Genomic DNA, 57,297 nt, shown 5'->3' with positions numbered 1-57,297 from the left:
CTGCCCGGCCCGGGCCCGCAGGTAGTCGGGGAACCAGCACAGCGCCCCGAACGCCGCGACCAGCCACCCGGGGGCACCGGCCACCCAGAGCGCCAGGGCGTAGGCGACCTCGGTGAGCCGGTCGACCGCGGAGTCCAGCACGAACCCCCGGCGGGAGGCCCGGCCACCGGCGATCGCCAGCGCGCCGTCCAGGGAGTCCAGCAGCCCGGACAGGCCGATGAGCAGTCCGGCGGGGACCAGCCAGGCGCCACCGGCCGCGGCCGGCCCGACCGCACCGACGGCCACGACCAGGCCGAGGGCGGTGACGGCGAGCGGGGACCACCGGGCCAGCGGGCGGGCCAGTGTGTAGGCCAGGGTCAGCCAGCCCCGCACCAGCCGGCTGTCGGCCGGGTCGGTGCCGCCGTGCCAGCGGGACCACGCCGCCAGGTACTCGTCGCGGGTCAGCACCCGTGCAGTCCACCATGCCGCGGGCACGAGGCAGCGTGAGCAGGGACAGTGGGTGGGTGCTCGCCGGCCTCTCCCCCGCCCGCCGCCGCCTGGTGCTCGTCCTGCTGGCGGTCGTCGTCCTGGCCGTGGTGGCCGTCGCCGTGCCGCTGCTGTCCGGCCGCGAGGACGACGCCTCCTCCGCCGCGCCCGACGAGGACGTCCCCGGCCCGGTGCTGCTGGTGCCCGGGTACGGCGGGTCGACCCGCTCGCTGCAGGGCCTGGCCGACCGGCTGACCGCCGTCGGCCGGGACGCCACCGTCGTCGCGGTGCCCGGCGAGGGCACCGGCGACCTGACCGCGTCGGCGGACGCCCTGGCCGAGGCGGTGGACGACGCGCTGGCCCGGACCGGCGCGGACAGCGTGGACGTGGTCGGCTACTCCGCCGGCGGGGTGATCGCCCGGCTGTGGGCCGCCGACGGCGGCGCCGAGCAGGCGCGCCGGGTGCTCACCCTCGGGTCGCCGCACCACGGCACCCGGGTCGCCGACCTGGCCAGCTCGCTCGCGCCGTCCCAGTGCCCGGCGGGCTGTCAGCAGCTCACCACCGACAGCGACCTGCTCGCGCAGCTCAACGCCGGCGACGAGACGCCCGAGGGGCCCAGCTGGGTATCGATCTGGACGACGGACGACACCACGGTGACCCCGCCTGAGTCCGCCCGGCTGGACGGCGCGCTGGAGCTCACGGTGCAGTCGGTGTGCGCCGACGCCCGGGTCGGTCACGGCCAGCTGCCCACCGACCCGCTGGTGCAGGCGATGGTGCTGGCCGAACTGGCGGCCGGTCCGCCCGTGGAGCTCACCGCCACCGACTGCGCCGTCCTCCGCCAGGGCTAGGCCCCCTCTGGCGCGACCCGGCCGGAGGACCCGCGCACGACCAGTCGGGTGGCCAGGCGCCGCGGTCCCGCCGGCCGCTGCCCGGTCGCGCCGAGCAGCTGCGTCGCGGCGAACTCCCCCTTCCCGCGCGCGTCCTGGGCAACGGTCGTCAGCCCCAGGCCCGCGGCGGTCGTCGCGTCGTCGAAACCGACGACGGACACGTCGGCGGGCACCGCGAGCCCGCGGTCCGCGCACACCTGCAGCGCGCCTTCGGCCAGTCGGTCGCTCAGGCAGATCACCGCGGTCGGACGCGGCTCGGTGGCGAGGACGGCGGCCGCACCGGCTGCTCCCTCCGCCGGCGTGCTGTCGGCGCCGTGGAACACCGGGACGGTCGACCAGTCGATGCCGGCCCGCACGGCGGCCGCGCGGTACCCGGCCAGGCGGTCACGGGTGACCGAGTAGGTGGCCGACCGCTGAGCGGCCTCGTCGACCAGGCCCCGCTCGATGGGCTCGCGGTGCATCCCGAACGAGACGACGGAGAGTCGCCGATGCCCCAGGTCGAGCAGGTGCGCACAGACCGCCTCGGCAGCCGCGCGGTCGTCGATGCCGACCCAGGACGTGTCCGGAGCACCGAGCTCGGCCAGCCGGGCCGGTGACGGCTGATCGATGACCGCGATGGGCAGCCTCCGGGTGATCGCTGCGGACAGCAGTGGGTCGTCGTCGGCCAGCGACGACACGACGAGCGCGTCGACGAGCGCACCCGTCACCGCCGCGACCCGCCGACGCGGGTCGGCCGAGCCCGGGATGAGCAGCAGTCCGGCACCGGCCGGTTCGGCGACGGCGGAGATGCCGGTCAGCAGCTGGACGGACACGGGGTCGGCGAAGGCGTAGGACAGCCCGTTGTCGTAGGCCACCCCGATGGCGCCCACCTGGCCGCGCCGGAGGCCCGCCGCCACCGGGTCGGGGCCGGGGTAGCCCAGCCGGTCGGCGGCGGCGAGCACCCGTTCCCTCAGGTCCGGGGAGAGCTGGTCGGGCCGGTTGTAGGCGTTGGACACCGTCTTCGCCGACACCCCGAGCTCGGCAGCGACCTGCTGCATCGTCACGCGTTGCGCTGGCCGGCCGGGCATGCGTTCAATGGTGGCACTTCAACGATGAAGAAGGCGGTGGGCGCGGTGGTGGCTGACGACCGCACGACCTCGGCACGGCGCTCGAGCTCACCGCGGATCGCGGTCGGCACGCTCTGCGCCGTCCAGTTCGTCGACGTGCTGGGCACCACGATCGTCATCTCGGCCGCGCCCGCGATGCTGGCCGACCTCGGCGCACCACCATCGGCGGTGTCGGTGGTCGTCCCGGCCTACGCGGTCTTCTTCGGCGCACTGCTGATGCTCGGGGCCCGGCTGGGCGACCGGTTCGGTCACCGTCGGGTCCTGCAGGCCGGCCTGCTGCTCTTCGCCACCGCGTCCCTGGCGGCCGCGGCGGCGCCCGGCCTGGTGGTCCTCGTGGCCGCGCGGTGCACGCTCGGCGCCGCTGCTGCCCTGTCGGTCCCCACGGCGCTCCGGCTGCTGTCCGCCGTCACCGAGGAGGAGGACGCCCGGCGCGGCGCGCTGGCCGCCTGGAGCGCGTCCGGCGCCGCCGCCGGGGCGGCCGGGCTGCTGCTGGGCGGGGTGCTGACCGACGCCGTCGGCTGGCGCAGCCTCTTCTGGGTCAACCTCCCGCTGGCCGCGGTCCTGCTCGTCACCGTCCGGCGGCACGTGCCGACTCCCGCGCCGCGCCGGGCGGGGTCGCTGGACGTGCCGGGCGGCCTGCTCCTCGCCGTCGCCGTCGCCGCGCTGGTCCTGGGGGCCTCGGTGCTGGAACGGCCCGGCCGGGCCCTCACCGGTGGGGCGGCGCTTGCGGTCGCCCTCGCTGCGGCGGCCTGGTTCGCCCGGGTGGAGCGACGGGCCACGGACCCACTGGTGCCCGCCGCTGCGCTGCGCCACCGGGCGCTCTCCACGGGTGCGGCCGCCTCGCTGGCGAACACCGCCGCCACCAGCTCGGCGGTGACGGTCGCGACCGTGTGGCTGCAGGACACCCAGGGCCGCAGCCCGACCGCCGCCGGCCTGACCCTCCTGCCGTTCAGCCTGCTGGTCGTGGTCGGCGCCGCCAGCGCAAAGGCCGTGATGCGCCGCCGCACCCCGCGCACCACCGCCGGACTCGGGCTGGTCGTCGTCGCGGCCGGGAACGCGCTCCTGCTGGGCGCACCGTCCTGGCCGTGGCTGGTCCCGGTGGCCGTGGCCATCTCCGGCCTCGGACTCGGACTGTCCTCCGTCGCCGCGACCACCGAGGGCACCGCCGTGCCCGAGCAGCTCCAGGGCACGGCGGCCGGACTCCTGAACACCGCCGCGCAGCTGGGCACCGCGGTCGGGGTGGCGGCCGTCCTGCTGCTGGCCACGGCGAGCGAGGGCACCGGTGTCCCGCTGGCCGGGCCGCCGTCGGGCTGGGCGGCCTCCGCGGTCATCGCACTGGCCACTGCGTGGTGGCTCCTGCGCCGTCGGGACGAGTGATCCGGCACCGGCCCGGCTCATCGCCCCCCTGGACCTGGATGGTTGCTCCGGACACCCACTTCGGGTGAGTCGCAATCGAGTTGGGCATGACCTTCCGTGTTCTGGTGATTACCGAGGGCGAGGCGCCAGGACGGCGCCGCTCGTGATCACGCAGCCTCGGAGGCATCCCGTGCCCGGCACCACCACCCCGTCCCGCCCGCGCTGGGGCATCACCGCGAAGATCGTCGCCGCCGTCGGCACGGCCGTGCTCGTCGCGGTCCTGGTCGGCCTGCTCGGTCTGCGCGCCCTGGGGCACACCGCGGACGCCACCAGCCAGATGTACGCCGAGGAGGTGGTCGGCACCGCTCAGGTCGAGGCGGTGCGCTCGGACTTCTTCGCCGTCCGGCTGGCCGGCACCAACTACGCGGTGGCCACCACCGCGGCCGACCGGGCGAAGTACCTGGAGGCCCGGCAGGACGCCTACGCCGGGCTCGCCGCCGCGGCCGACAGCTACCTCGCCACCCACCCCTCGGACTCCGGACGTGCCCTGATCGAGGCCGTGCTGGACGGCATCACCGACTACCAGGCGGCGATGGTGGAGCTGGACGCGCTCGCCGACGCCGGCGACCTCGTCGGCTGGTCCGCCGCCCGCGAGTCGACGGTCACCCCGATCGCCACGGAGATCATCGGGCAGATCAACGAGCTCGCCGAGCAGCGAGCCACCAATGCCGCCGCCACCGCGGCCGCCGCGACCGAGGAGTACGAGCAGACCCGCACGGTGCTGGCCGTCGTCGTCGTCCTCGGCGCGCTGGCCGCGCTGACCGCCGGCGTCCTCGTCGCCCGGGCGATCACCCGCGGCCTGCGCCGGGTGCAGGCCACCGCCCAGGCACTGGCCGCCGGCGACCTGACCCGCACGGCCGACGTCACCTCCCGCGACGAGGTGGGCCAGACCGGCGCCGCACTGGACGGCGCCCTGGTCGAGCTGCGGGCCGTGCTGTCGGCGGTGAGCGGGTCGGCCGACGCCGTCGCCGCCTCGTCGGAGGAGCTCAGCGCCTCGGCCGCCCAGATCTCCGCCGCCGCCGAGGAGACGGCCGCGCAGTCCGGGGTCGTCTCCACCTCGGCCGGCGAGGTCTCCCGCAACGTCGAGACCGTCGCGGCCGGCGCCGAGCAGATGGGCGCCTCCATCCGGGAGATCAGCTCCAACGCCGCGGAGGCGGCCCGGGTCGCCGGCACCGCCGTGACCGAGGCGCAGGCCACCACCGGGACGATCGAGGCGCTGGGCACCTCGAGCCAGGAGATCGGCGCGGTGGTCAAGACCATCACCTCGATCGCCGAGCAGACCAACCTGCTCGCGCTGAACGCCACCATCGAGGCGGCCCGGGCAGGCGAGGCGGGCAAGGGCTTCGCCGTCGTCGCGACCGAGGTCAAGGAGCTCGCGCTGGAGACCGCCCGGGCCACCGAGGACATCGCCCGCCGGGTGGAGGCGATCCAGGGCGATGCCGCGGGAGCGGTGGCCGCGATCGGCCGGATCAGCTCGGTGATCACCTCGATCAACGACTTCCAGCTCACCATCGCCAGCGCGGTGGAGGAGCAGACCGCGACCACGACCGAGATGTCCCGGTCGGTCCAGGAGGCCGCCGGCGGGGTGGCGGAGATCGCCGGCAACATCACCGGCGTCTCCACCGCGGCCCAGTCGACCACCGAGGCGCTCGGGCAGACCCGGGTGGCGGTGGACGAGCTGGCCCGGATGGCCACCGACCTGCGCGCCGGCGTCAGCCGCTTCACCTTCTGATGGGCACCGGCTCCGGCAGCTGATCCAGGGCCGTCCCCCGCACCGACGCCGGTGCGGGGGACGGCCATCGGCGCGGAGGGCGTGGCGCGGCTAGCTGGTGACGTCCTTGGTGGTGAAGTTCGCCCAGGCCGCGCCGACCAGCACGACCACGTACACCCCCTGCAGCGCCACCCCGCGGACGACGTCCCGCCACAGGACCGGGTCGCGGAACAGGTCGACGAAGGCCAGCCAGTACCGGGTGGGCAGGTAGGGCGCGAACGCCGACGCCGCGTCCAGGGTGAACAGCAGCGACGAGGCGATCAGCACCGCCAGCGCGCCGAGCGTGGCCCCCAACGGCGAGTCGGTGAGGGTGGAGAAGAACAGCGCGAACGCCGCCACCCCGAGCATCGAGACGGTGACGTAGCCGATCGCCAGCAGCGTGCGACCGGCGATCTCCTGGCTGGTCAGCGTGGTGCCCGACAGCGCCGTCCCGCCGATCGGTGAGACGTCGAACAGCAGCTGCCCGGTCAGGTAGCCCACCGCCGCCACGACCACCACGGTGACCAGCACGAAGGCGATGACCGCGACGAGCTTGGCGATCAGCAGCCGGGTGCGCCCGGCGGGGCGGGCGAGCAGGTAGCGCAGCGTGCCGGCCTGCGCCTCCCCGGCGACCGCCTCCCCGGCGACGACGGAGACCGCGATCGGCAGGAACAGCGGCAGCACGATGGCCAGCGCGGCCAGCGGGTACAGCGTGCCGTTGGTCAGCACCGCGGAGAGGAACACCGGCCCCTCGCCCGGCCGAGGCGCCAGGTCGGTGAGCGCCAGCAGCACGGCGACCAGCACCGGCAGCCCGTTGAGCAGGCCGATCGTCACCCAGGTGCGGGGACGGCGGAACAGCTTGCGCAGCTCGACGGCGATCACCGGCGCGACCGCTCCCCCGGTGCGTCCACCCGGTCGGCGCTGGTGCTCGCCGCGGCCAGCACCACCTCCTCCAGGGTCGGGCGCTCCAGCGCCAGCCCGGTCACCGGCACGCCGGCGGCGACCAGCGCGGCGTTCACCTCCGCGGGGTCGGCGCCGCGCACCACGGCCCGGTCGCCGTCGGTGCGCAGCACCCGGCCGTCCAGGGCCGCGCGCACCCGGCCGGGGTCGGGGGTCTGCACGATCGTCGCGCCGGTGGGCGCGGTGAGGGTGGCCAGCTGGTCCTGCAGCACCAGCCGCCCGCGGTCGAGCACCCCGACCCGGGTGCACAGCTGCTCCACCTCGGCCAGCAGGTGGCTGGAGAGGAACACCGTCGTCCCGCCGCGGTGCAGCTCCAGCAGCAGGTCACGGATCTCGTGGATGCCCTGCGGGTCCAGCCCGTTGGTCGGCTCGTCGAGCACCAGCAGCTCGGGACGGCGCAGCAGCGCGGCGCCCAGGCCGAGCCGCTGGCGCATGCCCAGCGAGTAGGCCTTGACCGGCTTGCGGCCCACGCCGGCCAGGCCGACCTGCTCCAGCACGGTGTCGATCCGCGCCTTCCGGGTGCGGCGGGAGCCACCCGGCCCGGCGGCGTCCAGCAGCGCCAGGTTCGCCCGGCCGGACAGGTGCCCGTAGTGCGCCGGGCCCTCGATCAGCGCCCCGACCCGCGGCAGCACCCGGCGGGCGGCGCGGGGCATCGGCTCACCCAGCAACCGCACCTCACCGCGGGTGGGCAGCACCAGGCCGAGCAGCATCCGCACGGTGGTGGTCTTGCCCGAGCCGTTCGCGCCGAGGAAGCCGTAGACGTCGCCGGCCCGTACGTCCAGGTCGATGCCGTCGACCGCGCGCAGCTGGCCGTAGCGCTTGACCAGCCCGGCGGTCTGGATCACCGGGTCGTCGCTCACCAGGCCGGCACCAGGTCGGTGGCCGCGGTCGCCAGTGCGTCCAGGTCGACGGTGCCGGTGAGCAGCACCGGGCCGTCCTCGCCGTCCACCAGCATCAGGCCCAGCGGCCCGGCGGAGATCCGCACGCCCAGGTGGTCGACGACCACGCCCGGCGCCCGGACCAGCGCGTCGCGCAGGCCGTCGGCGGCCCGCCCGGGCAGCGGGCTGACCGCGAGCAGGGTCACGCCGCGGCCGTAGAGCCCGACCGAACGCGGCGCCCCCTCGATGGTGCGGCGGTCCAGGCCGGCCAGCGCCGCCGGCAGCCGCACCCGGTGACCGTCGGCGGCCGCGCGGGTCGCCGACTGCAGCAACTGGGCGTCCTGCCCCTCCCGCAGCTCGGCCTCCGGCGGCGGGTCGAAGGCGGTCACCTCCGCCGGCGGGGTGGTCGGCTCGAACTCCAGGAAGCCGGTGTCCAGCGCCGCCTGGCCGTCGTCGGCACCGAAGACCTGCACCCGCAGCGGCACCCCGCTGGCGTCGTCCACCCACACGTCGACCCGGCTCACCGACGACGCCGTGTCGGCCGGCCGCAGCCGCACCCCCAGCGCGTCCCGCCCGGCGAGCCGGTCGGCGCCGATCCGGCTCAGCTCGGCGTCGGTGGCCTCGGACAGCAGCCGGCGCCCCAGCGCGCTGGGCAGCAGGTCCGGCGCGGTGGGCAGCGCCAGGGGGCTCGGCGCCGTCCGGGTCGCCACCGCCCGCTCCCAGGTCCAGGTCCAGGTGCCGCCTGGGTCGGCGTGCACGCCGGTCTCGCCGGTCGGTGCGACGACGTCCACCCGCCAGTCGGCCGGGCCGCGGTACCAGGCGCGCATCGTCGTCCGGTCGCTCAACAGGTCGGCCGCCGAGGTGAGCTGGTCGCCCACCGGCAGGTCGAGTCCGCCGGCGGACTGCGCGTACCCGGCGAACGGGACGTCGGCGGAGGCCAGCACCGCCCGGCGCAGGTCGGCCGCGGGCGTGCCGGCGTCGGAGGCGGGCAGCGCGCCGATCACCGAGGGCAGTGCGAGCAGGACGGCGACCAGGCCCACCACCAGTGCCCAGCGGCGGGCTGCTCCGGTCCGCCGTCGAGCCACCCGGCCACGGTACGACGGCCTGGCCACCACCGGCCCTCGAGCGCGCAGCCACGGCCGGTGGTCAGGCCAGCGCGACCACCAGGCAGCAGCCGGCCAGCACCAGCGAGACCGGCGTCATGACCTGCCGCTCCGGCCGGCTGCGCGAGACGGCGTTGACCAGCACGCCCAGCGTGAAGTACCCGGTGAGCACCCAGATGCCGACCTCCAGCCCACGCCCCGGCGTGGGCGCCCCGACCGCCGCGCCGACCACCACCCCGCCGAACACCGCGTACAGCACGATCGACACCGCGCTGCCGATCCGGAGCCGGGGCGGCAGCACCCGGTGCTGCCCGCCCCACGCAAGGTGTCCCAGCGGGCGGCCGGCCGCCAGCTGCACCTGCAGCACGGCGAGCCCGGCCAGCACGACGACGGCCACGACGGCAGCCCCGATGATCACGGCGGCACGGTAGCGGCTCGGCGGCCCCAGCGGCCCCGGCGCGCTGGTCCGTCCAGCTGGTCCTGCGGACTCGGGCCGCGGCACCTACGGTCGGACGCCATGGCCGCCCCGATCAGTGACGCCGTGGTCGTCGACGTGCTGCGCCGCGTGGACGCCGGGCTGGGCCCGCTGGTGCAGCGGCTCGGCCGCCCGCCCCAGCTGCCGCCCGCGCAGCGCGCCGCGTGGTGGGCCGAGCAGGTGAGCCGGGTCGCCGCCGGGGTGTCGGCCGCGCCGCGGTTCGCCGGCAAGGTCGCCGACCTGCTGCCGCTGCAGAACACCGTGGGCTCCGCCGTCCAGGCGCTGGTCGTGCTCGGCGTCGCCCGCGCGCACGGCCTGGACCAGCAGGCCCAGCGGGTGTCCCTGCTGGCCCGGGTGCTGCTCGACCGGGACCTGCCCGCCGACCGGGTGACCCCGCTGCTGGCCCGCAGCCGGGGCGTCTACCGGGACGAGGCGCTGGGCGCGGACCGCTCCGGCGTGGGCGGCGTCGCCCGCAGCATCTGGCGGGCCGCCCGCCTGCTCAGCCGGGTCGACGACGCCCTGGACGCCCGGCCCAAGGGCAAGCTGCGGCACCGGGCGCTGGCCCAGCTGCCGGTCGTCGGCGTGGTCGGTGGCTACGCCGCCGAGCGGGAGGGCCTCCGGCGGGCCGCGCAGGAGGCCGAGGAGCTGCTCGGCGGAGCAGCGGCGGGCTGACCGGGGTGGTCAGCCGACCAGGTCGGCGCCGGCCAGGTTCGACCACACCTCACGCGTCGCGGTCGAGCGGTTCATGGTGATGAAGTGGATGCCCGGCACGCCCTCGGCCAGCAGCCGCCGGCACATCTCGGTGGCCACCTCCACCCCGTAGGCGCGCACCGCCAGCTTGTGCTCGGGGGTGTCACCGTCGAGCTCGGCGAACCGGTCGGCCAGCTCGGTCGGGAACGCCTGCCCGGACAGCTGCACGATCCGGGCGATCTGCCGGGCGTTGGTGACCGGCATGACCCCGGCCACGACCGGGACGTCGCAGCCGCGCGCCGTGACCCGGTCGCGCAGCCGCAGGTAGTCCTCGACCCGGAAGAACATCTGGCTGATCGCGAAGTCGGCGCCGGCCCGGCACTTGGCCACGAACATGTCGGTGTCGGCCTCGAGGTCCACCGACCGCGGGTGCTTCTCCGGGAAGGCGGCGACGCCCACCGAGAAGTCGCCCATGCTCTTGATCAGCTCGACCAGCTGCGCGGCGTACTGCAGGCCCTGCGGGTGCGCCGTCCACTCGGCCTGCGGGTCGGCGCCCGGCGGGTCACCGCGCAGCGCCAGCAGGTTGCGCACCCCGGCGTCGGCCAGCCGGCTGACCACGTGCCGGAGCTCGGCGATGCTGTGGTCGACGGCGGTCAGGTGCGCCATCGGCAGCATCGTGGTGTCGGTGGCGATGCGCTCGGTCACCGACACGGTGCCCTCGCGGGTCGACCCGCCCGCCCCGTAGGTCACCGAGACGAACGAGGGCCGCAGCTGCTCCAGCTGGCGCAGCGCCGTCCACAGCTGCACCTCGGCCGCCGCGTCGCGCGGGGGGAAGAACTCGAAGGACCAGGTGGGCCGCTCCGACTGCAGCAGCTCGCGCACGGTGCCGGTCATGACAGGCGAGGGTACGTGGACGGGGACCGACATCGGCGTCACCTCGCTCGACCGGAGTCGCGCACTGCCGAGTTGGGCAATACTCGCCGTGTGACAGCAGGGACGCAGCAGCGCGACTCCTCCGCCGACGGCCTCCTCGCCCCGGTCCTCGAGGCGGCCGATCTCGGTCGCCTGCGGGGTGCGGTCGAGACGGCGTTGCGGTCCTTCCTCACCGAGCAGCGGGAGACGCTGGCCAACATGGCCGCCGAGCTCGTGCCGGTGGCCGACGAGGTGGCCGCGGTCGCCGGTGGGGGCAAACGGCTGCGCCCGGCGTTCGCCTACTGGGGGTGGCGGGCCTTCGTCGACACCGCGGACCCGGCCGCCGAGCCCGACGACGCGGTGCTGCGCGCCGTGGCCGCCCTGGAGCTGGTGCACAGCAGCGCCCTGGTGCACGACGACGTGATGGACGCCGCGGTGACCCGCCGCGGCCGGGCGGCCACGCACGTCGGCTTCGCCGACCGGCACGGCGGTGACGCCCTGGACGGCGACGCGGCCACCTTCGGCGTGGGTGCCGCGATCCTGGTGGGCGACCTGGCGCTGGTCTGGTCCGACGAGCTGCTGCGCCGCTCGGGCATCTCCCCCGCCGCGCTGGCCCGGGCCCGCCCGGTCTGGGACACCATGCGCACCGAGGTCACCGCCGGCCAGTACCTGGACCTGCTCCGCGCCGCCGGTGGGCTGCCGGGGCCGGCCGGTGCGCTCGCCGTGGCCCGCTACAAGAGCGCCGGCTACACCGTCCAGCGGCCGCTGCAGCTGGGCGCCTCGCTGGCCGGCGCCGGCCCCGACGCGCTGGAGGTGTGCACCGCGATCGGGCTGCCGCTGGGCGAGGCCTTCCAGCTGCGGGACGACGTGCTGGGCGTGTTCGGCGACCCCACGGTCACCGGCAAGTCCGCCGACGACGACCTGCGCGAGGGCAAGCGCACGCTGCTGGTCGCGCTCACCGAGGAGGCCGCGGACGGCGACGGGCGCGCCCTGCTCGCCGGGGCCCTGGGCAACACCGCCGCGGACGGCGACCAGCTGGACGAGGTGCGCTCACTGATGACCCGCACCGGAGCGCTGGACCGGGTGGAGGAGCGGATCGCCGCCCAGACCCGGGCGGCCCGCCGCGCCATCGCCGACGCCCCGCTGGCCGCCGACGCCTGCCGCGCGCTGGACGCCCTCGCCGTCGCCGCCACCACCCGCGCCGCGTGAGCCCGCTGCTGAACCGCCCGCTGCGCACCGTCCCCGGGCGGACCGACCGGGTCGTGGTCGTCGGCGCCGGCCTGGCCGGGCTGTCCGCCGCGCTGCGGCTGCGCGGCGCCGGGCGCGAGGTCACCGTCGTCGACCGCTGCCCGGGCCCCGGCGGCCGGGCCGGCGTGGTGAGCCGGGCCGGCTACACGCTGGACACCGGGCCCTCGGTGTTCACCGCCCCGGAGCTGATCGAGGAGACGTTCGCCGCCGTCGGTGAGCGGATGGCCGACCGGCTGACCCTCACCCCGCTGGAGACCACCTACCGGGCCCAGTTCGCCGACGGCTCGCACCTGGACGTGCACGCCGACCGAGCCGCGTTCGCCGCCGAGGTCGAGCGGCTGTGCGGCCCCGGTGAGGCCGCGGCCCTGCTGCGCTACCTCGACGACCTCGCCGAGCTCTACCGGCTGCAGCTGCGCACGTTCATCGACCGCAACCTGGACTCCCCGCTGGACCTGCTCGGCTCCGAGCTGCTCACCCTGGTGCGGCGTGGTGGCTTCCGCCGGCTGTCGAACCACGTCGAGGCGTCGTTCACCGACGACCGGCTGCGCCGGCTGTTCAGCTTCCAGGCCCTCTACGCCGGGGTCTCGCCGTTCCGGGCGATCGCCGCCTACGCCGTCATCGCGCAGCTGGACATCGGCGCCGGCGTCTGGCACCCCGAGGGCGGGATCGGTGCGGTCCCGCGGGCGATGGCCGCGGCCGCCGCCGACGCCGGGGTGGAGTTCCGGTACGACACCGACGTCGCCGAGCTCGACCTGGCCGGCGGCCGGGTCACCGGGGTGCGGCTGGCCGACGGCGACCGGCTGCCCGCCGACGCCGTCGTCGTCACCGCCGACGCCCCGCACCTGCTCGTGCCCGGGGTGCGCGGCCCACGCCGGCCGGTCTACTCGCCGTCCTGCGTGGCGATGCACCTGGGCGTGCGGTCGGAGCTGCCCGGGCAGGCGCACCACACGATCAGCTTCGGTGACGCCTGGCAGCAGGTGTTCGACGAGCTGACCCGGGACGGCCGGCCGATGAGCGACCCGAGCCTGCTGATCTCGATGCCGTCGGTGACCGACCGCTCGCTGGCCCCCGACGGCGGCCAGGTGCTCAGCGTCGTCGCCCCCACGCCGAACCTGGACCCGCGCAGCGGTGGCAACCCCCGGCTGGACTGGCCGGCGCTGGCCCCGCGCTACCGGGAGGAGCTGCTGGCCACCCTGGAGGCGCGCGGCTGGACCGGGGTGGGCGACGCGATCGAGGTCGAGGAGCTGCTGACCCCGCTGGACTGGGCAGCCCAGGGCATGGCCGCCGGCACGCCGTTCGCGCTGGCGCACACCTTCGGGCAGACCGGGCCGTTCCGCCCGTCCACCCTGCCGCGCAGCGGGCCGGAGAACGTGGTGCTGGCCGGCTCGTCGGTGCAGCCCGGCGTCGGCGTCCCGATGGTCGTGATCAGCGGCCGGCTGGCGGCCGAGCGGATCACCGGGGTGCAGGCGTGACCGCCGTCCCGCCGTCCACCCGGGCCGAGCAGCAGGCCCGGCTGGACGCCGCCTACGCCGTGTGTCGCGGGATCGCGGCCGAGCACGGCAAGTCCTACTTCCTGGCCACCCGGCTGCTCACCCCCGACCGCAGGCCGGCCGTGCACGCGCTGTACGCCGCGGCCCGGGTGGCCGACGACATCGTCGACGTCGGCGCCGACCTGCCCGGCCGCGACCCGGAGGCCGAGCTGCTTGCCTGGTCGAAGGCGGCGCTGGAGGAGGTCGAGGCCGGCTGGTCCGACGACCCGGTGCGGCTGGCGCTGGTGCACACCTACCGCCGGTACGACATCCCGCTGGAGCACCTGGTCGACTTCCTGGCCGCGATGACCAGCGACCTGGACGTCAGCGGCTACGCCGACCTGGCCGCCCTGGACCGCTACATGTGGGGTTCGGCGTCGGTCATCGGCCTGCAGGTGCTGCCGGTCCTCGGCACGGCACCCGGTGTCGCGCGGGAGGAGGCGGCGCCGCACGCGATCGCGCTGGGCGAGGCGTTCCAGCTCACCAACTTCCTGCGCGACGTCGGCGAGGACGTCGACCGCGGCCGGGTGTACCTGCCCGCGGACCTGATGGCCGCCCACGGGGTCACCCGCGAGCAGCTGGAGGCCAAGCGGTTCGACGACCGGTTCCGGCAGCTGATGCGGGAGATGGTCGAGGTGGTCCGCCGCCGCTACGACGACGCCGCCCCCGGCACCCCGATGCTGGCCGCGGAGTCGCGGGACTGCGTGCGCGCGGCCACCGACCTGTACGGCGGGATCCTGACCGAGATCGAGCGCGCCGACTACCGGGTGCTGGACCGCCGGGTGTCGGTGTCCCGGCCGCGTCGCCTGGCGGTGTTCGCCCGGCGGTTGACCGCCGCCCAGCTGGCCAGGGTCAGCGTGACCATGGCCCAGCCGAAGAGCAGGTCCTCGACCGGGGCGTAGGCGATCCGCGGCCCCCAGATGGCCCCCGGGTCGTAGGTGACCACACCGAGGCCGGTCAGCACGCCGTTCATCAGCAGCTGGAAGAAGACGATGATCGCGTAGGCCGTCCAGTAGGCCCGCCGGGTCACCATCCGGGTCCGGTAGACCGCCAGGTCGAGCACCAGCACCACGACGACCGCGGTGACGGCCAGGGCCGAGTAGCTCACGCGTCGGCTTCCTCGGCCGGGTAGCCGGCGTCCCAGCCGGTCACCCGGCGCACCGCCTCCAGCGACATCACCGAGGCGAGCGGGACGACGAGGAAGAACAGCACCTCCTCGACCGGGATGCCGCCGGGCAGCCGGACGCCGAGGGTGTACCGGTCGCTGTAGTCCCAGTGGCCCTGGGCGATGGCGTAGAGCACCCAGACCACGAACACGGTGAACTCCGGCGCCACCGCCAGCAGCAGCCGGCGCCAGCGGGCGTAGACCCGCACGTGCAGCAGCAGCTCCAGCGGCGCGGTCACCACGAGGCAGCCGACCAGCAGCGCGAGGTAGGTCAGGTGCCCCATCGGCCGGCGACTACAGGGCCAGTGCCTGGGCCCGGCGGGTGACCTCGGTGTGCCGGTCGTCGCGCAGCGCCTGGACGGGGGTGCCCGGCAGCGAGTCGTCGGCGCGGAAGAGCCACTCGAAGGCCTCCTCGTCGGTGAACCGGCCGTCGTGGAGGACGGTCAGCAGACCCGGCAGGTGCTTGAGGATCGCGCCGTCCTGCAGGAAGTCCGCCGGGATCCTGCTGTTGCCGCTCCCGGGCACGGCCAGGAGCTTCCGCTCGGAGATCAGCTGACGGACCTTGTTCGTCGAGACGCCGAGCTGCTCGGCGACCTCCGCGGGGGTGAGCGTGTCCACCCCGTCAGCCTAGGTCGGTCCCCGGTGCCTCCCCGTCCGGGGAACCCGGCGGACTGTCGTACCCCGCGACCAGCATGCCGTCATGGCGCTGAGCACCGACCTCCGAGAGCAGTTCCTGGCCGAACCGCACGTGGCGGCCCTCGCCGTCTCCGCCGGCCCCGACCGAGGGCCTCTGACCGTGCCGATCTGGTACGGGTACACCCCCGGCGGCACCGCCTGGATCGTCACCCAGGCCGCCTCCCGCAAGGCGCGGCTGATCGAGGCGGCCGGCCGGTTCAGCCTGCTGGTCGACCGGCTGTCCCCCACGGTCCGCTACGTCTCCGTCGAGGGCCCGGTCGCCGGCAGCCGACCGGCCACCCCGGACGACGTGCGGGCCATGGCCGAGCGGTACCTGCCCGCCGACGCCGTCCCGGGGTACGTCGAGATGTCGCTGGCCGAGCACGGCGCACAGGTCGTCGTGCACCTCCGGCCCGAGCACTGGCTGTCGGCCGACCTCGGCTGACCTCGACGGTCCCGCGCCGGGCCACCGGTTACCTAGGCTGCTGTCCATGGTGCGCAGCGACGGCCCGGCGCCCGGCGCCCGGCTCAGCCAGCCGCAGCGCACGGCAGGCGAGACGCCGACCCCGGACGACCCGGGCCGCGAGCCGCCGTTCCTGGACCTGGACGCCCTGGAGACCCGGGCCCGGGCGGTGCTGCCGGCCGACGTCTTCGACTACTACGCCGGCGGCGCCGGCACCGAGACGACGCTGGTCGAGGCGCCGAGGGCCTGGCGGTCCTGGCGGCTGCGCCCGCACGTGCTGCGCGGCGTCGCCGCGGTGCAGCTGCGCACCACGCTGCTGGGCACCGAGGTGGCCACCCCGATCGGCGTCGCGCCGTGGGCGTACCAGGCGATGGCCCACCCGGACGGCGAGCTGGCCACCGCCCGCGGCGCCGCCGCGGCCGGTGCGCTCATGACCGTCTCGACGAGCGCGACCTCTTCCCTGGCCGACGTCGCCGCCGCCACCCCGGCGGGGCCGCGGTGGTTCCAGCTGTACCGGCTGCACTCCCCCGCCCACACCGACGACCTCGCCCGGCGGGCCGGCCGGGCCGGCTACCGCGCCCTCGTGCTCACCGTCGACCTGCCGGTGCTCGGCCGGCGGCACCGCGACCTGCGGCACGACTTCGCGCTGCCGGCCGGGCTGCCGCTGGCCAACCACCCACCGGCGACCGGCGCCCAGCCGCCGCTGCCGGCCGCCGAGACGCCCACCTGGACGTTCGCCGACATCGGGCGGTACGCCGAGCTGTCCGGGCTGCCGGTCGTGGTCAAGGGCGTGCTCCGGGGCGATGACGCCGAGCGGTGCGTGGCCGCCGGTGCCGCCGCGGTCTGGGTGTCCACCCACGGTGGACGGCAGGCCGACCCGGCGATCGCCAGCGCCGAGGCCCTGCCGGAGGTGGTGGCCGCGGTCGGCGAGGCGGTGGAGGTCTATGCCGACGGCGGGGTGCGCACCGGCGCCGACGCGCTCACCGCCCTCGCACTGGGCGCCCGCGCGGTCTTCCTCGGCCGGCCCACCACCTGGGGGCTGGCCATCGGCGGCGCCGACGGCGTGGCGCGGGTGATCAGCGGGCTGAGCGAGGAGCTGGCGCACACCATGGCCCTGTGCGGACTGGACGACGTGCGGTCGGTGCCGCGGGACACCGTCGTCCGGGCACCGTGGGCCGGCCGCTGACCCCCGGGGCGCTGAGCCCCGGGGCGCTGAGCCCCGGGGCGCTTAGCCCCGGGACGCCGGCCACCGGGGCGCCGGCCACCGGGGCGCTGGCCACCGGGGCGGCGTGCCGTCCGGTCCCGGTCGCCCCACTGGCCACTGCCGCCGTCCGGCGACCACTCCCCCAGACCCCATCCGTCCACCTGGTCACTCCAGGGCACGGGTGTCCAGACCGTGACCTCGTCGTCCGCGTCGTTGGGTCCACGGCGCCCGATCCGCTCCTAGACTCGCCGGCGTGGAGACCGTCGTGACCGACCCCGTGGTCGGCCTCGTCCTCGAGGGGCGCTACCGCCTCGAGGAGCGCCTGGCGCGCGGCGGCATGTCCACCGTCTACGCCGCCACCGACCTGCGACTGCACCGCACCGTCGCGGTCAAGGTGATGGCCGAGCACCTGGCGCACGACCCCGCCTTCGTCGACCGGTTCACCCGGGAGGCGCGGGCCACCGCGATGCTCAGCCACGTCAACGTCGTCTCGGTCAGCGACCAGGGCAGTGACCAGGGGCTGGTCTACCTGGTGATGGAGCTGGTCCGTGGCCGCACGCTGCGCGACCTGCTGCAGGCCCGCGGCCGGCTCACCGTCGGCGAGGCGTTCGCCGTGCTGGAGCCGGTGCTGGCCGGGCTGACCGCCGCCCATCGGGCCGGCATCGCGCACCGCGACGTCAAGCCGGAGAACGTGCTGATCTCCACCGACGGCCAGGTGAAGGTGGCCGACTTCGGCCTGGCCCGCGCCGTGGCCGGCACCGGGCAGACCAGCCACACCGGCGGGGTGCTGATCGGCACGGTCGCCTACCTGTCCCCGGAGCAGCTCGAGCGCGGCCGCAGCGACGCCCGCAGCGACGTCTACGCCGCCGGCGTGATGCTCTACGAGCTGCTCACCGGCCACCCGCCCTACGCCGGGGACACCCCGCTGGCGGTGGCCTACCAGCACGTGCACCACGACGTCCCCGCGCCGTCGGCCGAGGTCGCCACGGTGCCCTGGCAGGTCGACGAGCTGGTCACCCGCACCACCCGGCGCGACCCGGCGGCCCGCCCGCTCGACGCCGGGGCCTTCCTCGCCGAGCTCGCCGACGTGCGCGCCGACCTGGGCCTGGCCCGGGTGCCGGTGCCCACCGGGCGCCCGGCGGACAACCCGACCGCCACGCTGCGGCCGACCAACCGCCCCACCGCGCCGCGTCCCCGGCAGCCCAGCTCGCCCGGCCCCCGGGACGGCGACCCGCGCACCGAGGTGCTCGGCGGCATGCGGCCCGGCCGCGGCACCACGGTGCTGCCCGGCACCGGCACGGGGGCCACCACGCACGTCGGCGGCGCCCGCCCGGCACCGGCCAGGCCCGGGGTGCCGCCGCACATCCGCCGCCGCCGGGCCCGCTTCGCGCTGACCCTGGTGCTGCTGCTCGCGGTCACCATCGGCGCGATCGGCTGGTGGCTGGGCTCGGGCCGGTGGACCCAGGTCCCGGAGCTGGTGAACCAGGACCAGGACACCGCGGTCGGGATGCTGCAGGAGGCCGGGCTGGACCCGGTGTTCGGCGAGGAGCAGTTCAGCGAGGATGTGCCCGCCGGTGTGGTGATCTCCGCCGATCCCGCCGCGGGCGCCGAGGCGATCCGCAACTCCGACGTCGAGCTCGTCGTCTCCAAGGGGCAGGAGCGGTTCAGCATCGACCCCGGCCTGGTCAACCAGCCGCTGGAGGCCGTCCAGGCGGCCCTGGCCGACGTGCCGGTGGCGCTGCAGTCCAGCCAGGAGTTCGACGAGGACGTCCCCGCCGGCAGCGTGATCCGGTTCGAGCCCGCCGCCGGTGCACAGCTCAAGCGCGGCGAGACGGTGACCGCGGTCGTCTCGCAGGGCCGGGCGCCGGTCGACGTCCCGAACGTGGTCGGGCAGTCCCCGGACGCCGCGCAGGAGAACCTGGAGCAGCTGGGCTTCACCGTCTCCCGGGACGAGGGGCGCAGCGCGGAGGTGTCCACCGGGGCGGTCATGGCGGTCAGCCCGGGCCCGGGCGACGGCGCCCAGCCCTACGGCAGCGACGTGACCATCACCGTCTCGATCGGCGTCCCGCAGGTCACCGTGCCCGACGTCCGCGGCAAGTCCGCCGACGAGGCCGCCGCGCTCCTGCAGGCGGCCGGCCTGGAGGTGCAGAGCGAGACGTTCATCGCCGGCGACCGCGTGTTCAACCAGAGCCCCAAGGCCGGCGAGGTCGTCGACCAGGGCAGCACCGTCCGCATCCTCATCAGCTTCGGGTGATCCCCTCCTCGTGACGTCGTCCAGTACCGCCCTGCTCTCCGCCGCCCCCGCACCGACCGCGCCGCCGCCCATCGGGGCGCACATCCAGATCAAGGGGGGCCTGGCCAAGGGCGGCCTGGCCTACACCGACGCCGTCGGGGCCCGCGCCGTCCAGGTGTTCGTCGGCAACCCCCGCGGCTGGCGGCCCAGTGCCGGCGACCCGGCGCAGGACGCCGCCTTCACCGCCGGCTGCGCCGAGCGCGGCGTGCCCTCGTTCATCCACACGCCCTTCCTGGTCAACGTGGGCTCGCCGAACGAGGCGACCGTGGCGCAGTCGATCACCACCATCGAGCACAACCTGGCCCGCGGTGCCCAGCTCGGCTGCGCCGGGGTCGTGGTGCACGCCGGCTCGGCGGTCGGTGAGGACCGCTACGAGGCCGCGCTGGCCCAGCTGCACGAGCGCCTGCTGCCGGTGCTCGAGGCCCTCCCCGAGGGCGGACCCCGGCTGCTGATCGAGCCGACCGCCGGTGGCGGCAGGTCACTGGCCGCGACGGTGCAGGACCTCGGGCCCTACCTCGCGGCGCTGGAGCAGCACCCGGCGGTCGGCGTCTGCCTCGACACCTGCCACGCCTGGGCCGCCGGACACGACCTGGCCACCCCCGGCGGGATGGCGGCGACCCTCGACGCGCTGACGGCCACCGTCGGGCCGGGCCGGCTGGGCCTGGTGCACGCCAACGACTCGCTGGACCCCTGCGGCTCGACCCGGGACCGGCACACCACGATCGGGGCCGGTTCCATCGGTGCCGCCCCCTTCGCCGAGCTGCTCACCCACCCGGCCATGGCCGGCGTGCCGGTGGTGGTGGAGACGCCCAGCGCCGACGACGGGCACGCCAAGGACATCGCGCTGCTGAGCGCCCTACGCGACGGGACCGCGCTGCCGAACCCCGACTGACCGGCGACGCGCCCGGCTGTCGTGACGCGCCGTGCACAATCGATTGCACGCCGCTTTCTCTTCCCCTACCGGAACTCCGCGGTTTCACTCTCCGTGTCTGCGTCGCACCTCACAGTGCGACTCCCCCGGACCGAGGAGAACCGTCCGTGCACATCCGAAGGACTCTGGTCACCGGCACCGTCGCCGCGCTGACCGTCGCCGGCCTCGGCGCGACCACCGGTACCGCCTCCGCAGCGCCCGCCGCACCGCTGGACACCTACATCGTGAGCCTGGTGCCCGGCTCCCCCGCGGCCGCCATCGCCGACCAGGCCGCCCGGCGGCTCGGCGGCGAGGTCGAGCACGTCTACACCTCCGCGCTCACCGGCTTCGCCGTGGAGCTCCCGACGAACGTGGCCGACCGGCTGGCGACCCTGCCCGGCGTCGCGGCGGTCGAGCGGGACGCGCCGGTCCAGCTGGGGGCGACCCAGACCCGGGCCACCTGGGGCCTGGACCGCACCGACCAGCGGGCGCTGCCGCTGTCCGGCTCCTACAGCTACACCGCCACCGGCGCCGGGGTGACCGCCTACGTCATCGACACCGGCATCCGGCTCTCGCACGCCGACTTCGGCGGCCGCGCGGTCTCCGGGTACGACGCGGTCGACGGCGGCAGCGCCGACGACTGCAACGGTCACGGCACCCACGTCGCCGGCACCGTCGGGGGCACGACGCACGGCGTGGCGAAGGGCGCCCGCCTGGTCGCCGTCCGGGTGCTGGACTGCGCCGGCAGTGGCAGCAACGCCGGGGTCATCGCCGGCATCGACTGGGTGACCGCGCACCACACCGCCGGTGCACCGGCAGTGGCGAACATGAGCCTGGGCGGTGGCATCAGCACCGCCGTCGACGCGGCCGTGCAGCGGTCCATCGCCGACGGGGTCACCTACGCCGTTGCCGCCGGGAACGGCGACGCCCGCGGGGTGCCCCAGGACGCCTGCGGCGGCTCGCCCTCCCGGGTCGGCGCGGCGCTGACCGTCGGTGCGACCGACCGGAACGACGCCCCGGCGTCGTTCAGCAACTACGGCGCCTGCGTCGACCTGTTCGCCCCCGGCGTGGGCATCACCAGCGACTGGCACACCGGCAACACCGCGACCAACACGATCAGCGGGACCTCGATGGCCACCCCGCACGTGGCCGGGGTCGCGGCGCTCTACCTGCAGGGCAACCCGTCGGCGTCCCCCGCGACCGTGTCGGCGGCGATCACCGGCGGGACCACCAAGGACCGAGTCACCACCACCCGGACGGCGAACAACGACCTGCTGTTCAGCGCCTACTGAGCCAGCACCTGCCACACCCCGGGCCGGGTCGTCCGCGATGAGCGGGCGGCCCGGCCCCGGGCCGCGCAGGGGACTAGACGATCAGGCTCAGCAGCCAGGCGATCGCGAAGCCGACGACGCCGATCAGCGTCTCCATGACCGTCCAGGTGCGCAGGGTGGTCTTCACGTCCATCTCCAGGAACCGGCCCACCAGCCAGAAGCCGGAGTCGTTGACGTGGGAGAGCACGGTGGCACCGCAGGCGATCGCGATGACGACGAGCGCGGTGTCCAGCCGGGAGAGGTCGTTCTCCGCCACCGCCGGGGCGATCAGCCCTGCGGTGGTCAGCAGGGCCACCGTCGCCGAACCCTGGGCGACCCGCAGGCAGGTCGCGATCACGAAGGCGGCAACGATCACCGGCAGCCCGATCGACTCCAGGCTGTCGGCCAGCGCGGTGCCGATGCCGCTGGCCCGCAGCACCCCGCCGAACATGCCACCGGCGCCGGTGATCAGGATGATCGCCGCGACCGGCCCGATCGAGGAGTTGAGCAGGTCCTCGGTCTCGGCCCGGGAGAAGCGCTCCCGGCTCAGCACCGCGGCGGCCACCAGCAGGGTGATCAGCAGCGCCACCGGCGTCTGGCCGAGCAGGGTCACCCACTCCAGCCAGCCGGCGTCCTCGTCGACCGCGCCGGCGGTGGCCAGGGTGTTGAAGCCGGTGTTGAGCAGGATCAGCACCAGCGGCAGGAGCAGCAGGGTGAGCACGGTGCTGAACTTCGGCGGCCCGGTCCGGGTGGTGGTCGCGGTCGCCGTCCCGCCGGCCGCGGTGGCGCCGCCGCCACCGCGCGGGCCGTCCGGGTCGTCGACCTCGGCGTCGACCCGGGGGTCGTCGGCCTCGGACTTCCGGCCGGCCAGTGTCGAGGGGATCGGGACCGTGACCCGCCGGCCGATCCACTGGCTGAACAGGTAGCAGGAGATGAACCAGGTCGGCAGCCCGATGACCAGGCCGACGATCACCAGCAGGCCGATGTCGGCCCCGAGGATGTCGCCGGCGCCGACCGGGCCGGGGTGCGGGGGCACGAAGGCGTGCATGACCGCGAAGGCGCCCGCCGAGGGCAGCGCGTAGAGCAGCACCGACCCGCCGAACTGGCGGGCGACGCTGAAGATGATCGGCAGGAAGACGACGAAGCCGGCGTCGAAGAAGATGGGGAAGCCGAACAGCAGGGACGCGACGCCCAGGGCCAGGGGTGCCCGCTTCTCCCCGAACCGGTTGATCATCGAGTCCGCCAGCACGGTGGCGCCGCCGGTGACCTCCAGCAGCTTGCCGATCATCGCGCCCAGCCCGACGAGCAGGGCGACGCTGGCCAGCGTCGACCCGAACCCGGCGAGCAGGGTGTCGATGACGTCCCCGACCGGGATCCGGGTCGCCAGGGCGGTCAGCAGGCTGACCAGCACCAGGGCCACGAAGGCGTGGACCTTGAACTTCATGATCAGGACGAGCAGCACGGCGACCGCGGCCACCGCGATCAGCAACAGGGGCGTGGTACCCAGGGCGGGTTCGACTTCTGGCACGGGGGACCTCTTCGAGTCGACGGCGACGCGGTCTCGGCCGCGGCTGCGGCCGAGGGCCCCACTGTCTCAGTCATGATCACCAGCGCGCGAGTGGTCACCGGTCTCGGTTCGGACTCGGCCGGACCCGACCGCTCGCCTCAGCGGCCGGCGAGGTCCCCGATCACCTGGGTGAGCACCTTCGCCGCGTGCTCCACCCCGGCCCGGTCGACGTCCAGGTGGGTGACCAGCCGGACCCGACGGGCGCTCACCTGCCCGACCAGCACGCCCTGGGCTTTGGCCGCCTCGGCCACGGCCGGGGCCGGCACGTCGTCGACGACGACCATGTTGGTCTCCACGGTGGCCGGGTCCACGCCCAGCCGCTCGGCCAGCAGCCGGGCGTGCTCGTGGTCCTCGGCCAGCCGCTCGAGGTGGTGGTCCAGGGCGTACAGCCCGGCGGCGGCGAGCACGCCGACCTGGCGCATGCCCCCGCCCAGCCGCTTGCGCCACAGCCGGGCGGCGGCGACCCGCTCGGCGCCGGCGACCAGCACCGAGCCGATCGGTGCACCCAGCCCCTTGGACAGGCACACCGAGGCGGTGTCGGCCAGCCGGCCGTAGGTGGACAGCGGGACGCCGCTGGCCACGTGGGCGTTGAACACCCGGGCGCCGTCCAGGTGCACGTTGACCCCGGCGGTGCGCGACCACTCGAACAGCCGCTCCAGCTCGCCCAGCGGCTGCACCAGCCCACCGCCGCGGTTGTGGGTGTTCTCCACCGCGATCGCCGCGGTGGCGGTGAGGTGCCAGTCGCCGTGCGGGCGCACCTGGGCGATCAGCTGGTCGGCCGACAGCCGGCCGCCGTCGGAGACCACGGTGCGCGAGGAGAGCCCGAACAGCGCCGCAGCCGCGCCCATCTCGTAGGTCAGCACGTGCGCGTCGGCGTCCCCGAGCACCTCCTGACCCGGCTCGCAGACCAGCCGCAGGCCGATCTGGTTGCCCATCGTCCCGGACGGGACGAACAGCGCGGCCTCGTGACCGAACAGCTCGGCGACCCGCTCCTCCAGCGCGTGGACCGTCGGGTCCTCGCGGTAGACGTCGTCGCCGACCTCCGCCTCGGCCATCGCCGCGCGCATCGCCGCGGTCGGGCGGGTGAGGGTGTCCGAGCGGAGGTCGACGGCGCCGGTGGAGGCGCCGGGGGCGTCGGTGTCGATGCCGTACATCAGCCGCGCAACATCTCCGTGACCAGGAACGCCAGCTCCAGCGACTGGCCGGTGTTCAGCCGCGGGTCGCACGCCGTCTCGTACCGGCTGTTGAGGTCGTCGTCGCTGATCTCCATCGCCCCGCCCAGGCACTCGGTGACGTCCTCACCGGTGAGCTCGACGTGGATGCCACCGGGCCAGGTGCCCAGCCCGCGGTGGACGTCGAAGAAGCCCAGCACCTCGTCGACCACCCGGTCGAAGTGCCGCGTCTTGTAGCCACTCGGCGACTCGTGGGTGTTGCCGTGCATCGGGTCGCACTGCCAGACGACCTGGTGGCCGCTGGCGGTGACCTTCTCCACGATGCCGGGCAGGACGTCGCGGACCTTGCCGTTGCCCATCCGGCTGATCAGCGTGAGCCGGCCGGGGACGCCCTCGGGGTCCAGCCGCTCGACCAGCTCGGTGGCCTGCTCCGGCGTCGTCGTCGGGCCGATCTTCACGCCGATCGGGTTGGCCAGCTTGGAGACGAACTCGATGTGCGCGCCGTCCATCTGCCGGGTGCGCTCCCCCACCCAGACGAAGTGGGCGCTGAGCGCGTAGGGGCGGCCCTCGTACATCCGCAGCAGGGCGCGCTCGTAGTCCAGGATCAGCGCCTCGTGGCTGCTGTACAGCTCCACCCCGCGCAGCGCCGCGTCGTCGATGCCGCAGGCCTTCATGAACGCCAGCGCCCGGTCGATCTCCTGCGCGATGACCTCGTAGCGGACCCCGGCCGGCGAGCTGGCGACGAAGTCCTTGTTCCAGTCGTGCACCGCGTGCAGGTCGGCCAGCCCGCCGCGGGCGTAGGCCCGGATCATGTTCATCGCCGCGGCGGAGTTCGCGTAGGCCCGCACCAGCCGGTTCGGGTCGGGGATGCGCTCCTCCAGCACCGGGTTCAGCGAGTTCACCATGTCGCCGCGGTAGGACGGCAGGCCGAGGGCGTCGGTGTTGGACGAGCGCGGCTTGGCGTACTGCCCGGCCACCCGGCCCACCTTGACCACCGGCACGCTGGCGCCGTACGTCAGCACGACGGCCATCTGCAGCAGCGTGCGGGTGGTCGCCTGCAGGTGCGGCTCGGTGTTGAGGTCGAAGGTCTCCGCGCAGTCACCGCCCTGCAGCAGGAACGCCTTCCCCTGGGCCACGTCGGCCAGCTGCTGGCGCAGGGTGTCGACCTCGGCCGGCGCCACGATCGGCGGCACGGTGGTGAGGGTGGACAGCACTGCGTCCAGCGCGGCCCGGTCGGGCCACTCCGGCTGCTGGGCGGCGGGGAGTCCCCGCCACCGGTCCAGGTCCGGGAGCAGCTCGGCAGGTTCGGGGAGGCTCACGCCGCCAGGGTACGGCGCGCCGGGAGCGGCCAGGGCCGCCGGTGCGCCGGCCGGGCGGCACACCCCCGCACCGGTGTCCGCGCGCCGGGACCGCCGTCGGTGGGACGCCGCTCGCGGACAGGGGGTACCGATGATCGTTCCGGCTGCCGATGGCTTGCCCGAGGCGGGAGTTCTCCCGTCTGGGGATGCGGGTCAGGGGAGCACACGTGCGCTGGGGAATCAGGACGAAGGTGGTGACACTGGCGGTGGCCAGCGTCGCCGTCACGGGATCGGCGATGCTGGGGGTGAGCGCCTGGCAGAGCGGACAGTTCGCCGACGATGCCAAGGCCGACGTCCAGGACCTGGTCGACCACAGCGTCGAACAGACGGCCGACGGCGTCCACGACGTGGTGTCCACCCAGGGCGAGTCGGTCGCGGCGAAGGTCGACAGCGACCTGCAGGTGGCCGGCTACGTGCTCGAGCAGGCCGGCGGCCTGTCCCTGGGGTCGGCCACCCGCAACACCGTCACCTGGGACGCCAAGAACCAGGTCACCAGCCAGGTCACCCCGGTCGCGCTCCCCCGCGTCCAGGTCGGCGACACGTGGCTGGGCCAGAACGCCGACGTGAACACCCCCACCCCGGTCATCGACCAGATCCAGTCGCTGGTCGGCGGCACCGCGACGATCTTCCAGCGGATGAACGACGCCGGCGACATGCTCCGGGTCGCCACCAACGTGGTCAGCGCCACGGGTTCCCGGGCGATCGGCACCTACATCCCGGCGATCGGCGCGAACAACGCCCCGAGCCCGGTGATCTCCGCGGTGCTCTCCGGCCAGACCTACCGGGGGACGGCCTACGTCGTCGACTCCTGGTACGTCACCGCCTACGAGCCGCTGTTCGACGACGCCGGGCAGGTCATCGGCGTGCTCTACGTCGGCGTGAAGCAGGAGAGCATGCCGACCCTGCGGGAGAGCGTGCAGAACACCGCCGTCGGCGAGAACGGCGGCGTCACGATCATGGGCGCCACCGGTGACCGCGCCGGCCAGGTGCTGATCAGCCCGGACGGCGCCACCGACGGGGAGAACCTGCTGGAGACGACCGACGCCGACGGCAAGGCCTACGTCCAGGAGATCGTCACCAAGGCGCTGGAGCTCGGCGACGGCGAGCAGGCCACCGTCACCTACGACGACGCCACCACCGGCGGGCACACCGTCCAGGTCGCCTACTACGCGCCCTGGGACTGGGTGATGGCCGTCGACGCGCAGGACAGCGACTTCGCCGGTCCGGTGAACGGGCTGGACGAGGGGCGGTCGGCGATGTTCACCGCGCTCGTCGTCGCGGCGCTGCTGGTGCTGGTCGCCGGCTTCACCCTCGCCTGGTGGCTGGGCCGCCGGCTCACCGCGCCGCTGGACTCGCTGCGCCAGCGGATGATCGAGATCGCCGACGGTGGGGGCGACCTCACCCAGCGGGTCGACGACTCCTCGAAGGACGAGGTCGGGGAGCTGGCCAACGCCTTCAACCGGTTCGTCGACAAGGTCGCCGGCACCATCCGGGACATCGGCTCCGCCGCCGGGTCGCTGGCGGCCTCGGCCTCCGGCGTCGCCCGGGTGGCCGACGGGCTCAGCGACCGCGCCTCCCGCAGCCGGGACCAGGCACGGCACGCCCACCAGGCGGCCGCGGACATCAGCTCCGGCGTCTCCTCGGCGGCTGCCGGTGCCGAGCAGATGGGGTCGGCGATCCGGGAGATCGCCCGCAGCGCCAGCGACGCCAGCCACGTCGGACAGGGCGCGGTCGAGCTGGCCGGCAACACCGAGACCGCGATCGCGGCCCTGGGCACCAGCTCGCGGGAGATCAGCGAGGTCGTCAAGGTCATCTCCGCGGTGGCCGAGCAGACCAACCTGCTCGCGCTCAACGCCACCATCGAGGCGGCCCGCGCCGGGGAGGCCGGCAAGGGCTTCGCCGTCGTCGCCACCGAGGTCAAGGAGCTGGCCCAGGAGTCCTCACGAGCCAGCGAGGAGATCCACCAGCGGGTGCAGTCGATCCAGGCCGACACAAGCGCCGCGGTCACCTCGATCAGTCAGATCGTCAGCGTCATCCGCGAGATGAACGACCACCAGACCACCATCGCCAGCGCGGTGGAGGAGCAGACGGCGGTCACCAACGAGCTGTCCCGCAGCGTCAACTCCGTCGCCGACGGCGCCAGCTCGGTCACCGAGACGATGAACGACGTCACCACCGACGCCGACCGCACCGCGGCCGACGTCGACTCGGCCCGGGCAGCGGCCCAGGAGCTGGACCAGCTCTCCGGTGAGCTGACCCGGCTGATCAACGTCTTCACCGTCTAGCAGCGCACGTCCGGCAGGGGCCGTCGGCAGCGATCAGCTGCCGGCGGCCCCTGCCGCGTCCTGGATGACCTGCCAGCGGGTCAGGTTGTAGCGGGCGTCGACGAGCGCGTCGTGCGTGCCGGCCGGCTTGGGCGGCAGGGCTGGGCGGCCCGCGTCGTCCCAGCGCTGACGCAGTTCGCGGGTGAACCGCGGGATCGGCCGCGGCAGCGCCGGCATCGCGCCCCACAGCTGGGCCAGCGCCACGTGGTCGTAGGCGGCGAACCAGGCCCACAGCTCGATCTCCTCACCGGGTGCGGTCAGGAAGGACAGCAGGTCCTCCCGGATCCGCTGCCGCGACCGCCACGCCCTGTCCGCCGGGGAGGGCAGCTGGTCGAGCACGTTGCGGCGCACCCACGGGATGGCCTTGTCCGGGTCGAACTCGGTGCTGACGGCGTAGAACTCCCGGCCGGTCTCGTCGACCACGCCGATCGACACCAGGTCGATGGTGGTGCCGTCCTCGATGAACTCGGTGTCGTAGAAGTACCGCCGCACGCTCACCGGCACACCGTAGGCGGCACGGGGAGCGGGCCGTCGACCACCGTCGCCGCGACCGGCTGGCGGGCCGAGCGGGCACGGTGACCACGAGCGGGTGCCAGCGTGCGGCGTGCACCCGGCCGGGCGGACCGGCCCGGCTCAGCCGACGGCCGGACCGACGCTCAGCCGGCCAGCGAGCTCGGCAGCCGGTCGGCGGCCTCGTGCGGCGGCGGCTGCAGCCGGCCGACGGCCTCCTCGGCGCTGACCCCGGTGGTGTCCATCGACTTCTTCACCTTGGCGCCGTAGAGGTCGACGTACTCCTGGCCGGACAGCTCCATGATCTCGTACATGATCTCGTCGGTGATCGACCGCTCGACGAACCGGTCGCCCGACAGCCCGGCGTACCGGGAGAAGTCCAGCGGCTCCCCGAACCGGACGACGACCCGGACCATGTTCTTGCTCAGCACCCGGCCCAGCTTCCCCGGCAGCGGGACCCTGCGCGGCTCGTAGACCATCGCCACCGGCACGACCGGGGCGCCGGTCTCCAGGGTCATCCGGGCCACGCCGGTCTTGCCGCGGAACAGCCGGCCGTCCGGGGAGCGGGTGCCCTCCGGGTAGATGCCCAGGAGCTTGCCCTCCGTCAGGATCCGGATGCCGGTGCGGATGGCGTCCTCGGCCGCGGAGGCGTTGGTCCGGTCGATCGGCACCTGCCCGCTGCCGGCGAAGAAGACCCGCTGCGCGGCGCCCTTGAGCCCGGAGCCGGTGAAGTACTCGGCCTTGGCCAGGAAGGTGACCCGCCGGCGCAGCGACAGGGGCATGAAGATCCAGTCGGAGGCGGACAGGTGGTTGCTCGCGATGATCGCCGCACCCGTCGCCGGCACGTGCCCGGTGCCCACCGCACGGGGCCGGAACACGAGCTTGACGATCGGCCCGACGGCCACGTACTTGAGGAACCAGTAGAACAACGCGCCTCCCTCAGCGACTGTCAGACTAGGGAAGCGTCCAGCGCTCCGACAATCGGCTCACGCCCGTCGCCCGTCCCGCCCCACCCGTCCCACGGCTGCACCGCCCCGACCGTCCCGGAGGACCCATGCCGCAGGCGACCCGGAAGGCGACGCCGGTGCTCCCCGGCGCCGAGCCGTTCGCGCTGGACGGCGGCCCGGTGGGGGTGCTGCTGTGCCACGGGTTCACCAGCACTCCGCAGAGCATGCGGGCCTGGGGCCAGCACCTGGCCGGCGCCGGGTTCACCGTGCGCTGCCCGCTGCTGCCCGGGCACGGCACCCGCTGGCAGGACGCGAACGCAAGCACCGAGGAGGACTGGTACGCCGAGCTGTCCGCCGCCCTGGACGACCTGCGCAGCCGGTGCACGGCGGTGGTCGTGGCCGGGCTGTCCATGGGCGGGACGCTCGCGCTGCGGCTCGCCCAGCGCCGGCCCGACGACGTCGCCGCGCTGGTGCTGGTCAACCCCTCGCTGCTGACCGAGCGCAAGGACGCCGCCCTGCTGCCGGTGCTCGCCCGGCTGACCCCGGCCTGGGCGCCGGTGGCCAACGACGTGAAGAAGCCCGGGAGCGTGGAGCTCGCCTACCGCCGGCTGCCCACCCGGGCCGCCCTGGCGCTGCGCCGGCTCTGGACGGCGGTCCGCGCCGACCTGGGCGCGGTGCGGGCCCCGCTGCTGGTCTTCCGCAGCGTGACCGACCACGTCGTCGAGCCCGCCTCCACCCGCCTGCTGCTGGCCGAGGTGGGCAGCACCGACACCACCGAGGTGCTGCTGCACGACAGCTACCACGTGGCGACCCTGGACAACGACGCCCCGATGCTCTTCGCGCACTCGGTGGACTGGATCCGCGAACGGGTCCCCGCGTCGTCCGCGAGCAGGGCATGACGCTCCCCCGCCGGGGCCGGGGCCGCCGGGACAACGGTCTGCAGGCCGCCCTCTGGTTCCCGCTGCGTGACGTCGACCCCCGGATCGGCGAGCACCTGCTCGACGTCCTCGAGGCGGCCGGGATCGCCGCCTACCTGGACCCCTCCACCGACGTCGAGCCCTACACCCGCAGCGTCTCCCTGCCCAGCCCCCCGTCGGACCGGCTGTTCGTGGACCGGGCCCGGCGGACCGAGGCCGCAGCCGTGGTCGCCCAGCACGCCGACGACCCGCCGGCCGCGCCGCCCCCGCGTGCGGACCGGTCGGCTGCCGACCAGCGCCGCGAGGACGACGAGTTCGCCCGGATCGTGGCCGCCTTCGAGGCCGAGCACGGCCGGACGGCCGTCTCCGGGCCGCCGCGGGACGACCCGCCCCCGCCGCCGGCCGAACCGTCCGTGCTCGACGCCCCGGAGGAGCACTACGAGCCCCCGCCGCCACCACCGCTGCCCGTGCTGGCCCCGGCGTCGCTGTACTCCCTGCTGCTCATCGCCGCCGGGGCGCTGCTGATCATCGCGCCGACCACGCTGGGGCTCTCGATCGACCTCGGCCTCGTGCTCGGGGTCGCCGCCGTGGTCAGCGGGGTCGGCGTGCTGGTCTCCCGGATGCGCGAGCGGTCGATCGACGACGGCGACGACGGCGCCGTCGTCTGACGAAGGACCCCGTCGCCCCCCACCGCTCGCAGGCTCGCGGCGGGCCCCTGCGACGGGGCCGGGGCGGGGCACCGCCGGGGGTTCTCCGGACCGGCGGGGTCCCCTAGCGTGCGCGGGGTGACCTCCCCCGCGTTGCCGCACTCCGCCGTCGTCACCCTGACCGGTCACCTGATGGACACCGGCATCCTGGCCCGGGTGCTCGACGACGTCCTCGAGTACGGCGGGGACTACCGGATCGACAGCCTGGAGCTGGGCCGCCAGCACGAGGACGCGTCGCGGGCGCTGGTCGAGGTGCGGGCCGACGAGTCCGAGCGGCTGGACCGGATCCTCATGCGGCTGCAGGTGCACGGCGCCAACCCGGTCGACCCCGGGACGGCGACCACCCGCCCGGCTCCGGCGGACGGCGTCTTCCCCGAGGACTTCTACTCGACCACGAACCTGGAGACCCTCATCCGCCTCGACCGGGAGTGGCTGCGGGTGCACCGGCCGGAGATGGACTGCGGTCTGGTGGTCACCCGGGGCGCGGGCACGCCCGAGGTCCGCACGGTCCCGGTGAGCGACGTGCGGGCCGGCGACGAGGTCGTCTGCGGCGCCGCCGGGGTGCGGGTGGAGCTGCCGCCCCAGGCACCGCGCGGTGAGGAGGACGACTTCGGCTTCATGTCCTCGTCGGTGTCGAGCGAGAAGCCGCAGGCGCTGCTGGTCCGGCAGATCGCCGAGCGGATGCGCCAGGTGAAGGACGCCGGCCAGCGGGTGCTGTGGGTGGGCGGCCCGGCCGTGGTGCACACCGGCGCGGCCCCGGCGATGGTGCGGCTGGTGCGCGCCGGCTACGTCGACGTCCTGTTCGCCGGCAACGCACTGGCCACCCACGACATCGAGTCCTCGCTGTTCGGCACCTCGCTCGGCGTCGACCTGGCCAAGGGCTCCGGTGTGCCGCACGGCCACGAGCACCACATCCGGGCGATCAACACCATCCGGGCGGCCGGCTCGATCGCCGCGGCCGTGGAGACCGGGGTGCTCACCGGCGGGGTGATGCACGCGATGGTGCAGGCCGGCAAGCCGTTCGTGCTCGTGGGCTCCGTGCGCGACGACGGCCCGCTGCCCGACGTCATCACCGACGTGATCGACGGTCAGCGCGCCATGCGGGCCGAGCTGCCGGACGTCGGCTTCGCCATCATGGTCGCCACGATGCTGCACTCGATCGCGACGGGGAACATCCTGCCCGCCTCGATCCCGCTGGTCTGCGTGGACATCAACCCGGCCACGGTCACCAAGCTGGCCGACCGCGGCAGCGCCCAGGCGATGGGCATCGTCACCGACATCGGGCTGTTCCTGGAGCAGCTGGCCCGCGAGCTCGCCCCCGAGTGAGCAGCCCGCGAGGGCGCACGGCCGGCCGCTGGGCCGCGGCCAGCGGCTCGTCCCGGGCCGGGCACGGCAGCTGGCCGCGATGGAGCGCGGCAGGTCGACCAGGTGCTACGCGTCCCCGTCGACCACCGCGCGGCGGACGAGGTCGGCAGCGCCGACCAGGCCCGCCTGCGCGCCGAGCTGCGCGGCGGCGACCCGGGGGCCGGGCCGGAAGCCACGGCCGGGCAGGGCCCGCTCCAGCCGCTCCCGGGCCGGGGCGAGCACCGTCTCCCCCAGCACGCTCACCCCACCGCCGATGACCACGACGTCGGGGTCGAGGATCGCCGAGAGGTCGGCGATCCCCTGCCCCAGCCAGGTGCCCACCTCGCACAGCAGCTCGACGGCCAGCGGGTCACCGTCGGCCGCGGCGGTGGCGACCACCTCGCCGGTGATGCGGGCAGCGTCCCCACCGACCCGGTCGAGCAGGTCCGCGGCGGCCGCCGGGGAGTTGTCGGCCACCTCCCGGGCGGTGTGCCCCAGGGCGTTGCCGCTGGCGTACTGCTCCCAGCAGCCCCGGTTGCCGCAGGCGCACAGCCTCCCGTCGGGCACCACCCGCATGTGTCCCCACTCGCCGGCCACGCCGTGCGCCCCGCGCTGCAGCCGGCCGTCGATGACCAGCCCGCCGCCGATGCCGGTGCCCAGGGTGATCATCACGACCAGGTCGCTGCTGCGGGCGGCGCCGTAGCGGTACTCCGCCCAGGCCGCGGCGTCGGCGTCGTTGCCCACCCACAGCGGGCGCTGCAGCCGGACGGCGAGGTCCTTGCGCAGCGCCTGGTTGCGCCAGGCCAGGTGCGGGCTGAACAGCACGGTGTCACCGGTCCGGTCGAACCAGCCGGCCGCACCGACACCGACCCCGACCAGCGGGCCGCCGTGCCGTTCGGCGAGCTCGTCGACGACCGCGGCGATCGCGTCCTCGGTGGCGCTCACCGACTTGCCCGGGGTCGCCCGGCGGGCGGTGTCCAGGATGGTGCCGTCGGGGGCGACCACCCCGCCGGCGACCTTGGTGCCGCCGATGTCGATGCCGAGGGCCGGCAGCAGCGCGGCGTCCGCGGCCGGCACCACGGCGGGCAGCACGGCGGCGGTGTCCGGGCCGGTCACGCGACGTCGATCCGCTGGACGGGGGCGGGGGCGGGGTGGGGCACGGTCTTCTCCGGTGCAGCGGGGGCGTCCCCGGTGGGGACGTCAGGGGCAGGGACATCGGTGCCGGCGTCGCTGCCGTCCGGGGTGGTGCGGGGAGTGGTGTTCGGGCCGGCGCTGCTCGGGGTGGCGCTGCTCGGGGTGGCGCTGTCCGGGGTGGCGCTGTCCGGGGTGCCGCTGTCCGGGGTGCCGCTGTCCGGGGTGCCGCCGTCGCCGCGGAGCGCCGTCGCCGCCGCGGTGAGGACGTCGGCCAGCGCCTCGGTGAGGTCCGGGCGGCGGCCGCGCAGCGCAGCCAGCCCCACGCACAGCGGACACCCTCGGCACTCGCTCGCGCCGCCGGACCGGGTCCCGTCGGACGGGCCGGCGGCGGACCGGTCAGCGTCAGACCGGTCGGCGTCGGCTGGGTCTGCCGGTCCGGCGGTCCCGGACGCCCTACGGGCGCGCTCGGCGGACGGTGCCGCACCGTGCGGGGCGCCGAGGAACTCCTGCAGCCGCTCAGCGAGGCCGTGCTCGGCGGTCAGGCGGCGGGCCTGCTCCGCCCAGTCGGCGAACGGTGCCGTACCGAACGACGCCGTGGCGGACGATGCCGTGGCGACCGGGTCGGTGGCCAGCCCGGCGACGAGCCGGCGGGCCTGCTCCACCCAGTCCCCTCCCGGGGCGGTCACGCCCCGGCTCCGGCGGTGTGCGCGGCCAGCAGCCCGGTCGGCCACTGCTCGGGGTCGGGGGTGAACCGGACCTCCAGGGTCGCGTGCTCCGTGCCGGCCCCCTCCAGCGCGCCACCGGAGACCGTGCAGCGGCGCAGCAGCGCGTCCAACGGCAGCGAGCGGCGGGTCCCAGCAGCGGTCACGACCAGGTCGTCGGCCCAGCGGGTGAGCTCGACCCCGCCCCGGCGGGCGAACGGCAGCGGCACGTCGAGCACCCAGCCGGCGTCCACCCGGCGCGGCGCCGGCCCGGTCGCCGGCTGCTGCACCGTCTCCGGCACCGCGGCGTCCAGCGCGGCCAGCTCGGTCACCGACTCCGGCGGGACGGCGGCCTCGGCGACCTCCCGGACCGGGCCGAGCAGCGCGCGCACCCCGCGCAGCGCCTCCTGCTGGACGGCGGTGCGCCGGGCCCACCACTCCCCCGGCCCGTCCGGCAGCACCCGGGCGACGGTGACCGAGGCGACCCGCTGCCCCAGCACGCCGAGCGCGGTCGCCGTCTCCTGCAGCTGGCCGGCCGCGGCCGGCTCCGGCCGCAGCACCAGGTGCACGGCGGTCCGCGAGGGGTCGGCCAGCGGTGCGGCGTCCAGCAGGTCCTCCACCGCCGTCGCCCCCGCGAGCAGGCCGGCGGCCACCCCCGGGCGGCCGTTGCTCGCCGCCGCACGCAGGGTGGCCAGCACCCGGAGCCGGGTGGGCGCCAGCTGGCCCAGCCACCAGCGCAGCGCGGTGGGGAGCGCGAGCAGGGCGGTGGCCGCCGGAGCCGGGCCAGCGTCCAGCACGACGACGTCGGCGTCCCCGGCGCGCACGTGCCCGGCCAGCGCCGCCAGCAGGGCGAACTCGGTCACCCCGGGCACCGGGACGACGGAGGTCGCCGGCGGCAGGGTGAGCAACGGAGCCGCCGCGGTGACCTGGTCGGCGTGCCGGGCCCACAGCTGCTCGAGCGCCGGCTGGGCGCTGACCACGTCGACGTGGACCGCGTCGCCGAGCCCCACCACCCGGGGCGCCTGGGTGGTGAGCAGCACGCAGCGGGTGCCGGCGGCGGCCAGCCGGAGGGCGGTGGCCGCGGCGACCGTCGAGCTGCCGGCACCTCCGGGGCCGGTGACGAGGAGGACCTGGACGGTGCGCATCAGCCCTCGACGCGCTTCTTGAGCTCCTTGAGGGCGGTGTCGAGGATGACCTTCTCCGCCTTGCGCTTGATCAGCCCGAGCATCGGGATCGACAGGTCGATCGTGATCGAGTAGGTCACGGTGGTCGAGCCGCCGGACTCGGTCAGCACGTAGGAGCCGTCCTGCTGCTTCTGCATCTGCCCCTGCACCAGCGTCCAGTCGACGCGTCGGTCGCCGTCCCAGGTGTAGTCGAGCACGTAGTCGTCGGTGACCGCGCCGGCGTCGAGCACGAAGTGCACGCGGCGGGCCCGCCCGTCCGGGCCGGTCTCCAGCACCTCCACCTGCTTGGCCGCCGCGACCCACTGCGGGTAGGCCGGGAAGTCGGCGATCACGGCCATCACCTGGGCCGCGGGCGCATCGACGACGATCGACTGGGTGGACTGGTCCGCCATGCGCCGGAGGGTAGTCGCTCCGCCCTCCCCACCTGGCCTCCTCCCGGGCCCGCTGCCCCGGCCGGGGGACGCGTCCGGTGCTCGCGACCGCACCGCCGGACTAGATTGGCCGACGACCCCACGTCCGGGGCAGTGGGGCGACGGTGCCCCGCCCGGGCGGGACAGAGAGGACCGGCGTGCGCGAGCTGAGCGTTCCCCCCACCGCCACCGTGGGGCCCGATGACGCCCTGACCGACATGATCAGCCGCAATGCGGCCGAACACCCGAGCGAGGTCGGCCTGCGCCGCCAGCTCGGGGGCCAGTGGGTCGACGTGACCCACGCGCAGTTCGCCGCGGAGGTCGCCGGCGTGGCCAAGGGCCTGATCGCCGGGGGCGTCCAGGCCGGCGACCGGGTCGCCCTGATGGCCCGCACCCGCTACGAGTGGACGGTGCTGGACTACGCGATCTGGACCGCCGGCGCGGTCGTCGTCCCGGTCTACGAGACCTCCAGCGCCGACCAGGTCGCCTGGATCGTCGCCGACTCCGGCGCGCGGGCGATCGTCGTCGAGGGCGCCGAGCACGCCGCGGCCGTCGAGTCGGTGCGCTCGGAGGTCCCCGAGCTGGGCCCGGTGTGGGTGCTCGACGACGGCGCCGTGGACACCCTGACCGCCGCCGGGGCGGACGTGCCCGACAGCGAGCTGACCGCCCGCCGGGCCACCCTGACCTCCAGCAGCCTGGCCACGCTGATCTACACCAGCGGCACCACCGGGCGGCCCAAGGGCTGCGAGCTGACCCACGCCAACTTCCTGTTCGAGATCCGCAACGGCATGACCCTGCTGGACCGGTTCATGAACCCGGACGGCTCGCTGCTGCTGTTCATCCCGCTGGCGCACGTGCTGGCCCGCGTCCTCCAGGTCGGGGCGATCAACACCCGCACCGTCATCGGCCACACCGCCGACATCAAGGACCTCGTCGGGGACCTGGGCCGCTTCCAGCCGACGTTCGTGCTCGCCGTCCCCCGGGTGTTCGAGAAGGTCTACAACGGCGCCAAGGCCAAGGCCGAGGGCGACGGCAAGGGGAAGGTCTTCGACCGCGCGGCCCAGGTCGCCGTCGACTGGTCCCGCGCCCAGGACACCGGCGGCCCCGGCCTGGCCCTCAAGCTCCAGCACGCCCTGTTCGACCGGCTGGTCTACGGCAAGCTGCGCGCTGCCCTGGGCGGGCGCTGCTCCGGCGCCATCTCCGGTGGCGCGCCGCTGGGCGAGCGCCTGGGCCACTTCTTCCGCGGCATCGGCGTGACCATCTTCGAGGGCTACGGCCTCACCGAGACCACCGCCGCCGCCTCGGTCAACCACGACGTCGCCCTGCGGATCGGCACCGTCGGCCGCCCGCTGCCCGGCGTGGACGCCGCGATCGCCGAGGACGGCGAGGTGCTGCTGCGCGGCGGGATCGTCATGCGCGGCTACTGGAAGAACGAGCAGGCCACCGCGGAGGCCATCGACGCCGACGGCTGGTTCCACACCGGCGACATCGGTGAGCTCGACGCCCAGGGCTTCCTGCGGATCACCGGGCGCAAGAAGGAGATCCTGGTGACCGCGGGCGGCAAGAACGTCGCCCCCGCCGTCCTGGAGGACCGACTGCGGGCGCACAAGCTGGTCAGCCAGTGCATCGTCGTCGGTGACCAGCGTCCCTTCATCGCCGCGCTGATCACCCTGGACGCCGAGGCGCTGCCGGCGTGGCTGAAGGCCCAGGGCAAGGACACCTCGCTGACCGCCAGCCAGCTGCGCGACGACCCCGACCTGCTCGCCGAGCTCGACGCGGCCGTCGCGGACGCCAACAAGGCGGTGTCGCACGCCGAGGCGATCAAGAAGTTCCGGGTGCTCGGCGACGACTTCACCGAGGACAACGGGACGCTGACCCCGAGCCTGAAGCTCAAGCGGGCCGTGGTGATGAAGCAGTTCGGCGACGAGGTCGAGGCGCTCTACGCGCACTGAGCCCGGCTGCTCGGCCCCGCCTCAGCGGGCGGGGTCGAGCAGCTCGGCGAAGGTCTGCGCGATCGTCGTCCACGACCAGCGCTCCTCCACCCAGGTGCGGCCGGCCGCGCCCATCGCCCGGCAGCGCGCCGGGTCGTCCAGCAGGTCGGCCACCACCCGGGCGACCTCGGCGGGCGACCTCGGGTCGACCACGTGCCCGGTCACGCCCTCGCGCACCGTCTCCGGCGCACCCCCGGAGGTGCCGGCGACCACCGGGCGCCCGCAGGCGGCCGCCTCCAGGAAGACCATGCCGAGGCCCTCGACGTCCAGCCCGCCGCGGCGGGTCCGGCAGGGCATGGCGAACACGTCCCCGGCCGCGTAGTACCCGGGCAGCTCCGCCGCGGGCACGCCGCCGGTGAGGACGACGGAACCGGTCAGCCCCCGGGCCGCCACGGCCCGGCGCAGCGCACTCTCCAGCGGTCCTCCGCCGACGAGCAGCAGCCGGGCCCGCGGGTGCCGGGCGAGCACCTGCGACCACCCCTCGACCAGCACGTCCTGGCCCTTGCGGGGCACCAGCCGGGAGACGCAGACGACCACCGGGGCGTCGTCCAGGCCGTACCGCGCCCGCACCGCGGTGCCGTCGGCGTCCGGGGTGAACCGGTCGACGTCCACCCCGGGTGACAGCTGCACCAGCTGGGTCCGGGCCGCCAGGGCGGGTGCCAGCCGGTCCCGGGTGTAGTCGCTGATGTACGTGACCACGTCCAGCCCGCCGGCGATCCGCTGCACCACCTGGCGTGCGCCGGGCAGCGCCACCCAGCCGGTCTCGTGGCCGTGCGTGGCACCGACCAGCCGCTGCACCCCGGCCCGGCGCAGCGCAGGGGCCATCAGCCCCAGCGGCGCGGCGGCCCCGAAGAACACCGTATCGCAGCCGTGCTCGCGGGCCAGCCCGACCGCGGTGCGGGTCGCCGCCGGGGTGGGCAGCAGCATCGACGTCCCCGCGCGCACGACCGGGTACGGCAGCCTGGCGTCGTGCTCGGCCGCGCCGGGGTGGTCGGAGGCGAACACCACCAACGAGCCCGGTGGCCGGGTGGCCAGCAGCGCCGCCACGAAGGTCTGGATGCCGCCCTGCCGGGGCGGAAAGTCGTTGGTGACCACCAGCGTGCGGCTCACCGGCCGTGCACCGCCGCCCAGTCCTCGGCGAAGGCGATCCGCTGCGGCACGGTCGGGTGCGAGCCGAAGAACCAGTGCCAGGCCGCCGGCGGGTCCGGGTCGTTGAGGTTGGCCGTCCCCAGCGACCGCTGCACGGCGGTGAAGGACTCCGGGTCCTCGGTGAGGTCCAGGGCGTGCAGGTCGGCGCGGGCCTCGATGTGCCGGGACACCAGGTTCTGCACCGGCGTGGAGACCAGCGTGCCGAGGGCCAGCAGCAGCATGAGCAGGCCCACCACCTGCCCGTCACCGGGCCCGGACGCCCCGGCCCGGCGGAGCAGCGGCGTGGCGGTCAGCAGCCAGCCGAGCAGCGCCGTCCCGGCCCCGGCGCCCAGCGCACCGATCAGCGTGCCGGTCAGGACGTCGTCGTTGGCGACGTGGCCCAGCTCGTGCGCGGCGATCGACTCGATCTGCTCGTCGGGCAGCCGGTCCAGCAGCGTGTCGTACACGACGATCCGCCGGGTGGAGCCGAACCCGGACACGTAGGCGTTGAGCGCGGTGGTGCGCCGGCTGGCGTCGGCCACCAGCACGTCCTCCACCGGGGTGCCGCTGCGCTCGGCCAGGGCCAGCAGCTCGGTGCGCAGCGGGCTGGCCGGCATCGACTCGAACTGGTTGAACGCCGGCTCGATCACCAGCGGGTAGAGGAAGGAGCCGACCACCACCAGCGCCGCGGCGCCACCGCCGGCCCAGGCCCACCAGGTGCGCGGGGCCCGGCGCGCCAGCGCGACGACCGCCAGCAGGCCCACGGCGGTCAGGCCCGCTGAGATGGCGGTGGAGGTGGCCACGTCGCGCGCCCACAACCCCCAACCGCGGGTGGACAGGCCGTACCGGTGCCGCACGACCTCGCCGTAGACCGACAGCGGCAGGGTCGCCAGCCGGCCGATCACCGCGATGCCGACCACGCCCAGCAGCACCTGCCAGACCCAGCCCCCGCCGAGCGGACGGGCCAGCGTCCGGGCCACGGCAGCCCCCGCCCGGGTCAGCCCCAGCGCCGCCGAGACCAGGAGGCCCAGCAGGAGGGAGGTCAGCGACGCCGGTCGCAGCGCGGCGGCGAAGGCCTCGGCCCGGGCGATCTGGTCGGCGCTGAAGACCGCCGCCGGGTCGGCCGGCGTCCGGCCGCCGGGCGGGGTGGGCAGCACCTGCCACGGCGTCGCCACCACGATCACCACGACGAGCGCGGCGCCCAGCACCCCGGCCGCCAGCAGGGCGAGCCGACGGGTGCTGCGTGGGTCCGGCGGTGCGGCGGAGGCGCTGCTCACGTGCGGCGGGTCAGGTGGGTCCTCGGGCACACGCCGCCGAGCTTAGGCAGCCCGCCTGTGTCCCCGGCCGAGCCCGGGACGGGGCCCGGTACCCCGACGGGCTGGTGGAGCGCCCCGGTCAGCCGACCAGCCGGCGAGCGCTGGCGTAACCGGCCATGTCCACGCTGGAGACGATCACCGGCTGGCCGAAGGTCGAGGCGTGCACCATCTGCCCGTTGCCGATGTAGATGCCCACGTGGCTGACCGGGCTGTAGAAGAAGACCAGGTCACCGGGCTGCAGCTGGCCGCGCGAGACGGGGGTGCCCATCCGGGACTGGCTGAGGCTGGAGTGCGGCAGGCTGATCCCCGCCGCGGCGAAGGCGTACTGGGTGAGACCAGAGCAGTCGAAGGCGTTCGGGCCGCCGGCGCCCCAGACGTAGGGGTCGCCCAGCTGGGCCAGCGCGGTGTCCACGGCGGTCTGCGCCGCGTCGCTGGAGGCGACCACCGTCTCCGGGGCCTCCAGCACCGGCCCGGTGTGCTGCTCAACGACGGCCTGCTGCTGGACGACGCTCAGCGCCTCGAACTGGGCCTTGTACTCGGAGATCTGCCCGCCGAGGTCGGCCTGGCGGGCGGTGATGTCGGCGAGGGTCTGCTCGGCGGTCGCGGCTGCGGCGTCGGCGTCGGCCTTGGCCTGCTGGGCGGCGGCCGCGGCGGCGGTGACCTGGGCGAGCACGTCGTTGGTGTGCCCGGCGATGGCGTCCAGCGTGGTGACCTGGGCGAGGAACTCGTCTGCCGAGCCACTGGTCATCAGGGCGTTGAACCGGGAGAGGTTCTCCCCGGTGAACGCACTGACCGCCACCTGGCGCATCTGGGCGTCCAGGGTCGCGAGCTGGGCCTGGGCCGCGGCGACGGCCTGCTCGGCGGACGCGGCGGCCGCCCGCTGCTGCGCCAGCACCTCCTGCGCCTCGTTGAGCTGCTCGGTGACGACCTCGAGTTCGTGGGTGGCCTCGCTGGCCAGCCGGGTCGCCTCGTCCGCACTGCCGGCCTGGGCGGCCGGGGCCGCGGCGGCGCTGCCCGGCAGCACGGCCAGGGTCAGGCTGGCCACGAGCCCGGTGAGCAGACCGGTGCCGAGCCGACCGACGAGCCGGGCGCGGCAGGGACCGGCCGTCAGGGGGGCAGGGGCCGACGGAGAGGCGGGCCGGACACGGTGCTGGGACGTCGCCACGGGCGGCGGGACTCCGTTTCACAGTCGAGACCGCCGACCGGCTCGGCTCACGGGTCCGGGCGAGGAGACACCCGGTCTGCGCGTCGTCGTCGACGCGTGCGCTCCGACGCTGCGGAGCACGCGAGGCCCACTCCATGACTGCGGTGGGCTCCCGGTCCACCCGGCCGCTGAGGCGACCCGGTGGTTCGGCGGTGCCCGTTCGGGGTCACCCTCTGTGGCGACGACAACCCGTTCGGACACGACGAACCTAAGTCCGTGACCGGATCGAGATGAAGACCTGTCAAACCCCCAATGCGCCACAGCACCTGACAAATCACAGCTCTGCGATTTGTCAGCTCACGTGCCGGTCGCCGCGAGTGGTCGCATCTTGATGGCGCAACGGCGGAACGAGGCCGAAGTCTGCCAACGCCCGCACCGCCTTCCGCTCGACGTCGTCCAGCTCGACGACCGGGCGGCCGTCGTCGGCCGCGCTGTCCAGGTCTGCAGCGGCGACCACCCGACCGGGCGCCTCCCGGGTCGGCTCGAGCGGCTCGCCGGCGCGGACGCCCGGACGGCGTCGGCTCAGGGGGACCACCGTGGGCTCGCTCCCCCACCCCGGTGGTGCGCCCAGCAGGACGGTCACGACGCAGTCGTCGCAGCCCTGACCGCGGACGGTGCAGGTGTCGCAGTCGATGAGCACGGCGGCTCTCCTTCTCTCTCGGATCCGGACGCCGGGGACGCTAGGAGCGGCCACCGACAGTTCTGCCCGGTCGCCCGCGCTCCCCCGGCCGCCCCGCCCGGGTCCCCGGCCGGCCCGGCGTGGCCTCCGGAGGACTGTCGGACCCCCGACCTAGCGTCCGTCCCGTGCCGTCCGTACCCGTTCCGCCTCACCCGTCGACCGTGCCCGCGCGGCCACCGGCCACCTCGCCGGGGTGGCACCGGCTGAGCGCCCCCGGGGCCACGGCGGCCGAGCGGCCACGGTTCGAGCAGGCCACGATCGAGGACCTGGGCACGCCGTTGGCCGGCGTCACCTTCGTGGTCGTCGACCTGGAGACCACCGGGGGCTCCCCCAAGGACAGCGCGATCACCGAGATCGGTGCGGTGAAGGTGCGCGGCGGCCAGGTGCTCGGTGAGTTCCAGACCCTGGTCGACCCGGGCCGGGAGATCCCGCCCTACATCAGCGTGCTGACCGGCATCACCTCCACCATGGTGGCCGCCGCCCCCCGCATCGACGGGGTGCTGCCGGCCTTCCTGGAGTTCGCCCGGGGCGCCGTGCTGGTCGCCCACAACGCCCCGTTCGACCTCGGCTTCCTCAAGGCCGCGTGCGAGGCGACCGGGGTGGCCTGGCCGGCGTTCGCGTCGGTCGACACCGCCGTCCTGGCCCGGCGGCTGCTGACCCGCGACGAGGTGCCCAACTGCAAGCTGGCCACGCTCGCGCCCTACTTCTCGACGTCCACCCAGCCCTGTCACCGGGCCCTGGACGACGCCCGGGCGACCGTCGACGTCCTGCACGGCCTCTTCGAACGGCTCGGCCCCCTCGGCATCACGTCCCTGGAGGAGCTGACCGGGCTGACCCGGCAGATCGACCCCCAGCGCCGGCGGAAGCGGCACCTGGCCGAGCACGTGCCGTCCGGCCCCGGGGTCTACGTCTTCCGCGGCCCCGGCGACGAGCCGCTGTACGTGGGCACCTCCACCGACCTCCGCAGCCGGGTGCGCAGCTACTTCTCCGCCGGCGAGCAACGCAGCCGGATGACGGAGATGATCACGCTCGCCGAACGGATCGAGGCGCTGCCGTGCGCCCACGACCTGGAGGCCGCGGTGCGCGAGCTGCGGCTGATCGCCGAGCACAAACCGCGCTACAACCGCCGGTCCCGCTTCCCCGAGCGCGCCCTCTGGGTCCGGCTGACCGACGAGCCGTTCCCCCGGCTGTCCGTGGTCCGCCGCGTGCGCCCCGGGGCCGGGGTCTTCCTCGGGCCGTTCCCCGACCGCCGGGCCGCGGACGCCGCGGTCGCCGCGGTGCACGAGTCACTGCCGCTGCGGCAGTGCACCTCCCGCCTCTCGCTCACCGTGCTGGGCACCGCCTGCGCCCTCGCCGGGATGGGCCGGTGCGGCGCACCGTGCACCGGCGAGCAGAGCCGGGAGGAGTACGCGTCGGTGGCGGCGGTGTTCACCGCCGCGGTCGACTCCGACCCGCGTGGCCTGGTCGCACCCCTGCTCACCCGCGTCGAGCGACTGGCCGAGGAGGGTCGGTACGAGGACGCCGCAGTGCTCCGGGACCGGGTGGCCGTGCTGCTGCGGGCAGTGCACCGCCGGCAGCGCCTGGAGCTGCTGGCCGCCGTCCCGGAGCTGGTGCTCGCCCGGCCCGACGGGTCCGGCGGCTGGCAGCTGTCGGTCGTCCGCCGAGGCCGCCTGGTCGCCGCGGGCGTCGCCGAGCGGGGCCGCTCGGTGCGCCGGCACGTGGCCGACCTGCTGGCCACCGCCGAGACCACGACCGCGCCGGAGGGCGAGCTGGCCGCCAGCGTCGACGAGACCGAGCTGGTGCTGCGCTGGATGGAGAAGCCCGGCACCCGGCTGGTCGACGTCACCGGCACGCTCGCCAGCCGCACCCCGGGCACCGGGCTCTACCGCGACTTCCTCGCCCGGGTGGAGGCCGGCCGGGCCGAGCTGGACCCGTTCGCCGACCACCGCCCGCTGAGCACCCGCGCACAGCCCGACCGGCTGGTCCCCGGCGCCGCCGAGCCGGCCGGCCGGCCCACGTCCCGGCGGGGACGGCGCGGCCGGGTCGCCGGCGGGCTAGCATCCCCGACGTGATCACCGCCATCGTGATGATCGATGCCGCCACCGACTCCATCGGCGAGGTCGCCGAGGCCGTCGCCGCACTGCCCGGCGTCAGCGAGGTGTACTCGGTGGCCGGCGATGTCGACCTGGTGGCGCTCGTCCGCGTGCACGAGTTCGAGGAGATCGCTCAGGTGATCGCCGGGCGGATCAACAAGGTGCCCGGCGTGGTCGACACCGCCACGCACATCGCCTTCCGCGCCTACTCCCGCCACGACCTGGAAGCGGCGTTCTCCATCGGCTTCGACCAGGCCGACTAGCCCCCGGCGGAGGGCCGGCCACTCCCCCGGCCGAGCGCGCACGGGGCGGCGCGCACGGGGCGGCGGGCGCGAGGCCGTCCACTCCGCACCGGGGGCGGGTCCCCGCCGGGGACGTCTCGCCGTCAGGCGTCGGCGCCGTCCCGCGCTGCCCGGCTGACCCGGACCCACTCGTCGAGCTTCGCCGCCGCGCGGCCGTCGTCCACCGCGGCCGCCGCGCGCTGCAGGCCGGCCTCCAGTGCGTCGTGCAGCCGGGCGCCGCGCTCGTCGAAGGCCGCCAGCGCCGCGGCCGCGTTCAGCAGCACCGCGTCCCGGACCGCCCCCCGGTCGCCGGCGACCAACCGCCGGACCACGTCGGCGTTGACCGCCGGGCCCCCGCCCCGGAGCGCGCCGGGCTCGGCCACCGGCACGCCCAGCGCCGTCGGGTCCAGTCGCTCGGCCACGACCTCGCCGTCCCGGACCACCCACACCGCCGAGGTTGTCGTGGTGGTCAGCTCGTCCAGGCCGTCGTCGCCGCGGAAGACCAGCGCCCTGGTGCCCCGGTCGGCCAGCACCTGGGCCAGCACCGGCGCCATCCGGGTGTCCGCGCAGCCGATCGCCGCGGCCACCGGCCGGGCCGGGTTGGTCAACGGCCCGAGGAAGTTGAAGACGGTACCGATCCCCAGCTCCCGGCGGGGAGCGGCGGCGTGCCGCATCCCGGGGTGGAAGACCGGCGCGAAGAAGAACCCGATCCCGGCGTCCCGGACGCACCGTGCCACGGCGGGGGCGGGCAGGTCGATCACGACGCCCAGCTCCTCCAGCACGTCCGCGGTTCCCGAGGCCGAGGACGCCGCCCGGTTGCCGTGCTTGGCCACCGGCGCGCCCGCAGCGGCGGTCACGATCGCCGCCATGGTCGAGATGTTGACCGTCTGCGCGCCGTCGCCACCGGTACCGACGATGTCCACGCAGTCGACCGGCAAGGTGACGGGGGTGGCCTGGTCCAGCATCGTGCCGGCCAGACCGGTGACCTCCTCGGGCGACTCGCCCTTGGCGCGCAGCGCGACGACGAAACCGGCGACCTGAGCGGGCGTCGCCTCGCCGGTCATCACCTGGCGCATCGCCCAGCGGGTCTCCGCGGCGGCGAGGTCCTCACCGCGGACGAGCCGGTTGAGCAGACCCGACCACGTCGGTTCCCTGGTGCCCACGTTCAGCGACGGACGGCGGGGCGCTGCGCGGTGCGCTCGCGCAGCAGCCCCGCGACCACCTCGGTGGCGGCCAGCGGGTCGATCGGGTACGCGAGCGTGGCGTCGGCCATCGACCAGTGCGCCAGCCACCTGTCGGCCTGCCGCGCGATCAGCACGACCAGCTTCGGGCAGTCGGCGACCTCGTGGGTGAGCTGGCGGCTGATGCCCATGCCACCGGTCGGCTGGGCCTCGCCGTCCAGGACGCACAGGTCGATCCCACCGGCGTCGACGGACGCCACGACCTCGTCGGCCGTGGCGCACTCCACGTAGGTGACCGGACTCACGTCCGGGGCCGGGGAGCGACCCAGCGCGGTCCGGACGGCGGCGCGGACCTCGGCCCGCTGGCTGAAGACCAGCACGGTGGCCGGTGCGGCGTCGACGCTCACCTGCGCGAGCCTAGTGCCCACACCCGACCCGCCGGGCAAGGTGCCGCACGGGCCTGTGCTGGGCGCTCGCGCACGGCGTCGCCGACACGCGCCACGCCGTCCCACCCCACGTCGTGGGACGCCTGTGCCGATGCCATGATGACCGGGTGACAACGGCCCCCGTGGCGAGCAGCACCTTCGACACCTCGCGGGTGCACTCCCTGACCCGACCGAACATGGTCAGCGTCGGCACGATCGTCTGGCTCGCCAGTGAGCTGATGTTCTTCGCCGGCCTGTTCGCCATGTACTTCACCGCGCGAGCCCGAGCCGAGGACGGCTGGCCGCCAGAGCCGACCGAGCTCAACGTGCCGTACGCGTTGTTCTTCACGCTGATCCTGGTCGCCTCGTCGGTGACCTGTCAGTTCGGCGTGTTCGCCGCGGAGATCGGCAACGTCTACGGCCTCCGGCGCTGGTTCACCGTCACCTTCGCCATGGGCTTGATCTTCGTGCTCGGCCAGGGCTTCGAGTACCGCACCCTGGTCGTCGACCACGGCACGACCATCGCGTCGTCGTCCTACGGGTCGGTGTTCTACCTGACCACCGGGTTCCACGCCCTGCACGTGATCGGCGGCCTGGTCGCCTTCCTCTTCGTGCTCATCCGGTCCACCATGGGCCGTTTCACGCCTGCCCAGGCGACCTCGGCCATCGTCGTGTCCTACTACTGGCACTTCGTCGACGTCGTGTGGGTCGGTCTCTTCGTCACGATCTACCTGATCAAGTAGGGAACCGGGTGTCCACCACGAACGCCTCCTCCGAAGCCCCCCTCGAGGGCGGTCGCCGCGGCCTGCGCCGTCGCCGTCCGGCCGCCGGCACCCCGGCTGCCGCGGCACGCGACCGGCGCCGGAGCAAGCAGCGCCGTCGCCTGGCCAACATCGCCGGCCTGCTGGCCGCGCTGGTGCTGACCGGTGTGGGCTACTCCGCCCTGGCCCCGGGGGCCAGCGCCGCCGACGACGCGACGGGCAACCCGTCGAACGCCGTCGAGGCCGGCCGCGAGCTCTACACCCGCAGCTGCATCACCTGCCACGGTTCCAACCTGCAGGGCGTGCAGGACCGCGGCCCGTCCCTCATCGGGGTCGGCGAGGCCGCCGTCTACTTCCAGGTGCACACCGGTCGCATGCCGCTGGTCCGCCAGGAGGCCCAGGCCCCCGAGCGCCCGCCGGTCTTCTCCGAGGAGGAGATCGACCAGCTGATGGCCTACATCCAGGAGAACGGTGGCGGCCCCACGCTGCCCTCGGGCGACCTGCGGGACGGCGACCTGGCCGAGGGCGGCGAGCTCTTCCGGCTCAACTGCGCCCAGTGCCACAACTTCACCGGCATGGGCGGTGCACTGTCCTCCGGGAAGCGCGCCCCCTCGCTGATGGAGGCCGACGACCTGACGATCTACGCCGCCATGCTGTCCGGCCCGGAGAACATGCCGGTCTTCGGTGACAACCAGCTGACGCCGGACGAGAAGCGCTCGATCATCACCTACGTGCAGACCATCAAGGCCGCTGCCGACCCCGGCGGTGCCGGGATCGGCCGGGTCGGCCCGGTCGCCGAGGGCCTGGTCATGTGGACCGTGGGTGTCGGCGCTCTGCTCTTCGGGATCTTCTGGATGGGGACCAAGGCCCCGTGAGCCAGTTCCCGCACTCCCCCCTCAAGCCCGCCCGTCCCGCACGGGCGATGAACGCCTCCGAGGAGACCGCGTGACCACCACCGAGCACGGTCCTGGCTCGGCCGGCGGGGACGACACGTCCGGACCGCTCCACGGCGGTCCCGACGCGGAGCACTCGCCCGAGCAGCTGGCGGCGATGGACCGCACCGAGCTGGACCGGCTGGGCGCCCGCTACGACGGCGTCGAGGTCCTGCACGTCGACCCCGTGCCCCCGCCCGGCTCGCCGCTGGACAAGAAGAACACCCGACTGGTCACGCTGTGGTTCGCGCTGGCCGGCCTGTTCGCCGTGGCCTTCCTGGTCATCTACGCCGGTTCGGGCTGGTTCCTCCCGAGCTGGGAGTGGGAGATCGGCGGCAGCACCTGGAGCGCGATCTACACCCCGCTCCTGGGCGCCACCATGGGTGCGTCGCTGATCTGCATCGGCGTGGGCCTGGTGCTCTACGTCAAGAAGCTGCTGCCGCACGAGACCGCCGTCCAGGACAAGCACGACGGCTCGCACTTCGACCGGGTCACCACCGGCGCGACGCTGATGAGCGGCCTGGACAACTCGGGCCTCCCCCGCCGCAAGGTGCTGCTGGGCACCATCGGCGTGATGGGCGCGGCCTTCGGGGCCATGCTGATCGCCCCGCTCGGTGGGCTGATCAAGAACCCGAACACGGGCAACCCCCTGGGCACCACCCCGTGGGCCGAGGGCGTGCGACTCCTCCGGGAGGACGGCACCCCCGTCCGCCCCGGCGACCAGCAGGTCGGTTCGCTGGAGACGGTCTTCCCGGCCGTCGAGGGCGGCAACCGGGCCGCTGACGCAGCCGTCATGCTGATCCGTCTGCGGCCGGACCAGATGGCCACCCTGGTCACTGCCGAGGGCCGGGAGGACTACGGCTACGGCGACTACATCGCCTACTCCAAGATCTGCACCCACGCCGGCTGCCCGGTGTCGCTCTACGAGCAGGAGACCAGCCGGATCCTCTGCCCGTGCCACCAGTCGCAGTTCGACGTCACCCAGGGCGCCAAGCCGGTCTTCGGCCCCGCGACGCGTTCCCTGCCGCAGCTGCCCATCACCGTCGATGACGAGGGATACTTCAGGGCACGCGGCGACTTCCCCGAGCCCGTCGGACCCTCGTTCTGGAACATTGGGAGACTCGACTGATGGCGACCACCACGACGACGGCGCCGGGCCAGCCCACGACGCTCGTCGGCAAGGCGGCCCTGGAGGTCGACGATCGCTTGATCGTCGCCGGCCCGGTCCGCCGCACGCTGAACAAGGTCTTCCCTGACCACTGGTCCTTCCTGCTCGGCGAGATCGCGCTGTACGCGTTCGTCGTCCTGCTGCTGTCCGGGACGTACCTGACGTTCTTCTACGACGCCACGATGACCGAGGTCACGTACCAGGGCTCGTACGCCGCGATGCGCGGCATCGAGATGTCCGCGGCCTTCGAGTCGTCCCTGGACATCTCCTTCGACGTCCGCGGTGGTCTGCTGATCCGCCAGATGCACCACTGGGCGGCGCTGCTGTTCGTCGCCGCGATCTGCGTCCACCTGCTCCGCATCTTCTTCACCGGCGCCTTCCGCCGGCCCCGTGAGACCAACTGGTTCATCGGCGTCGCGCTGCTGGTGCTGGCCATGCTCGAGGGCTTCGCCGGCTACACCCTCCCCGACGACCTGCTGTCGGGCACCGGGCTCCGGATCTTCTCGGCGGTGTTCCTCTCCATCCCGGTGATCGGGACGTGGGTCTACTTCACCGTCTTCGGTGGGGACTTCCCCGGCGAGCTGATCATCGGCCGGCTCTACATCCTGCACGTGCTGATCATCCCGGCCATCCTGCTGGCCCTGATCGCGCTCCACCTGCTCATCCTGGTGAAGCAGAAGCACACGCAGTTCCCGGGCGCTGGTCGCACCGAGCACAACGTGGTCGGCAACCGGCTCTTCCCCACCTTCGCCGGCAAGGCGACCGCACTGTTCTTCATCGTGTTCGGCCTCTGCGCCGCCCTCGGTGGCCTGGTGCAGATCAACCCGTTCTGGCTGTTCGGGCCCTACAACCCGGCCCAGGTCTCGGCCGGGTCCCAGCCCGACTGGTACATCGGCTTCGTCGATGGTGGTTCCCGCATCTTCCCGCCGTGGGAGATCGTGCTGTGGGGCTACCACATCCCGCCGGTCCTCTGGGGCGCCCTCGGCATCCCGGGTGTCATGTTCACCCTGCTCGCGCTCTACCCGATCATCGAGCGCAAGCTGACCGGTGACACGGCCAGCCACCACCTGCTCCAGCGCCCGCGCGACGTCCCCGTGCGCACCTCGCTGGGCATGATGGCGATCACCGCCTACGTGGTGCTCTGGATCTCCGGCGGCAACGACGTCATCGCCGAGAAGTTCGACATCAGCCTCAACGCGATGACCTGGTTCGGCCGGATCGGCTTCCTGGTCCTCCCCCCGATCGCCTACTGGATCACCTATCGGATCTGCCTGGGTCTCGAGCGGCACGACCGCGAGGTGCTCGAGCACGGCATCGAGACCGGCGTCATCCGCCGGCTGCCGAGCGGTGAGTTCATCGAGGTGCACCAGCCGCTCGGCCCGGTCGACGAGCACGGCCACGGCCAGCTGGCCTACGGCGGCGCCTCCGTGCCCAAGAAGATGAACCAGGTCGGCGGCGCTCGCCGGGCGATCAAGGGCTTCTTCTCCCCCATCGAGGAGCCGGCCGAGGTGCAGCGTCAGGCCGAGCTCGAGGCCCGTGGCCTGGAGTCCGAGCAGGCCAGCCGCGAGCTCACCGGCTCGGGTCGCCCCAGCGAGGGCGGGCGACCGTCCGAAGGCGGTCGGCCCCAGCAGGAGCCACGCGACTGACCCAGCACCACCCAGCACCACCCAGCAGGGGCCTCGGCGGCATCGTCCGCCGGGGCCCCTGCTCCGTTCCCGAGCGGACCGACGGCCCGGGCACACCGCTGCCAGCGCTCTCCTCAGCGTCGCTCCCTCGGGTCTCCACTGCCACGGCGTGGCTGCCACCGGCCCACGCGCGCCGACCGACCCGTTGCGGCTCTACGCCACGGTGGGCGCCTCGGATGTGTCCTGTCGGCCTGGCTGCGAACGGACGCAGGCGCGGGCCGGCGGCTGATGCCCACGACGCCCGCGTCGGCCGCTCGCCGCGGCGTGACGGCGCCGCATGCGGACCTCCAGGAGGCCGGTGAACCGCTGCCCCGCCGCCTGGCGCCCACACACCCGAGGGGATTGCGACCGCCGCGTCTGCCAGCGTCCGCACGGCCCGGTCACGGCGTCCAGAGGCCTCCCCGCTCGCCGCACAGGGGAATCAGGGCCACCCTTCGGCGTACCGGCCCGACGGGCAGTTCCTCGAGCCGCCGGTCCCCGGCGTGCCGGGGGCAGCTGGTTGCCGACGGGGCCGACGGCCTGGACAGCCCTCGCTGGTCCCCCGGCGCCCCCCGAGGTCCCCAGAGGGCTGCCGGCGCCCGGCCCCGACCGGCCTCCAGCCGGCCCCACCGGCCCACAGACGAGGCGCACTGCAGCACAGGCCACCGGCGCCCTCGGGCGCGCAAGCACACAGGCCGGGCGACGGACGCTCCAACAGCCCTTCGGCGCAGCCCTCGGTGAGTCCGGCGCGCACCGGCTCCTCGTGCTCGTTCGCGGTAGCCGGGCTGTGCATCGGTGCGGGCGGTCCGATGGACGAGGCCGGGGTGCCGCTGCCCCGATCCCCAACGCACAGCGGGGCCCCTCCCGGAGTTGGGAGGGGCCCCGCTGTACGGGAGGGCAGATCAGCTGTGCGCGTTCTGCCCGACGTAGTACTCGAAGAGCAGCCCACCGATGGTCATCAGCAGGAAGGCGCCGGCCAGCAGCACCAGCCACGGATACCAGAACGCGAGCGCCAGACCCATGAGCGCAGCGGAGAGGGCCAGGCCGAAGGGCCAGTAGCTCGCCGGGCTGAAGAAGCCCAGCTCGCCGGCGCCGTCAGCGATCTCGGCGTCCTTGCGGTCCTCGGGGCGGGCGTCGATGCGCCGACTGACGAACCAGAAGAACCCACCGATCAGCGCCGTCAGGCCAGCGGACAGGGCGAGCGCCGTCGTGCCGATCGGCTCGCGCGACCAGAAGCCGTAAACGAACGCGGCCACGATGCAGAACACCGTGAGCAAGTTGAAGATGAGCGCTTCGACCTTCACGGCCGCTCCTCCTGGTCCTGCGGGATGGTCGGGTCAGTCATCGGAGGCAGCAGCCTGCTGGCCACCGGTCGGCAGCGGCACGGTGCTCGTCGCGGCACCCGGCTGACCGATGCTCTCCAGGGCGTCGTAGGTCGACAGGCCGTCGAGGCGGGCGTCGATGTAGTCCTCGTAGTCCTCGGCGCTGACCGAGCGGACCTCGAAGTTCATGTACGCGTGGTAGGTGCCGCACAGCTCGGCGCACCGGCCGACGTAGGCCCCTTCCTCGCGGACGGTGACCTCGAAGACGTTGTCCCGGCCGTTCTCGTTGCCCGGGATGACGTCGAGCTTGAAGAGGAACTCCGGCACCCAGAAGGAGTGGATGACGTCGGCCGAGGCGAGCTCGAACCGGATCTCCTGGTCGACCGGGAGCACCAGGATCGGGATCTCGGTGGTGCTGCCGACGGTGGACACCGGCTCACCACCGTTCGCGTCGGTGGTCTCCGGGTAGACGAACTGCCAGTTCCACTTGAACGCGTTCACCGCGACGGTGACGTCGGGCTCCGCGCTGCGCTCCATCACCCGGTTCTGCGTGTTCACGGTGAAGAAGAACAGCACCGCGATGATCACGAACGGGATGACGGTGTACACGACCTCCAGCGGGAGGTTGTAGGCCGTCTGGCGCGGGAGCTCGTCGCCGCGCTTGCGGTACCGGATGGCCGCGTAGGCGATGAGGATCCACACCGCGATGCCGACCACGAGGGCCGCGATCGTCGAACCGATCCACAACTGGTGCATCTCGCGGGCCTCGTCGGTGATGCCGTCAGGCCATCCCCAACTGAGCCAGCTGCCCGTGACATCACACCCGCTGAGCGTCAGAGCACCCAGGAGACCGAGCCCGGCGACCTTCGCCAGCTTGCTGCGTCGAGCCACTGCCCGCTGCCTCCTCATCCCCCGCGTGGCGGCGCCACGCGGTCTCACCGGCGGGCACTCCTCGGTTCCCCGACAGGCTCTGCCCACCCCGACCACAGTCTCGCCGAGACTAGCCGACCCCGCCTGTCGTCCCGGGAGCGGGCAGACCCTCCCGGCGGGTCGCCGTCCGGGCTGGTCGGATGGGGCGCGCGCCGTCCACCGGTGGACGCTGGTGTGCGCGTCGCCTCCCCCCGGGACGGCGCCGTCGGGCCGCCGTCGGCGGTTAGAGTCAGGGCGTGTACTCCCGCCTGCTCACCGTCCGGTGGATGCTGATGCACCTGCTGGTGGCGGCGCTCTTCGTGGCCACCTTCTTCCTCGGCAACTGGCAGCTGGGCAAGGCCGAGGACGGCGGTGGCCCGGTCAACTGGAGCTATGCGCTGCAGTGGCCGCTCTACGGCTTCATGGGCCTGTGGTTCTACCTGCGGATGTGCCGCGACGAGGCCAACCGCGACCCGGCCGACGACGAGCCGGGCAACGCCGTCGTCCTCTACCAGCGCCCCCGGATCGACACCACGGGCGACCCCGAGCTGGCCGCCTACAACGCCTACCTGGCCGAGCTGAACGCCAAGGCCCTCGGTCAGGAGGTGCCCCGTGGCCGCTGACACCAGCACGCTCGCCCCGCGGGTGGCCTCGTCGCTCGGCCGCTACCGGGTGATGGCCTACGTGGTCGGGGCCATGCTGCTCGTCCTCGTGCTGGTGGCCATGCCGCTGCGCTACCTGGCCGACGTCCCCGAGGTCTCCGCGGTCGTCTCGCCGATCCACGGGTTCCTCTTCATCGTCTACCTGGCCACCGCGTTCGACCTGGCCCTGAAGGCGAGGTTCACCGCCAAGGGCACCGTCCTGGTCCTCCTGGCCGGCGTCGTCCCGTTCGTCTCGTTCTGGGCCGAGCGGCGGGTGACGGCGCGGGTGCGCGCCGGCCAGCCGCTCTGACCGCCCCTCCCCCGCCTCCCACCACCTGGAGACCTCCCGCATGTGCGGCCTGCTGGCCTACCTGTCCACCGACGCCGAACGGGTCGACGAGCAGACGGTCTCCGGGGTGCAGCACGCGTTGCGCTGCCTGCGGCACCGCGGCCCGGACGACCGGGAGGTGTGGTCGGACCCGCACGCGGTGCTCGGCTTCAACCGGCTGGCGTTCATCGACATCGAGGGCAGCCCACAGCCGATGCCCTATGCCGAGGGCCGGTACCGGATCGTCTTCAACGGCGAGATCTACAACTACCTGGAGCTGCGCGAGGAGCTGAAGGCCGCCGGTGCGACCTTCGCCACCGAGGGCGACACCGAGGCGATCGTCGCCGGGTTCCACCTGTGGGGCGAGGCCGTCGTCCCGCGGCTGCGGGGCATGTTCGCCTTCGTGATCTGGGACACCGAGACCGGGACGGCGTTCGGCGCCCGGGACGCCTTCGGCATCAAGCCGCTGTTCACCGCCCGCCTCGCCGACGGCGGACTGGTCTTCAGCTCGGAGAAGAAGGCCCTGCTGGAGCTGCTGGGCGGCAGCGCCGGGGCCGGCGGCGTCGACGGCGCGTCCCTGCAGCACTACCTGACGCTGCAGTACGTGCCCGAGCCCGCCACCCTGCACCGCGGCATCCGCCGGATCGAGAGCGGCACCAGCTTCACCGTCGTCGACGGCGAGCTGCACACCAAGCGGTGGTTCCACCCCGCCTTCACGCCGAAGCCGGTGACCCCGGGCTCGGAGCAGGCGCTGTTCGACCGGATCGCCGAGGTGCTCGACGACTCGGTGGCCAAGCACATGCGCGCCGACGTCACCGTGGGGTCGTTCCTCTCCAGCGGGATCGACTCGACCGCGGTCGCCGCCCTGGCGCACAAGTACAACCGCGACCTGGTGACCTTCACGGTGGGCTTCCAGCGGGAGGCCACCTCGGAGGTCGACATCGCCGCGGAGTCGGCGCAGATCCTGGGCGTGGCGCACGTGCCGGTGGAGATCACCGCGCAGGACTTCGCCGACGCCATCCCCACCGTCGTCTGGTACCTGGACGACCCGGTCGCCGATCCCGCGCTCGTGCCGCTGTACTTCGTGGCCCGCGAGGCCCGCAAGCACGTCAAGGTGGTGCTCTCCGGCGAGGGTGCCGACGAGCTGTTCGGCGGTTACACCATCTACCGCGAGCCGCTGAGCCTGGCCTGGGCGTCGAAGCTGCCCGCCGTGGGGCGGCAGGCCCTGGGCAGGCTGTCCCGGCTGGTGCCCGAGGGCGTCCGCGGGCAGAGCCTGCTGGAGCGCGCCTCGCAGCCGATCGAGGAGCGCTACTACGGCAACGCGCGCAACCTCAACGCGGCCGAGCTCGCCCAGCTGCTGCCCGGCCGCGACCCCGACCTGTCGCACGTGACGGTCACCGAGGCGCTCTACCGGCAGACCCGCGAGGCCGGCTACGACGACGTGACGGCGATGCAGTACGTCGACCTGTTCACCTGGCTGCGCGGCGACATCCTGGTCAAGGCCGACAAGATGACGATGGCCAATTCCCTGGAGCTCCGGGTCCCGTTCCTGGACCCCGAGGTGTTCGCCCTGGCCAGCAGCCTGCCGCTGGAGATGCGGGTGCCCCGCAAGGGCGACGCGACGAAGTACGCGCTGCGCCAGGCGATGCGGCAGATCGTGCCGCCGAAGATCATGAACCGGCGCAAGCTCGGCTTCCCGGTGCCGACGGCGGAGTTCCTGGCCGGCCCGCTGCACCAGTGGGCCCGGGACATCGTGACCGCCAGCCAGACCGACGAGTGGCTGGACCGCGACCACGTGCTGGGGATGCTGGACCGGCTGCGCGAGTCGGACGTGCCGAGCAAGCGGATCGCCCGGCAGGTGTGGGAGGTGCTGGTCTTCATGATCTGGCACGGCATCTTCGTCGAGGAGCGGATCACCCCGGAGATCCCCGAGCCGGTGTACCCGGTCCGGCTGTGACCGACCGCCGGCGAGTCGGCCCGGTGACCGCCGCACTGGTGGCGGCCGGGCTGCTCGCCGGCTGCTCCGGCGCGGACGACGGCGTCTGCCCGGAGACCCCGAGCGCCTGCGCCTCACCACCGTCGTCCCCGGCCGTGCCGTCGGACACCGAGCCCAGCTACAGCGCCCGCCCCCTGGAGTTCCCGACGCCGAGCGCCGGCCAGGCACCGAGCACGCCGCCGTCCCCGCCCCTGGACCCGGGGACGCTGGTCCCGCCCCTCCCGGCGCCGTCCGGTGGGGTGCCGATCCCCATCCCGTCGGACCCGGTCGACTGACCGAGGTCGCCCGAGGGAGAGCCGGGGCCCAGGACGCACCGAGGCCCGGCCCCCCGCAGGGGAACCGGGCCTCGGTGGACGGTCAGGCGACGATCAGTGGAAGCTGTCGCCGCAGGCGCACGAACCGCCGGCGTTCGGGTTGTCGATGGTGAAGCCCTGCTTCTCGATGGTGTCGACGAAGTCGATCGTCGCGCCGCTGAGGTAGGGGATGCTCATCCGGTCGACGATCACCTCGGTGCCACCGAACTCGAAGGTCTGGTCGCCGTCGAGGAAGCGCTCGTCGAAGAACAGCTGGTAGCGGAGGCCGGAGCAACCACCGGGCTGCACGGCGATCCGCAGCCGCAGGTCGTCGCGACCCTCCTGCTCCAGCAACGCCTTCACCTTCGACGCGGCGGGGTTGCTGAGGATGACGCCGGTGGCGCCGGGGGCCTGCGTGTCCTGCACGGTCATGTCGTGGTCCTCCCACACTCGAGGTGTCCTGCTCGGCCCGTCACGGGGACGGACGTCCGGAACGGCCAACACCGCCGTGGCGGAGCTGCTTCCCACTGTACGGCGCTCCTGGCGACCGAGGGTGCACCCGCACCATCCAGAGGGAGGACCACGCCGCGCCGGAGGACGCCGGACGGGGTCGGCGGCCACGTAGACTCACCGGCCGTGAAGCTCCGCCTGCCCGGCCGCCGCGCCGACTCCGCGACGACCCCGGACGCCCAGTCCGACCTCACCAGCCAGCTGGCCGGCAGCACCGCCGTGGGCAAGGGGCGCCCGACGCCCCGGCGCAACGAGGCCCAGGGCCGCCGCAGTGGCCCGGTGCCCCCGCCGCCGACCACGCGCAAGGAGGCCTACCGGCGGATGCGCGAGCAGCAGGCCGCCGGCCGGGGCAGTGCCCGCGAGGCCGCCGCCCGCGGGGACGAGAGCTCGCTGCCCGCCCGCGACCGCGGCCCGGAGCGTCGGCTGGTCCGCGACCTGGTCGACGCCCGCCGCAACGCCGGCAGCGTCTTCCTGGTCGTCGCCGCCCTGGTGCTGGTCGGCTACTTCATCCCGAACCCGGCCGTGCAGAGCTACACGGTGTTCATCTGGTTCGCCTTCTTCCTGGTCATCATCGGTGATTCGGTCATCCTGGGCCGCAAGATCAAGAAGACCGTGGCCGAGCGCTTCCCGAACACGACGCAGCGCTCGCGCAGCCTGGTCTGGTACGGCATCAGCCGGGCCACGATGATCCGCCGCTGGCGGTTCCCCAAGCCGCAGGTCGCCCTCGGCGCAGAGGTCTGAAGAAGGACCCTCCTGCCCCA

The 57,297-nt window shown here is 74.5% G+C and carries 55 protein-coding genes and 1 pseudogene (1 of these 56 only partly in view); 28 read left to right on the top strand and 28 right to left on the bottom strand.

The window, feature by feature from the left end:
* A protein-coding gene (locus HLA93_RS06470; protein ID WP_222193522.1) for a CDP-alcohol phosphatidyltransferase family protein crosses the window boundary here: on the bottom strand, positions 1–447 show its 5' portion. Its footprint begins 210 nt before the window's first position; only the first 447 of its 657 coding nucleotides appear in the window; its start codon is at positions 445–447; its stop codon lies beyond the left edge, outside the window.
* Positions 448–482: 35 nt separating this feature from the next.
* On the opposite strand from HLA93_RS06470, the gene HLA93_RS06465 reads away from it, so the two are divergent.
* Positions 483–1,313: an esterase/lipase family protein gene (locus HLA93_RS06465; protein WP_308127976.1), complete on the top strand. Its 831-nt coding sequence runs from the start codon at positions 483–485 to the stop codon at positions 1,311–1,313.
* Here HLA93_RS06465 and HLA93_RS06460 read toward each other — a convergent pair.
* Positions 1,310–2,419, bottom strand: coding sequence for a LacI family DNA-binding transcriptional regulator (locus HLA93_RS06460; RefSeq protein ID WP_222193521.1), 1,110 nt, complete (start codon positions 2,417–2,419; stop codon positions 1,310–1,312). The two genes, HLA93_RS06465 and HLA93_RS06460, sit on opposite strands and share 4 nt — an antisense overlap.
* A gap of 24 nt (positions 2,420–2,443) precedes the next feature.
* On the opposite strand from HLA93_RS06460, the gene HLA93_RS06455 reads away from it, so the two are divergent.
* On the top strand, positions 2,444–3,835 hold the full coding sequence (locus HLA93_RS06455; protein ID WP_222193519.1) for an MFS transporter: 1,392 nt from the start codon (positions 2,444–2,446) through the stop codon (positions 3,833–3,835).
* Positions 3,836–4,004: 169 nt separating this feature from the next.
* The gene (locus HLA93_RS06450) at positions 4,005–5,606 is read left to right on the top strand and encodes a methyl-accepting chemotaxis protein (protein ID WP_222193517.1); all 1,602 of its coding nucleotides are present in this window, start codon (positions 4,005–4,007) and stop codon (positions 5,604–5,606) included.
* A gap of 90 nt (positions 5,607–5,696) precedes the next feature.
* Here the strand turns inward: HLA93_RS06450 and HLA93_RS06445 are convergent, their stop codons facing one another.
* From HLA93_RS06445 to HLA93_RS06430, 4 genes are all read right to left on the bottom strand, one after another.
* On the bottom strand, positions 5,697–6,506 hold the full coding sequence (locus tag HLA93_RS06445) for an ABC transporter permease (RefSeq protein WP_222193516.1): 810 nt from the start codon (positions 6,504–6,506) through the stop codon (positions 5,697–5,699).
* Positions 6,503–7,444: an ABC transporter ATP-binding protein gene (locus HLA93_RS06440; RefSeq protein ID WP_308127975.1), complete on the bottom strand. Its 942-nt coding sequence runs from the start codon at positions 7,442–7,444 to the stop codon at positions 6,503–6,505. The genes HLA93_RS06445 and HLA93_RS06440 overlap by 4 nt, the downstream gene beginning before the upstream one ends.
* Complete coding sequence (locus tag HLA93_RS06435) at positions 7,441–8,547, bottom strand: LolA family protein (protein WP_308127974.1); 1,107 nt, start codon at positions 8,545–8,547, stop codon at positions 7,441–7,443. Before HLA93_RS06435 ends, HLA93_RS06440 begins: the two co-directional genes overlap by 4 nt.
* Before the next feature lie 61 nt (positions 8,548–8,608).
* The gene (locus HLA93_RS06430; RefSeq protein WP_222193512.1) at positions 8,609–8,983 is read right to left on the bottom strand and encodes a hypothetical protein; all 375 of its coding nucleotides are present in this window, start codon (positions 8,981–8,983) and stop codon (positions 8,609–8,611) included.
* A 99-nt stretch (positions 8,984–9,082) separates the two neighbouring features.
* On the opposite strand from HLA93_RS06430, the gene HLA93_RS06425 reads away from it, so the two are divergent.
* Positions 9,083–9,712 carry a hypothetical protein gene (locus HLA93_RS06425; protein WP_222193511.1) on the top strand — a complete coding sequence of 210 codons (630 nt, stop codon included), beginning with the start codon at positions 9,083–9,085 and terminating at the stop codon, positions 9,710–9,712.
* Between the two features lie 9 nt (positions 9,713–9,721).
* Here HLA93_RS06425 and metF read toward each other — a convergent pair whose 3' ends face one another.
* A complete protein-coding gene (gene metF, locus HLA93_RS06420) occupies positions 9,722–10,624 on the bottom strand; it encodes a methylenetetrahydrofolate reductase [NAD(P)H] (RefSeq protein ID WP_222193509.1) in 903 nt (300 codons plus the stop codon).
* A gap of 90 nt (positions 10,625–10,714) precedes the next feature.
* Here metF and HLA93_RS06415 point away from each other — a divergent pair, with 90 nt between their 5' ends.
* The 3 genes from HLA93_RS06415 to HLA93_RS20785 are packed head-to-tail and all read left to right on the top strand — an operon-like array spanning position 10,715 to position 14,321.
* Positions 10,715–11,851, top strand: coding sequence for a polyprenyl synthetase family protein (locus HLA93_RS06415; protein WP_222193508.1), 1,137 nt, complete (start codon positions 10,715–10,717; stop codon positions 11,849–11,851).
* Positions 11,848–13,362, top strand: a complete 1,515-nt coding sequence (crtI, locus tag HLA93_RS06410; protein WP_308127973.1) for a phytoene desaturase family protein — start codon at positions 11,848–11,850, stop codon at positions 13,360–13,362. Before HLA93_RS06415 ends, crtI begins: the two co-directional genes overlap by 4 nt.
* On the top strand, positions 13,359–14,321 hold the full coding sequence (locus HLA93_RS20785; RefSeq protein ID WP_308127972.1) for a phytoene/squalene synthase family protein: 963 nt from the start codon (positions 13,359–13,361) through the stop codon (positions 14,319–14,321). Before crtI ends, HLA93_RS20785 begins: the two co-directional genes overlap by 4 nt.
* Here the strand turns inward: HLA93_RS20785 and HLA93_RS20780 are convergent.
* The 3 genes and pseudogenes from HLA93_RS20780 to HLA93_RS21980 form a co-directional block, all read right to left on the bottom strand.
* Positions 14,318–14,482 (bottom strand): annotated as a pseudogene (locus HLA93_RS20780) (lycopene cyclase domain-containing protein); the annotation flags it as partial. The gene HLA93_RS20785 and the pseudogene HLA93_RS20780 sit on opposite strands and share 4 nt — an antisense overlap.
* A 41-nt stretch (positions 14,483–14,523) precedes the next feature.
* Positions 14,524–14,868 (bottom strand): lycopene cyclase domain-containing protein, encoded by a 345-nt coding sequence (locus HLA93_RS06400; protein WP_222193505.1) that lies wholly within the window; start codon positions 14,866–14,868, stop codon positions 14,524–14,526.
* Positions 14,869–14,878: 10 nt separating this feature from the next.
* Positions 14,879–15,202, bottom strand: a complete 324-nt coding sequence (locus tag HLA93_RS21980; RefSeq protein WP_222193504.1) for an Rv2175c family DNA-binding protein — start codon at positions 15,200–15,202, stop codon at positions 14,879–14,881.
* Positions 15,203–15,284: 82 nt separating this feature from the next.
* Between HLA93_RS21980 and HLA93_RS06390 the strand changes: the two genes are divergently transcribed.
* From HLA93_RS06390 to HLA93_RS06370, 5 genes are all read left to right on the top strand, one after another.
* Positions 15,285–15,704: a pyridoxamine 5'-phosphate oxidase family protein gene (locus tag HLA93_RS06390; RefSeq protein ID WP_222193503.1), complete on the top strand. Its 420-nt coding sequence runs from the start codon at positions 15,285–15,287 to the stop codon at positions 15,702–15,704.
* Between the two features lie 46 nt (positions 15,705–15,750).
* Complete coding sequence (locus tag HLA93_RS06385; RefSeq protein ID WP_222193501.1) at positions 15,751–16,908, top strand: alpha-hydroxy acid oxidase; 1,158 nt, start codon at positions 15,751–15,753, stop codon at positions 16,906–16,908.
* Between the two features lie 271 nt (positions 16,909–17,179).
* Entirely contained in the window at positions 17,180–19,180 is a 2,001-nt protein-coding gene (gene pknB / locus HLA93_RS06380) for a Stk1 family PASTA domain-containing Ser/Thr kinase (RefSeq protein ID WP_222193500.1), read from the top strand.
* Between the two features lie 10 nt (positions 19,181–19,190).
* Positions 19,191–20,111 carry a deoxyribonuclease IV gene (locus tag HLA93_RS06375; RefSeq protein WP_308127971.1) on the top strand — a complete coding sequence of 307 codons (921 nt, stop codon included), beginning with the start codon at positions 19,191–19,193 and terminating at the stop codon, positions 20,109–20,111.
* A gap of 146 nt (positions 20,112–20,257) precedes the next feature.
* Complete coding sequence (locus tag HLA93_RS06370) at positions 20,258–21,421, top strand: S8 family peptidase (protein ID WP_222193498.1); 1,164 nt, start codon at positions 20,258–20,260, stop codon at positions 21,419–21,421.
* 73 nt (positions 21,422–21,494) lie between these two features.
* On the opposite strand, the gene HLA93_RS06365 is transcribed toward HLA93_RS06370, so the two are convergent.
* The 3 genes from HLA93_RS06365 to HLA93_RS06355 all read right to left on the bottom strand — a co-directional run bounded on the left by HLA93_RS06365 (position 21,495) and on the right by HLA93_RS06355 (position 25,497).
* Positions 21,495–22,967 (bottom strand): GntP family permease, encoded by a 1,473-nt coding sequence (locus tag HLA93_RS06365; protein ID WP_222193496.1) that lies wholly within the window; start codon positions 22,965–22,967, stop codon positions 21,495–21,497.
* A gap of 137 nt (positions 22,968–23,104) precedes the next feature.
* Positions 23,105–24,160 carry a threonine aldolase family protein gene (locus HLA93_RS06360; protein ID WP_222193495.1) on the bottom strand — a complete coding sequence of 352 codons (1,056 nt, stop codon included), beginning with the start codon at positions 24,158–24,160 and terminating at the stop codon, positions 23,105–23,107.
* Positions 24,160–25,497: a class II 3-deoxy-7-phosphoheptulonate synthase gene (locus tag HLA93_RS06355; RefSeq protein WP_222193494.1), complete on the bottom strand. Its 1,338-nt coding sequence runs from the start codon at positions 25,495–25,497 to the stop codon at positions 24,160–24,162. Before HLA93_RS06355 ends, HLA93_RS06360 begins: the two co-directional genes overlap by 1 nt.
* Before the next feature lie 206 nt (positions 25,498–25,703).
* On the opposite strand from HLA93_RS06355, the gene HLA93_RS06350 reads away from it, so the two are divergent.
* Positions 25,704–27,821 carry a methyl-accepting chemotaxis protein gene (locus HLA93_RS06350; protein WP_222193493.1) on the top strand — a complete coding sequence of 706 codons (2,118 nt, stop codon included), beginning with the start codon at positions 25,704–25,706 and terminating at the stop codon, positions 27,819–27,821.
* Between the two features lie 33 nt (positions 27,822–27,854).
* Here the strand turns inward: HLA93_RS06350 and HLA93_RS06345 are convergent, their stop codons facing one another.
* A complete protein-coding gene (locus tag HLA93_RS06345; protein ID WP_308127970.1) occupies positions 27,855–28,358 on the bottom strand; it encodes a polyadenylate-specific 3'-exoribonuclease AS in 504 nt (167 codons plus the stop codon).
* 158 nt (positions 28,359–28,516) lie between these two features.
* Positions 28,517–29,299, bottom strand: coding sequence for a lysophospholipid acyltransferase family protein (locus tag HLA93_RS06340; protein ID WP_222193491.1), 783 nt, complete (start codon positions 29,297–29,299; stop codon positions 28,517–28,519).
* A 125-nt stretch (positions 29,300–29,424) separates the two neighbouring features.
* Here HLA93_RS06340 and HLA93_RS06335 point away from each other — a divergent pair, with 125 nt between their 5' ends.
* From HLA93_RS06335 to HLA93_RS06325, 3 genes are all read left to right on the top strand, one after another.
* Positions 29,425–30,216 (top strand): alpha/beta hydrolase, encoded by a 792-nt coding sequence (locus HLA93_RS06335; protein ID WP_222193490.1) that lies wholly within the window; start codon positions 29,425–29,427, stop codon positions 30,214–30,216.
* Positions 30,213–30,902, top strand: coding sequence for a hypothetical protein (locus tag HLA93_RS06330; protein ID WP_222193488.1), 690 nt, complete (start codon positions 30,213–30,215; stop codon positions 30,900–30,902). Before HLA93_RS06335 ends, HLA93_RS06330 begins: the two co-directional genes overlap by 4 nt.
* Before the next feature lie 117 nt (positions 30,903–31,019).
* Positions 31,020–32,267: an ornithine cyclodeaminase gene (locus HLA93_RS06325; protein WP_308127969.1), complete on the top strand. Its 1,248-nt coding sequence runs from the start codon at positions 31,020–31,022 to the stop codon at positions 32,265–32,267.
* A 105-nt stretch (positions 32,268–32,372) separates the two neighbouring features.
* On the opposite strand, the gene HLA93_RS06320 is transcribed toward HLA93_RS06325, so the two are convergent.
* The 4 genes from HLA93_RS06320 to HLA93_RS06305 are packed head-to-tail and all read right to left on the bottom strand — an operon-like array spanning position 32,373 to position 35,696.
* Entirely contained in the window at positions 32,373–33,401 is a 1,029-nt protein-coding gene (locus HLA93_RS06320) for an ROK family protein (protein ID WP_308127968.1), read from the bottom strand.
* Complete coding sequence (locus HLA93_RS06315) at positions 33,398–34,105, bottom strand: hypothetical protein (RefSeq protein ID WP_222193487.1); 708 nt, start codon at positions 34,103–34,105, stop codon at positions 33,398–33,400. The genes HLA93_RS06320 and HLA93_RS06315 overlap by 4 nt, the downstream gene beginning before the upstream one ends.
* Complete coding sequence (locus HLA93_RS06310) at positions 34,102–35,265, bottom strand: ArsA family ATPase (RefSeq protein WP_222193486.1); 1,164 nt, start codon at positions 35,263–35,265, stop codon at positions 34,102–34,104. Before HLA93_RS06310 ends, HLA93_RS06315 begins: the two co-directional genes overlap by 4 nt.
* Complete coding sequence (locus tag HLA93_RS06305) at positions 35,265–35,696, bottom strand: SRPBCC family protein (protein WP_222193485.1); 432 nt, start codon at positions 35,694–35,696, stop codon at positions 35,265–35,267. The genes HLA93_RS06310 and HLA93_RS06305 overlap by 1 nt, the downstream gene beginning before the upstream one ends.
* Positions 35,697–35,872: 176 nt before the next feature.
* Between HLA93_RS06305 and HLA93_RS06300 the strand changes: the two genes are divergently transcribed.
* Positions 35,873–37,666, top strand: coding sequence for an AMP-dependent synthetase/ligase (locus HLA93_RS06300; RefSeq protein ID WP_222193484.1), 1,794 nt, complete (start codon positions 35,873–35,875; stop codon positions 37,664–37,666).
* Between the two features lie 21 nt (positions 37,667–37,687).
* Here the strand turns inward: HLA93_RS06300 and HLA93_RS06295 are convergent, their stop codons facing one another.
* From HLA93_RS06295 to HLA93_RS06280, 4 genes are all read right to left on the bottom strand, one after another.
* Complete coding sequence (locus HLA93_RS06295) at positions 37,688–38,815, bottom strand: glycosyltransferase family 4 protein (protein WP_222193483.1); 1,128 nt, start codon at positions 38,813–38,815, stop codon at positions 37,688–37,690.
* The gene (locus HLA93_RS06290) at positions 38,812–40,110 is read right to left on the bottom strand and encodes a M48 family metallopeptidase (protein ID WP_222193481.1); all 1,299 of its coding nucleotides are present in this window, start codon (positions 40,108–40,110) and stop codon (positions 38,812–38,814) included. Before HLA93_RS06290 ends, HLA93_RS06295 begins: the two co-directional genes overlap by 4 nt.
* A gap of 118 nt (positions 40,111–40,228) precedes the next feature.
* Positions 40,229–41,194, bottom strand: a complete 966-nt coding sequence (locus tag HLA93_RS06285) for a C40 family peptidase (protein ID WP_308127967.1) — start codon at positions 41,192–41,194, stop codon at positions 40,229–40,231.
* A 451-nt stretch (positions 41,195–41,645) separates the two neighbouring features.
* Positions 41,646–41,993, bottom strand: coding sequence for a hypothetical protein (locus HLA93_RS06280; RefSeq protein WP_222193479.1), 348 nt, complete (start codon positions 41,991–41,993; stop codon positions 41,646–41,648).
* Positions 41,994–42,193: 200 nt separating this feature from the next.
* On the opposite strand from HLA93_RS06280, the gene HLA93_RS06275 reads away from it, so the two are divergent.
* Together HLA93_RS06275 and HLA93_RS06270 are read left to right on the top strand one after the other, a co-directional pair.
* Positions 42,194–44,104 carry a DEDD exonuclease domain-containing protein gene (locus tag HLA93_RS06275; protein WP_308127966.1) on the top strand — a complete coding sequence of 637 codons (1,911 nt, stop codon included), beginning with the start codon at positions 42,194–42,196 and terminating at the stop codon, positions 44,102–44,104.
* Positions 44,101–44,388, top strand: coding sequence for an Lrp/AsnC family transcriptional regulator (locus tag HLA93_RS06270; RefSeq protein WP_222193477.1), 288 nt, complete (start codon positions 44,101–44,103; stop codon positions 44,386–44,388). The genes HLA93_RS06275 and HLA93_RS06270 overlap by 4 nt, the downstream gene beginning before the upstream one ends.
* A 122-nt stretch (positions 44,389–44,510) precedes the next feature.
* On the opposite strand, the gene trpD is transcribed toward HLA93_RS06270, so the two are convergent.
* Both trpD and HLA93_RS06260 read right to left on the bottom strand, forming a co-directional pair.
* Positions 44,511–45,569 (bottom strand): anthranilate phosphoribosyltransferase, encoded by a 1,059-nt coding sequence (trpD, locus tag HLA93_RS06265; protein WP_222193476.1) that lies wholly within the window; start codon positions 45,567–45,569, stop codon positions 44,511–44,513.
* Between the two features lie 2 nt (positions 45,570–45,571).
* The gene (locus tag HLA93_RS06260; protein ID WP_222193474.1) at positions 45,572–45,994 is read right to left on the bottom strand and encodes a hypothetical protein; all 423 of its coding nucleotides are present in this window, start codon (positions 45,992–45,994) and stop codon (positions 45,572–45,574) included.
* Positions 45,995–46,140: 146 nt separating this feature from the next.
* On the opposite strand from HLA93_RS06260, the gene ctaE reads away from it, so the two are divergent.
* The 4 genes from ctaE to qcrB all read left to right on the top strand — a co-directional run bounded on the left by ctaE (position 46,141) and on the right by qcrB (position 50,519).
* Positions 46,141–46,755 (top strand): aa3-type cytochrome oxidase subunit III, encoded by a 615-nt coding sequence (gene ctaE / locus HLA93_RS06255; RefSeq protein ID WP_222193473.1) that lies wholly within the window; start codon positions 46,141–46,143, stop codon positions 46,753–46,755.
* 8 nt (positions 46,756–46,763) lie between these two features.
* Complete coding sequence (gene qcrC / locus HLA93_RS06250; RefSeq protein ID WP_222193471.1) at positions 46,764–47,648, top strand: cytochrome bc1 complex diheme cytochrome c subunit; 885 nt, start codon at positions 46,764–46,766, stop codon at positions 47,646–47,648.
* Positions 47,649–47,718: 70 nt separating this feature from the next.
* Positions 47,719–48,834: a cytochrome bc1 complex Rieske iron-sulfur subunit gene (qcrA, locus tag HLA93_RS21975; RefSeq protein WP_222193470.1), complete on the top strand. Its 1,116-nt coding sequence runs from the start codon at positions 47,719–47,721 to the stop codon at positions 48,832–48,834.
* A complete protein-coding gene (qcrB, locus tag HLA93_RS06240; RefSeq protein ID WP_222193469.1) occupies positions 48,834–50,519 on the top strand; it encodes a cytochrome bc1 complex cytochrome b subunit in 1,686 nt (561 codons plus the stop codon). Before qcrA ends, qcrB begins: the two co-directional genes overlap by 1 nt.
* 920 nt (positions 50,520–51,439) lie before the next feature.
* Here qcrB and HLA93_RS06235 read toward each other — a convergent pair.
* Together HLA93_RS06235 and ctaC are read right to left on the bottom strand one after the other, a co-directional pair.
* Entirely contained in the window at positions 51,440–51,841 is a 402-nt protein-coding gene (locus HLA93_RS06235; RefSeq protein WP_222193467.1) for a cytochrome c oxidase subunit 4, read from the bottom strand.
* Positions 51,842–51,874: 33 nt separating this feature from the next.
* On the bottom strand, positions 51,875–52,750 hold the full coding sequence (gene ctaC / locus HLA93_RS06230; protein ID WP_222193466.1) for an aa3-type cytochrome oxidase subunit II: 876 nt from the start codon (positions 52,748–52,750) through the stop codon (positions 51,875–51,877).
* Positions 52,751–53,025: 275 nt separating this feature from the next.
* Here ctaC and HLA93_RS06225 point away from each other — a divergent pair, with 275 nt between their 5' ends.
* The 4 genes from HLA93_RS06225 to HLA93_RS06210 are packed head-to-tail and all read left to right on the top strand — an operon-like array spanning position 53,026 to position 56,008.
* A complete protein-coding gene (locus HLA93_RS06225; protein ID WP_222193465.1) occupies positions 53,026–53,391 on the top strand; it encodes a metalloprotease in 366 nt (121 codons plus the stop codon).
* Positions 53,381–53,719: a DUF3817 domain-containing protein gene (locus tag HLA93_RS06220; protein WP_308127965.1), complete on the top strand. Its 339-nt coding sequence runs from the start codon at positions 53,381–53,383 to the stop codon at positions 53,717–53,719. Before HLA93_RS06225 ends, HLA93_RS06220 begins: the two co-directional genes overlap by 11 nt.
* Positions 53,720–53,759: 40 nt before the next feature.
* A complete protein-coding gene (gene asnB, locus HLA93_RS06215) occupies positions 53,760–55,694 on the top strand; it encodes an asparagine synthase (glutamine-hydrolyzing) (protein ID WP_222193464.1) in 1,935 nt (644 codons plus the stop codon).
* A 23-nt stretch (positions 55,695–55,717) separates the two neighbouring features.
* Positions 55,718–56,008, top strand: coding sequence for a hypothetical protein (locus HLA93_RS06210; protein WP_222193463.1), 291 nt, complete (start codon positions 55,718–55,720; stop codon positions 56,006–56,008).
* A gap of 93 nt (positions 56,009–56,101) precedes the next feature.
* Here the strand turns inward: HLA93_RS06210 and HLA93_RS06205 are convergent, their stop codons facing one another.
* Entirely contained in the window at positions 56,102–56,458 is a 357-nt protein-coding gene (locus HLA93_RS06205) for a HesB/IscA family protein (protein WP_222193462.1), read from the bottom strand.
* Positions 56,459–56,662: 204 nt separating this feature from the next.
* Here HLA93_RS06205 and HLA93_RS06200 point away from each other — a divergent pair, with 204 nt between their 5' ends.
* Positions 56,663–57,277, top strand: a complete 615-nt coding sequence (locus HLA93_RS06200) for a DUF3043 domain-containing protein (RefSeq protein ID WP_222193457.1) — start codon at positions 56,663–56,665, stop codon at positions 57,275–57,277.
* The last annotated feature ends 20 nt before the right edge of the window (positions 57,278–57,297 follow it).

Source organism: Modestobacter italicus (assembly GCF_019799965.1).
In the GTDB taxonomy this organism is placed as follows: Bacteria; Actinomycetota; Actinomycetes; order Mycobacteriales; family Geodermatophilaceae; genus Modestobacter; species Modestobacter italicus_A.
Note: the sequence above shows the minus strand (reverse complement) of the source record. Positions and strands in the feature narration are given on the sequence as shown.

Coding starts and splice junctions, on each gene's coding strand:
- qcrB (WP_222193469.1), top strand. CDS start 48,834: ATGGCGACCACCACGACGACGGCGCCGGGCCAGCCCACGACGCTCGTC.
- HLA93_RS06385 (WP_222193501.1), top strand. CDS start 15,751: ATGGTGCGCAGCGACGGCCCGGCGCCCGGCGCCCGGCTCAGCCAGCCG.
- HLA93_RS06205 (WP_222193462.1), bottom strand. CDS start 56,458: ATGACCGTGCAGGACACGCAGGCCCCCGGCGCCACCGGCGTCATCCTC.
- HLA93_RS06310 (WP_222193486.1), bottom strand. CDS start 35,265: ATGCGCACCGTCCAGGTCCTCCTCGTCACCGGCCCCGGAGGTGCCGGC.
- HLA93_RS06305 (WP_222193485.1), bottom strand. CDS start 35,696: ATGGCGGACCAGTCCACCCAGTCGATCGTCGTCGATGCGCCCGCGGCC.
- HLA93_RS06335 (WP_222193490.1), top strand. CDS start 29,425: ATGCCGCAGGCGACCCGGAAGGCGACGCCGGTGCTCCCCGGCGCCGAG.
- HLA93_RS06360 (WP_222193495.1), bottom strand. CDS start 24,160: ATGTACGGCATCGACACCGACGCCCCCGGCGCCTCCACCGGCGCCGTC.
- HLA93_RS06460 (WP_222193521.1), bottom strand. CDS start 2,419: ATGCCCGGCCGGCCAGCGCAACGCGTGACGATGCAGCAGGTCGCTGCC.
- asnB (WP_222193464.1), top strand. CDS start 53,760: ATGTGCGGCCTGCTGGCCTACCTGTCCACCGACGCCGAACGGGTCGAC.
- HLA93_RS06400 (WP_222193505.1), bottom strand. CDS start 14,868: ATGGGGCACCTGACCTACCTCGCGCTGCTGGTCGGCTGCCTCGTGGTG.
- HLA93_RS06425 (WP_222193511.1), top strand. CDS start 9,083: ATGGCCGCCCCGATCAGTGACGCCGTGGTCGTCGACGTGCTGCGCCGC.
- HLA93_RS06330 (WP_222193488.1), top strand. CDS start 30,213: ATGACGCTCCCCCGCCGGGGCCGGGGCCGCCGGGACAACGGTCTGCAG.
- HLA93_RS06390 (WP_222193503.1), top strand. CDS start 15,285: ATGGCGCTGAGCACCGACCTCCGAGAGCAGTTCCTGGCCGAACCGCAC.
- HLA93_RS06455 (WP_222193519.1), top strand. CDS start 2,444: ATGAAGAAGGCGGTGGGCGCGGTGGTGGCTGACGACCGCACGACCTCG.
- metF (WP_222193509.1), bottom strand. CDS start 10,624: ATGACCGGCACCGTGCGCGAGCTGCTGCAGTCGGAGCGGCCCACCTGG.